The organism is Mesorhizobium sp. CA4 (assembly GCF_020165075.1).
Taxonomy (GTDB): Bacteria; Pseudomonadota; Alphaproteobacteria; order Rhizobiales; family Rhizobiaceae; genus Mesorhizobium.
The window spans coordinates 110,415-166,597 of record NZ_JAIUHK010000004.1 but is presented as its reverse complement, the minus strand read 5'-3'; the positions used below and the strand labels follow the sequence as shown (position 1 = coordinate 166,597).

At 63.9% G+C, this 56,183-nt stretch carries 52 protein-coding genes, 1 tRNA gene and 3 pseudogenes (1 of these 56 only partly in view); 24 read left to right on the top strand and 32 right to left on the bottom strand.

Annotated elements, in window-relative coordinates; translation table 11 throughout:
• Positions 1-7: 7 nt before the first annotated feature.
• Positions 8-1,555: a SpoVR family protein gene (locus LB528_RS05160; protein WP_224714050.1), complete on the top strand. Its 1,548-nt coding sequence runs from the start codon at positions 8-10 to the stop codon at positions 1,553-1,555.
• Between the two features lie 139 nt (positions 1,556-1,694).
• On the opposite strand, the gene LB528_RS05155 is transcribed toward LB528_RS05160, so the two are convergent.
• From LB528_RS05155 to LB528_RS05145, 3 genes are read right to left on the bottom strand one after another with little or no spacing between them, the layout of a single operon-like run.
• Positions 1,695-2,591, bottom strand: a complete 897-nt coding sequence (locus tag LB528_RS05155) for an HlyC/CorC family transporter (RefSeq protein WP_224714049.1) — start codon at positions 2,589-2,591, stop codon at positions 1,695-1,697.
• Positions 2,588-3,733: a 3-dehydroquinate synthase gene (gene aroB, locus LB528_RS05150; RefSeq protein ID WP_224714048.1), complete on the bottom strand. Its 1,146-nt coding sequence runs from the start codon at positions 3,731-3,733 to the stop codon at positions 2,588-2,590. Before aroB ends, LB528_RS05155 begins: the two co-directional genes overlap by 4 nt.
• A complete protein-coding gene (locus LB528_RS05145; RefSeq protein ID WP_224714047.1) occupies positions 3,730-4,347 on the bottom strand; it encodes a shikimate kinase in 618 nt (205 codons plus the stop codon). The genes aroB and LB528_RS05145 overlap by 4 nt, the downstream gene beginning before the upstream one ends.
• A gap of 189 nt (positions 4,348-4,536) precedes the next feature.
• Here LB528_RS05145 and LB528_RS05140 point away from each other — a divergent pair, with 189 nt between their 5' ends.
• The 5 genes from LB528_RS05140 (at position 4,537) to LB528_RS05120 (ending at position 8,505) form a co-directional block, all read left to right on the top strand.
• Positions 4,537-4,689: a hypothetical protein gene (locus LB528_RS05140; protein ID WP_042643428.1), complete on the top strand. Its 153-nt coding sequence runs from the start codon at positions 4,537-4,539 to the stop codon at positions 4,687-4,689.
• Positions 4,690-4,699: 10 nt separating this feature from the next.
• Entirely contained in the window at positions 4,700-5,614 is a 915-nt protein-coding gene (locus LB528_RS05135; RefSeq protein WP_224714046.1) for a site-specific tyrosine recombinase XerD, read from the top strand.
• Between the two features lie 101 nt (positions 5,615-5,715).
• On the top strand, positions 5,716-6,666 hold the full coding sequence (locus tag LB528_RS05130; RefSeq protein ID WP_224510539.1) for an acetyl-CoA carboxylase carboxyltransferase subunit alpha: 951 nt from the start codon (positions 5,716-5,718) through the stop codon (positions 6,664-6,666).
• Positions 6,667-6,888: 222 nt separating this feature from the next.
• Positions 6,889-8,178: a murein L,D-transpeptidase family protein gene (locus LB528_RS05125; protein ID WP_224510541.1), complete on the top strand. Its 1,290-nt coding sequence runs from the start codon at positions 6,889-6,891 to the stop codon at positions 8,176-8,178.
• Positions 8,179-8,253: 75 nt separating this feature from the next.
• Complete coding sequence (locus LB528_RS05120) at positions 8,254-8,505, top strand: sulfurtransferase TusA family protein (protein ID WP_224510543.1); 252 nt, start codon at positions 8,254-8,256, stop codon at positions 8,503-8,505.
• Positions 8,506-8,523: 18 nt separating this feature from the next.
• On the opposite strand, the gene LB528_RS05115 is transcribed toward LB528_RS05120, so the two are convergent.
• Positions 8,524-9,633 (bottom strand): CobW family GTP-binding protein, encoded by a 1,110-nt coding sequence (locus LB528_RS05115; protein ID WP_224510545.1) that lies wholly within the window; start codon positions 9,631-9,633, stop codon positions 8,524-8,526.
• An 8-nt stretch (positions 9,634-9,641) separates the two neighbouring features.
• On the bottom strand, positions 9,642-10,811 hold the full coding sequence (locus tag LB528_RS05110; protein ID WP_224714045.1) for a D-alanyl-D-alanine carboxypeptidase family protein: 1,170 nt from the start codon (positions 10,809-10,811) through the stop codon (positions 9,642-9,644).
• Between the two features lie 219 nt (positions 10,812-11,030).
• Between LB528_RS05110 and LB528_RS05105 the strand changes: the two genes are divergently transcribed.
• Complete coding sequence (locus LB528_RS05105; RefSeq protein WP_224510548.1) at positions 11,031-12,194, top strand: M20 aminoacylase family protein; 1,164 nt, start codon at positions 11,031-11,033, stop codon at positions 12,192-12,194.
• A gap of 112 nt (positions 12,195-12,306) precedes the next feature.
• Positions 12,307-12,383 (top strand) — tRNA-Arg (locus LB528_RS05100).
• Positions 12,384-12,427: 44 nt separating this feature from the next.
• Here the strand turns inward: LB528_RS05100 and LB528_RS05095 are convergent.
• From LB528_RS05095 to LB528_RS05050, 11 genes are all read right to left on the bottom strand, one after another.
• Positions 12,428-13,834 (bottom strand): NAD(P)-dependent oxidoreductase, encoded by a 1,407-nt coding sequence (locus LB528_RS05095; RefSeq protein ID WP_224714044.1) that lies wholly within the window; start codon positions 13,832-13,834, stop codon positions 12,428-12,430.
• A 253-nt stretch (positions 13,835-14,087) separates the two neighbouring features.
• Entirely contained in the window at positions 14,088-14,651 is a 564-nt protein-coding gene (gene msuE, locus LB528_RS05090; RefSeq protein WP_224510551.1) for an FMN reductase, read from the bottom strand.
• A 150-nt stretch (positions 14,652-14,801) separates the two neighbouring features.
• A complete protein-coding gene (locus LB528_RS05085; protein WP_224714043.1) occupies positions 14,802-15,692 on the bottom strand; it encodes an adenylate/guanylate cyclase domain-containing protein in 891 nt (296 codons plus the stop codon).
• A 190-nt stretch (positions 15,693-15,882) separates the two neighbouring features.
• On the bottom strand, positions 15,883-16,800 hold the full coding sequence (locus LB528_RS05080) for an anti-sigma factor family protein (RefSeq protein WP_224714042.1): 918 nt from the start codon (positions 16,798-16,800) through the stop codon (positions 15,883-15,885).
• Entirely contained in the window at positions 16,787-17,359 is a 573-nt protein-coding gene (locus LB528_RS05075; protein WP_224714041.1) for a sigma-70 family RNA polymerase sigma factor, read from the bottom strand. The genes LB528_RS05080 and LB528_RS05075 overlap by 14 nt, the downstream gene beginning before the upstream one ends.
• Before the next feature lie 13 nt (positions 17,360-17,372).
• Complete coding sequence (locus LB528_RS05070) at positions 17,373-17,582, bottom strand: hypothetical protein (RefSeq protein ID WP_224510557.1); 210 nt, start codon at positions 17,580-17,582, stop codon at positions 17,373-17,375.
• Between the two features lie 3 nt (positions 17,583-17,585).
• Positions 17,586-17,711: a hypothetical protein gene (locus LB528_RS30160; protein WP_263487027.1), complete on the bottom strand. Its 126-nt coding sequence runs from the start codon at positions 17,709-17,711 to the stop codon at positions 17,586-17,588.
• 114 nt (positions 17,712-17,825) lie between these two features.
• Positions 17,826-19,214, bottom strand: coding sequence for a chromate efflux transporter (gene chrA / locus LB528_RS05065; protein ID WP_411962098.1), 1,389 nt, complete (start codon positions 19,212-19,214; stop codon positions 17,826-17,828).
• Entirely contained in the window at positions 19,211-20,029 is an 819-nt protein-coding gene (locus LB528_RS05060; protein ID WP_224510559.1) for a chromate resistance protein ChrB domain-containing protein, read from the bottom strand. Before LB528_RS05060 ends, chrA begins: the two co-directional genes overlap by 4 nt.
• 177 nt (positions 20,030-20,206) lie before the next feature.
• The gene (locus tag LB528_RS05055) at positions 20,207-20,995 is read right to left on the bottom strand and encodes a 3-hydroxybutyrate dehydrogenase (RefSeq protein ID WP_224714040.1); all 789 of its coding nucleotides are present in this window, start codon (positions 20,993-20,995) and stop codon (positions 20,207-20,209) included.
• A gap of 230 nt (positions 20,996-21,225) precedes the next feature.
• Entirely contained in the window at positions 21,226-21,759 is a 534-nt protein-coding gene (locus tag LB528_RS05050; protein WP_224510563.1) for a TetR/AcrR family transcriptional regulator, read from the bottom strand.
• Between the two features lie 145 nt (positions 21,760-21,904).
• Between LB528_RS05050 and LB528_RS05045 the strand changes: the two genes are divergently transcribed.
• Together LB528_RS05045 and LB528_RS05040 are read left to right on the top strand one after the other, a co-directional pair.
• Positions 21,905-23,209 carry an efflux RND transporter periplasmic adaptor subunit gene (locus LB528_RS05045; protein WP_224714039.1) on the top strand — a complete coding sequence of 435 codons (1,305 nt, stop codon included), beginning with the start codon at positions 21,905-21,907 and terminating at the stop codon, positions 23,207-23,209.
• A complete protein-coding gene (locus LB528_RS05040; protein ID WP_224714038.1) occupies positions 23,206-26,289 on the top strand; it encodes an efflux RND transporter permease subunit in 3,084 nt (1,027 codons plus the stop codon). The genes LB528_RS05045 and LB528_RS05040 overlap by 4 nt, the downstream gene beginning before the upstream one ends.
• 155 nt (positions 26,290-26,444) lie before the next feature.
• Here LB528_RS05040 and LB528_RS05035 read toward each other — a convergent pair whose 3' ends face one another.
• Positions 26,445-26,900 (bottom strand): L,D-transpeptidase, encoded by a 456-nt coding sequence (locus tag LB528_RS05035; protein ID WP_224510569.1) that lies wholly within the window; start codon positions 26,898-26,900, stop codon positions 26,445-26,447.
• Positions 26,901-27,247: 347 nt separating this feature from the next.
• On the opposite strand from LB528_RS05035, the gene LB528_RS05030 reads away from it, so the two are divergent.
• Both LB528_RS05030 and LB528_RS05025 read left to right on the top strand, forming a co-directional pair.
• The gene (locus LB528_RS05030) at positions 27,248-27,580 is read left to right on the top strand and encodes a hypothetical protein (protein WP_224714037.1); all 333 of its coding nucleotides are present in this window, start codon (positions 27,248-27,250) and stop codon (positions 27,578-27,580) included.
• A 33-nt stretch (positions 27,581-27,613) separates the two neighbouring features.
• A complete protein-coding gene (locus LB528_RS05025) occupies positions 27,614-27,778 on the top strand; it encodes a hypothetical protein (RefSeq protein WP_224510573.1) in 165 nt (54 codons plus the stop codon).
• Positions 27,779-27,850: 72 nt separating this feature from the next.
• On the opposite strand, the gene LB528_RS05020 is transcribed toward LB528_RS05025, so the two are convergent.
• A complete protein-coding gene (locus LB528_RS05020) occupies positions 27,851-28,552 on the bottom strand; it encodes a response regulator transcription factor (protein WP_224510575.1) in 702 nt (233 codons plus the stop codon).
• A gap of 45 nt (positions 28,553-28,597) precedes the next feature.
• Here LB528_RS05020 and LB528_RS05015 point away from each other — a divergent pair, with 45 nt between their 5' ends.
• Together LB528_RS05015 and LB528_RS05010 are read left to right on the top strand one after the other, a co-directional pair.
• Positions 28,598-29,374, top strand: a complete 777-nt coding sequence (locus LB528_RS05015; protein WP_263483909.1) for a response regulator transcription factor — start codon at positions 28,598-28,600, stop codon at positions 29,372-29,374.
• Positions 29,375-29,526: 152 nt separating this feature from the next.
• Entirely contained in the window at positions 29,527-31,629 is a 2,103-nt protein-coding gene (locus LB528_RS05010; RefSeq protein WP_224714108.1) for an ATP-binding protein, read from the top strand.
• Between the two features lie 288 nt (positions 31,630-31,917).
• Here LB528_RS05010 and LB528_RS05005 read toward each other — a convergent pair whose 3' ends face one another.
• Positions 31,918-32,328, bottom strand: a complete 411-nt coding sequence (locus LB528_RS05005) for a hypothetical protein (protein ID WP_224714036.1) — start codon at positions 32,326-32,328, stop codon at positions 31,918-31,920.
• 166 nt (positions 32,329-32,494) lie between these two features.
• A complete protein-coding gene (locus LB528_RS05000; RefSeq protein WP_224714035.1) occupies positions 32,495-32,809 on the bottom strand; it encodes a hypothetical protein in 315 nt (104 codons plus the stop codon).
• Between LB528_RS05000 and LB528_RS04995 the strand changes: the two genes are divergently transcribed.
• Positions 32,798-34,000, top strand: a complete 1,203-nt coding sequence (locus LB528_RS04995) for an aromatic ring-hydroxylating oxygenase subunit alpha (RefSeq protein ID WP_224714034.1) — start codon at positions 32,798-32,800, stop codon at positions 33,998-34,000. The genes LB528_RS05000 and LB528_RS04995 overlap by 12 nt on opposite strands.
• Positions 34,001-34,166: 166 nt before the next feature.
• Here LB528_RS04995 and LB528_RS04990 read toward each other — a convergent pair whose 3' ends face one another.
• On the bottom strand, positions 34,167-35,576 hold the full coding sequence (locus LB528_RS04990) for an aminotransferase (protein ID WP_224714033.1): 1,410 nt from the start codon (positions 35,574-35,576) through the stop codon (positions 34,167-34,169).
• Between the two features lie 287 nt (positions 35,577-35,863).
• On the opposite strand from LB528_RS04990, the gene LB528_RS04985 reads away from it, so the two are divergent.
• Genes LB528_RS04985 through LB528_RS04975 form a run of 3 tightly spaced genes read left to right on the top strand, consistent with a single transcriptional unit; the run spans position 35,864 to position 38,710 of the window.
• Complete coding sequence (locus LB528_RS04985) at positions 35,864-36,781, top strand: ABC transporter permease (protein ID WP_224714032.1); 918 nt, start codon at positions 35,864-35,866, stop codon at positions 36,779-36,781.
• Positions 36,778-37,599 carry an ABC transporter permease gene (locus LB528_RS04980; protein WP_224714031.1) on the top strand — a complete coding sequence of 274 codons (822 nt, stop codon included), beginning with the start codon at positions 36,778-36,780 and terminating at the stop codon, positions 37,597-37,599. The genes LB528_RS04985 and LB528_RS04980 overlap by 4 nt, the downstream gene beginning before the upstream one ends.
• Before the next feature lie 37 nt (positions 37,600-37,636).
• Positions 37,637-38,710 (top strand): ABC transporter ATP-binding protein, encoded by a 1,074-nt coding sequence (locus LB528_RS04975; protein ID WP_224714107.1) that lies wholly within the window; start codon positions 37,637-37,639, stop codon positions 38,708-38,710.
• On the opposite strand, the gene LB528_RS04970 is transcribed toward LB528_RS04975, so the two are convergent.
• From LB528_RS04970 to LB528_RS04955, 4 genes and pseudogenes are all read right to left on the bottom strand, one after another.
• Positions 38,674-39,972, bottom strand: a complete 1,299-nt coding sequence (locus tag LB528_RS04970) for a flavin monoamine oxidase family protein (RefSeq protein ID WP_224714030.1) — start codon at positions 39,970-39,972, stop codon at positions 38,674-38,676. The two genes, LB528_RS04975 and LB528_RS04970, sit on opposite strands and share 37 nt — an antisense overlap.
• Positions 39,969-41,050 (bottom strand): annotated as a pseudogene (locus LB528_RS04965) (ABC transporter substrate-binding protein). Before LB528_RS04965 ends, LB528_RS04970 begins: the two are co-directional and overlap by 4 nt.
• A 75-nt stretch (positions 41,051-41,125) precedes the next feature.
• Positions 41,126-41,812, bottom strand: a complete 687-nt coding sequence (gene betI, locus LB528_RS04960) for a transcriptional regulator BetI (protein WP_224714029.1) — start codon at positions 41,810-41,812, stop codon at positions 41,126-41,128.
• On the bottom strand, positions 41,788-42,612 hold the full coding sequence (locus LB528_RS04955) for a methyltransferase domain-containing protein (RefSeq protein WP_224714028.1): 825 nt from the start codon (positions 42,610-42,612) through the stop codon (positions 41,788-41,790). Before LB528_RS04955 ends, betI begins: the two co-directional genes overlap by 25 nt.
• 254 nt (positions 42,613-42,866) lie before the next feature.
• Between LB528_RS04955 and LB528_RS04950 the strand changes: the two genes are divergently transcribed.
• From LB528_RS04950 to LB528_RS04930, 4 genes and pseudogenes are all read left to right on the top strand, one after another.
• On the top strand, positions 42,867-44,486 hold the full coding sequence (locus tag LB528_RS04950) for a phytoene desaturase family protein (protein ID WP_224714027.1): 1,620 nt from the start codon (positions 42,867-42,869) through the stop codon (positions 44,484-44,486).
• Positions 44,473-46,048 (top strand): annotated as a pseudogene (locus LB528_RS30385) (phytoene desaturase family protein). The gene LB528_RS04950 and the pseudogene LB528_RS30385 overlap by 14 nt, the downstream one beginning before the upstream one ends.
• Before the next feature lie 52 nt (positions 46,049-46,100).
• Positions 46,101-47,331: pseudogene (locus LB528_RS04935) on the top strand (aminomethyltransferase family protein).
• Positions 47,332-47,333: 2 nt separating this feature from the next.
• A complete protein-coding gene (locus LB528_RS04930) occupies positions 47,334-47,585 on the top strand; it encodes a hypothetical protein (protein WP_224714025.1) in 252 nt (83 codons plus the stop codon).
• Positions 47,586-47,873: 288 nt separating this feature from the next.
• Here the strand turns inward: LB528_RS04930 and LB528_RS04925 are convergent, their stop codons facing one another.
• The 4 genes from LB528_RS04925 to LB528_RS04910 form a co-directional block, all read right to left on the bottom strand.
• Positions 47,874-48,932: a dipeptidase gene (locus LB528_RS04925; RefSeq protein ID WP_224714024.1), complete on the bottom strand. Its 1,059-nt coding sequence runs from the start codon at positions 48,930-48,932 to the stop codon at positions 47,874-47,876.
• A gap of 291 nt (positions 48,933-49,223) precedes the next feature.
• On the bottom strand, positions 49,224-49,523 hold the full coding sequence (locus tag LB528_RS04920; RefSeq protein WP_027166574.1) for a GNAT family N-acetyltransferase: 300 nt from the start codon (positions 49,521-49,523) through the stop codon (positions 49,224-49,226).
• A gap of 2 nt (positions 49,524-49,525) precedes the next feature.
• Complete coding sequence (locus LB528_RS04915) at positions 49,526-50,155, bottom strand: alpha/beta hydrolase (protein WP_224510607.1); 630 nt, start codon at positions 50,153-50,155, stop codon at positions 49,526-49,528.
• Between the two features lie 4 nt (positions 50,156-50,159).
• Positions 50,160-51,092 (bottom strand): VOC family protein, encoded by a 933-nt coding sequence (locus tag LB528_RS04910; protein WP_224714023.1) that lies wholly within the window; start codon positions 51,090-51,092, stop codon positions 50,160-50,162.
• Positions 51,093-51,305: 213 nt separating this feature from the next.
• Between LB528_RS04910 and LB528_RS04905 the strand changes: the two genes are divergently transcribed.
• Positions 51,306-52,859 (top strand): alkaline phosphatase family protein, encoded by a 1,554-nt coding sequence (locus LB528_RS04905; RefSeq protein ID WP_224510609.1) that lies wholly within the window; start codon positions 51,306-51,308, stop codon positions 52,857-52,859.
• 63 nt (positions 52,860-52,922) lie between these two features.
• On the opposite strand, the gene LB528_RS04900 is transcribed toward LB528_RS04905, so the two are convergent.
• Positions 52,923-54,287, bottom strand: coding sequence for a PRC-barrel domain-containing protein (locus tag LB528_RS04900; protein WP_224510610.1), 1,365 nt, complete (start codon positions 54,285-54,287; stop codon positions 52,923-52,925).
• A gap of 253 nt (positions 54,288-54,540) precedes the next feature.
• Here LB528_RS04900 and LB528_RS04895 point away from each other — a divergent pair, with 253 nt between their 5' ends.
• Positions 54,541-55,461: a diacylglycerol/lipid kinase family protein gene (locus tag LB528_RS04895; protein WP_224714022.1), complete on the top strand. Its 921-nt coding sequence runs from the start codon at positions 54,541-54,543 to the stop codon at positions 55,459-55,461.
• 15 nt (positions 55,462-55,476) lie between these two features.
• Here the strand turns inward: LB528_RS04895 and LB528_RS04890 are convergent, their stop codons facing one another.
• Both LB528_RS04890 and LB528_RS04885 read right to left on the bottom strand, forming a co-directional pair.
• Positions 55,477-55,698, bottom strand: coding sequence for a hypothetical protein (locus tag LB528_RS04890; protein ID WP_140755527.1), 222 nt, complete (start codon positions 55,696-55,698; stop codon positions 55,477-55,479).
• A 194-nt stretch (positions 55,699-55,892) separates the two neighbouring features.
• Positions 55,893-56,183: the 3' portion of a phage holin family protein gene (locus tag LB528_RS04885; protein ID WP_224714021.1), read on the bottom strand. It continues 168 nt past the right edge of the window; only the last 291 of its 459 coding nucleotides appear in the window; its start codon lies off the right edge, out of view; the stop codon is at positions 55,893-55,895.

Here is a 56,183-nt window from a genome sequence, read left to right as displayed (position 1 = left end):
TAGGCCGATGGTCAGCCAGGCGCGCAAATCCGAACTGTTGTTTTCCGGGTCTGACTGGGACTTTTCGAAACTGTCCCGCGTCTATGACGAGATCGAAGCGCTCGGCCTCGAAGAGCTTCGACTCGACATCTATCCGGTGCAGATGGAGGTCATCTCTTCCGAGCAGATGCTCGACGCCTATTCTTCGGTCGGCATGCCGCTGATGTACCGGCATTGGTCTTTCGGCAAGCGTTTCCTCTACGACGAGCTTCTTTACCGCAAGGGCGCGCGCGGTCTGGCCTATGAGCTGGTCATCAACTCCAACCCCTGCATCGTCTATCTCATGGAAGAGAACACCATGGCCCTGCAGGCTTTGGTGACCGCCCATGCCGCGCTTGGGCACAACCATTTCTTCAAGAACAATCATCTCTTCCGGCAATGGACCGATGCCGGCGGCATTTTGAGCTATCTGGATTTTGCCAAGAGCTACATAGCCCGATGCGAGGAACGGCATGGCCTGGCGGCCGTGGAAGCGATCCTGGATTCAGCCCACGCGCTGATGGAGCAGGGTGTGTTTCGCTATCATCGGCCGCCGAGACTGTCGTCTGAGCAGCAGCGCGAAGGGCTTCGCGAGCGCCTGGAATACGAGGAGCGTTCCTTCAACGATCTCTGGCGAACGCTGCCGCCTCCTCAAGAGAGCGGCGAGACCAAAACAGGCATTGACGACGATGCGGCCGAGCGGAAGAAATCGCTCCATCTGCCGGAGGAAAACCTGCTCTACTTTCTCGAGAAGAACAGCCTCGTCCTCGAGCCCTGGCAGCGCGAGATCGTCAGGATCGTGCGGGTCATCGCGCAATACTTCTACCCGCAGCGGCAAACCCAGGTGATGAACGAAGGCTGCGCGACCTTCGTGCACTACACGCTCATGAACACGCTTTTCGACCGTGGCCGTATCAGCGAAGGCGCCATGCTCGAGATCTTGCGCAATCACTCGAACGTCGTTTTCCAGCCGGCCTATGACGACCCGCGCTTTTCCGGCATCAATCCCTATGCGCTCGGTCTCGACATGATGCAGGACATCCAGCGCATCTCGACCACGCCGACAGCCGAGGACCGCGACTGGTTTCCCGACATCGCCGGCCGCGGCGACTGGCGCGACACCTTGCTCGACGCCTGGGCCAACCACCGCGACGAATCCTTCATTCGCCAGTATCTGAGCCCGGCGCTGATCCGCAAATGGCGGCTCTTCGTGCTGGCCGACGGTGCCGACGAGCCGCATTACGAAGTCGCCTCGATCCACAATGAGCGTGGCTATGCCAAGATACGGTCGGCGTTGGCGCAAAGCTACGACATCGGGGCAAGTCGCCCCGACATCCAGGTGATCGACGTCGACCTCCTGGGCGACCGGCATTTGCGGCTTCAGCACACGGTGAAGGACGGCGTAATGCTCGAGGGTGAAAGCCGCGATGCGACGCTGCGCCATGTCCGCAACCTCTGGGGCTACGACGTCAGCCTGGCCGCAATCGATGGCGGAACCGGCGCAATGCTCTCCGAGCGCTGGACCAAGGAACTCTAAGATCGCAGGCTGTCGCTGACGTTTCGTTGAATCGCCATCCTGATCTAACTCTTTGTTGGAGCATGATCTTCTCCGAAAACCGGTTACCGCTTTTCCGGATCATGCTCTAGCAGGCCGGCATTACGTGATATCAACACACCTAGCCTTCGCTGGCCGGACGTATCCTCAACCTCGCAATGCGGTTCTTGTCGCGTTTCATGACAACGAAGCGCTTGCCGTGGAACGTGAAAGCCTGCTTCTCCTCAGGAATCGATTGCGTCTCGTGGATGACGAGACCGGCGATCGTCGTCGCCTCCTCGTCGGGCAGGTCCCAGTCGAGCGCGCGGTTCAAGTCGCGGATCGGCACCGTCCCGTCGACAACGACCGAGCCGTCAGCCTCCTTTTTCACGCCCTGCATATCGATGTCGTGCTCGTCGGCGATCTCGCCGACGATTTCCTCTATGATGTCTTCCAGCGTCACCAGTCCTTCGACCTCGCCATATTCGTCGACGACGATGGCGAAATGCGCCTTGCGCCGCAGGAAGGCGTTGAGCTGTTCCTGCAAGGTGGTGGTGTCCGGCACGAACCACGGCTTCGCCGCGATCTTCATGACGTCGATCCGCGAAAAGTCGTTGCCGACCTCGTTGAGGGCTCTCAGCAGATCTTTCGCGTGCAGGACGCCGACGATGTTGTCGAGCGAACCCTTCCACAGCGGCATGCGGGTGTGCGGGCTCTGCAGGATTTCGCGCACCACCGCCTCCGGCGCATTGTCGGCATTGACCGAGCGCATATTGGTGCGGTGGACCATGATGTCCGACACTTCGAGTTCATCGAGGTCGAAGAGGCCTTCGAGCCGATTGCGCTCCTCACCGGCAGCCGCGCCCTCGCGGCGGGCATCGTCGCTGTCTTCATCCTTGCCGTTGCGCTCTGTTCGCTGCGGCGGCTCGAGCGGCCGAAGCGCGTAGCCGAAAGCGGCAAGCAACCGGGCACGGAACAGAAGCGCCAAAAGCACGATGACGGCAAGGACGGCGGCGACGATCCAGCCGGCGCCGGTCATCTGGAATGGCTCATCTTGAGCCGTTCGGGATGGCTCACTTTGAGGAAGGAGAGCACCTCCGAGGACGGCACGTCCTTGGCGATGAACGACTGGCCGATGCCGCGCGTCAGGATGAAGGTCAGCGCGCCGCGCGAGACCTTCTTGTCCTGGGTGATGAAGCCGAGCAGCGCCTCGGCATCCGGCAGGTCGCCCGGAATATCGGCCATCCGCCAGGGCAGGCCGACGGCGCGCAGATGCGCTTCGACGCGCTTCGCGTCGTCCGGGCTCGCCAGGTTGAGCCGCGCCGAAAAACGATACGCCAGCGCCATGCCGATAGCGACGCCCTCGCCATGGACGAGGCGCGCGCCGTCATATTGCGTGGCGGCTTCCAGTGCATGGCCGAATGTATGGCCGAGATTGAGCAGCGCGCGGTCGCCGGTCTCGAACTCGTCGCGGGCGACGACATCGGCCTTGGCGCGGCAGGCCTCGGCGATCGCCTCGACCCGCGCCGGACCGCCGGCGAACACGTCCCGCCAGTTCTGTTCAAGCCAGGCGAAGAAGGCCGGGCGGTCGATCAGCCCGTATTTGGCAAGCTCGGCATAGCCGGCGCGGAACTCGCGGATCGGCAGCGTGTCGAGCACGCCCGTGTCGGCGAGCACCAGCCTGGGCTGGTGGAACACGCCGACGAGGTTCTTGCCGCGCGCGCTGTTGATGCCCGTCTTGCCGCCGACCGAAGAATCGACCTGCGCCAGCAGCGAGGTCGGGATCTGCACGAAGTTCATGCCGCGCCGCACGATGCCGGACGCGAAGCCGGCAAGGTCGCCGATGACGCCGCCGCCGAGCGCGATCACCACGTCGCGGCGTTCGAGTTTTGCCGCAAGCACGCCGTCGACCACCTCCTCGAGATGGGCGAAACTCTTGGTCTTTTCGCCCGCCGGCAGCGTGATGACGGCGGACTGGATGCCGCCTTTCTGCAGCCCCGCCTTGAGCGCGTCGAGATGCGCGGCGGCGACGTTCTCGTCGGTGACGATGGCCGCGCGGATGCCGGGAAGGCGGCGCGCGATCTCTTCGCCGGAGCGCGCCAGCAATCCAGCGCCGATCAATATGTCATAGGCGCGGTCGCCGAGCCCGACCTCGACCTTCACCGGCTCGGCCTGGCTCACGGCTGCACCTCGTCAGTTGGAGCGCCCGTCGCGATCGTGGCGACGCCGAAATGGGTGCAGAGCGCCGCGACGACCTCGCCGGCGATGATCTCCTTGCGGTCGTCGCGCGTCGGCACGGTCAGGTCGGCGGTCGCGTACACCGGATAGCGCTCGCCCATCAGCCGCTCCAGCACACCACGCGGATCGGGATTTTTCAGCAGCGGCCGGTTCTGCTTCTTGGAGACGCGCTCCATCAACAGGTCCAGATCGGCCTTCAGCCAGACCGATACGCCATGCGCCGAAATCGCCTCGCGCGTCTGCGCGTTCATGAAGGCGCCGCCGCCGGTCGACAGCACCTGCGGGCCGTTCTCCAGCAGGCGCAGGATCACGCGCTGCTCCAGCGCCCGGAATTCCGGCTCGCCATAGCGCTCGAACAGCTCCGGCACCGTCATGCGCGAGACGCTTTCGATCTCCTGGTCGCTATCCATGAAGGGCAACGAAAGCATCGTCGCCACCTTGCGGCCGATCGCCGTCTTGCCGGCCCCCATCAGCCCGACGAAGACGATCGAACGGCTGCCGAGCGCTTCGATCAGCGCGGCGCATCCTTCGTCAGTCGGATTTGGCAGAGCGTTCATCGGGGCCTCTTTGCGCCGTATCGACATCAAAAGCCTGTTTGCGTCAAGCGCAGGCGGACGAACGGTTTCAAAGCTTTTCCGGCAAAACCTCTGTCGACCGAAATCCTTCGTCCTTGAATTGCCTGGATTGGCGTCCCATAAGGGCACAGGGCTTTGGAAACGCAGAACAGCAAGACGGGCGAAATTTGAATGCCGACTTTGTTTCGCTTCGTCGTGACGCTGGCGGTTCTTGCAGGCATTGCCTATGGCGCGATGTTCGCCCTGGCCATGTTCGTGGAGCCGAAAAAGGCCGAAATGAGCATCCGAATTCCGGCCGAGAAGCTCAATCCGAAGAAGAATTGATCCCGGCCCGATGAACAGCGCCGCCCGCATCGAAGCCTTCCTCGAAATGATGAGCGCCGAGCGGGGCGCGGCCGAAAACACGCTTTCGTCCTACCGCCGCGATCTGGAGGATGCTTCCGAGGCGATCAAAGGCGGGCTTGCCGGCGCGGGGCCGGCCAACATCCGCGCCTATCTCGACGACATCGCCGCGCGGGGCTTCGCGCCGACCTCGCAGGCGCGCAAATTGTCGGCGATCCGCCAGTTCTTCAAATTCCTCTATGCCGAAGGCCTGCGCGGCGACGACCCGACCGGCACGCTGGACAGCCCGCGCAAGGGCCGGCCGCTGCCGAAGACGATGAGCGAGGCCGAAACGGGCCGGCTGCTCGACCGCGCGGCGCAGGAAGCGGCAGAAACCGGACCGGACGGCGACAGGCTGGCCGCGTTGCGCCTGCACGCGCTGGTCGAGGTTCTTTACGCCACCGGCCTGCGGGTGTCGGAGCTGGTCGGCCTGCCGGTCACGGTGGCGCTGCGCGACGACCGCTTCTTCATGGTGCGCGGCAAGGGCGACAAGGAACGCATGGTGCCGCTGTCGGCCAAGGCGCGCGCCGCCATGCGCGCCTGGCTTGCCGCGAGAGCCGAGCGGCCGGCCTTTGCCGAGAGCCCGTTCCTGTTTCCGTCCTCCTCGGACAGCGGTCATCTCTCCCGGCAGGTGTTCGCCCGCGATCTCAAGGGCTTGGCCGCGCGGTCCGGCATAGCGTCGGCGAAGATCTCGCCGCATGTGCTTCGCCACGCTTTTGCCAGCCATCTCCTGCAGAACGGCGCCGATCTCAGAGCCGTTCAGCAACTCCTAGGCCATGCCGATATCTCGACCACGCAGATCTACACCCACGTTCTGGAGGAGCGGCTGGTGCGGCTGGTCAACGATCATCACCCGCTTGCCGACTAGGCCTCATATCGCTATGTGAGGGCGACGTTCCACCGCCCGGAGCCGGCATTTCAGCGGTTCCGCCAGCCATTTGCCTTCCGACGGATCGGTCCGACCCAAGCATGTACAACTACCTCGACTTCGAAAAGCCGGTGCAGGATCTGGAGCTCAAGATCCTTGAGCTGAAGAAGCTTGCCGAGAACGGCGAGGCGGTCGATGTCGCCGAAGAGATCAGCAGGCTGGAAAAGCGCTCGCGCGACGCGTTGCGCGACCTCTACAAGGCGCTCACGCCCTGGCAGAAGGTGCAGGTCGCGCGCCATCCCGACCGCCCGCATTGCGTCGACTACATCAAAGGGCTGTTCACCGATTTCACGCCTTTAGCCGGCGACCGCAATTTCGGCGACGACCAGGCGATCGTCGGCGGCTTCGCGCGTTTCCGCGGCGAGCCGGTGGCGGTCATCGGCCAGGAGAAGGGTTCAGACACGGCAAGCCGCATCAAGCACAATTTCGGCTCGGTGCGGCCAGAGGGCTATCGCAAGGCGGTGCGGCTGATGGAGCTTGCCGACCGCTTCCAAATCCCGCTTTTGACATTGGTAGACACGGCCGGCGCCTATCCCGGCGTCGGCGCCGAGGAGCGCGGTCAGGCCGAAGCCATCGCGCGTTCGACCTCCGCCTGCCTTTCGCTGAAAGTGCCGTCGATCTCGGTGGTCATCGGCGAAGGCGGCTCCGGCGGCGCCATCGCGATCGCCACCGCCAACCGCGTCTACATGCTGGAGCATGCCATCTATTCGGTGATCTCGCCCGAGGGCGCGGCGTCGATCCTGTGGCGCGACACCACGCGCTCCAAGGACGCTGCGACCAACATGAAGATCACCGCGCAGGATCTTCTCGAGATGAAGATCATCGACGCCATTATTCCCGAGCCGATCGGCGGCGCCCAGCGCGCTCCGGAGACGGTAATTGCGTCCACCGGCGACCTCATCGCCCGGACGATGAAGGATTTTGCCGGCGCCAACACCGATTTCCGCGAGCAGCGCCGCGAGAAATATCTGGCGATGGGCCGCAGCCTTTGACCTCTCAAGTCCCGGCAAGACGTTCAACTGTGGCCGGAATAAGCAATTCCGCCACAAAAATGCCGCCGGATTCGGCTCAATGGAAATCGCCGCGAGGGGTTTGCCAAGGCTTGCGGTAAGGAATTTTCAAGGTTAACGGGCTTACGGTCCCACTGGTGTTCAGCCTGCGGGCCCGGCCATGCCGAGTGCCGTTGGCCCGAGAGAAGAGACGTAGCCGTATCGATGTTTGCCAAGCTTGCCCGCACCGGAGTCCTGATCGCCGCCATCGGCGTCGCCGGCTGCAATGATTCGTCGATGAAGGATTTCGCGCCGGAGGCCAACAAGCCGCTGCCGGACAAGATCCTTGCCGACATGAAGGCCAAGGGCATGGTGCGCACCTCTTCGGTGATGGCGCGCATCTTCAAGGAAGAAGGTAAGCTGGAGATCTGGAAGGCCAAGACCAATGGCCGCTACGATCTCGTCGCCACCTACGACATCTGCAAATGGTCGGGAAAGCTCGGCCCGAAATACACCGAGGGCGACCGCCAGGCGCCGGAAGGCTTCTATACGGTGCGTCCGTCGCAGATGAATCCGCGCTCGAATTACCATCTGTCCTTCAACATCGGCTTCCCCAATGCCTATGACCGCGCCAATGGCCGCACCGGCCAGAACCTGATGGTGCATGGCGCCTGCTCGTCGTCCGGCTGCTATTCGATGACCGACGCGCAGATCGAACAGATCTATGCCTTCGGCCGCGACGCCTTCCAGGGCGGCCAGACCGAGTTCCAGATCCAGGCCTTCCCGTTCCGCATGACCGCCGCCAACATGGCGCGCTACCGCAACGACCCGAATTACGAATTCTGGAAGATGCTGAAGGTCGGGTACGACAATTTCGAGATCACCAAGGTGCCGCCGAAGGTCGACGTCTGCGAGAAGCGCTATGTCTTCAACCAGGTGGCGCCGGAAGGCACGACCTTCGACCCGACCGGCCCCTGCCCCACGACCATGCAGCCTGACTCGTTGAAAACGGCCTATGCTGACTACGAGAAGCGTTACGACGCGGCCTTCAAAGCAGCCGTCAATTCCAGCACGCCGCCGCCGAAGCCGACGATTGCCGGCATCAAGGAAGCGAGCATCGTTTCCGACTGGTCGAAGCGCCGCGCCCGCGGCGAGCGCGTGCCGATCGAGCCGCCGTCGCTGAATGCCGACGGCTCGGTGACGGAAACCACCCGCATGGGCCGCATCGATTCCCCGCTCGGCCGCAAGATGGCAGCAGCCGACGCGCAGAAGGAAGCCAAGCGCAAGGCCGAAGAGCAGCGCGTGGCCGCGATCGAGGCGGCTAAGGCCGCCAAGGAAGCGGCTAGGCAGCAGGCGCTGGCCGAGAAGGAAGCCGCCAAGCAGGCGGCGCAGCAGCCGGTCGTCACTGCAGGCGTCGAGGCAGTGCCCGCGCAGGAGACCCAGCAGGCCGCCGACGCCGACCAGGGCACCGTGTCAAAGCTGAAGAAGAAGCTGCTCGGCATGTTCGGCGGCTGAGGCTTCAATGCATGTCGCCCAAAAGCATGCTCTCGGGCATTGACCCGAGGGGTAAGGCGGTTTTGGAATAGCGACATGCATGAACAGAGGGCAAAGCCGCCCGCCATCTACGATCTCAAGGGACTGAACTGTCCGCTGCCGGTGCTGAAAGCCCGCAAGCGGCTGGCTGCGATGCGGCCGGGTGCCAGGCTGTGGCTCGAGACCACCGATCCGCTGGCCGTGATCGACATCCCGGCCTTCTGCGCCGATGCCGGCCACCAATTGGTCGAAACGGCCGCGGTGACGGGCGGCCATCGTTTCCTGGTCGAGCGCGGCAGCGCGGCCTGACCGGCGTCGTTTTTCGGCCTATAGCCCCGCTATTGCCAGCGGATTGGTCTCCAGCGCGGCCCGGTCCGGCGTGTCGATCGACGGCTTGTTGGTGAAGGCGGCGAACAGCCGACGGCTGTAGTCCTGCGGCATGTCGAGCGTGATCAGCACCAGCCTAGTGCCGCGCTGGCCGTCGGGCCAGGCCGGCAGCCTTGCCGGCGGATGCAGGATCTTCTGCACGCCGTGAATGACCAGCGGCCGCGACGGATCCTCCGCAAGCTCGATGACGCCCTTCATGCGCAGGAGTTTCTCGCCATGCGTCGAGCGCAGAAGATCAAGGAACATTTCGATCGCCGAGAACGGCACCGGGCCGTCATGGACGAGCGAGTGCGTGCGCACGCGCGTATCATGGCGATGCTCATGATGGTGGTGGTGATCGTGGTCGCCGTCATGGTGATGATGATCATGGTGATGATCATGCGCCGCCTCTTCACCAAGCCAGCGCCGCACGTCGGCGGACTTGGTTTCAGGATTATAGAGGCCGCAATTGAACAGCGCCGCGGCGCCGGCATCGGCGACGTCGAGCAGGACGGCGCCTGGATTGACCTGCTTCAGCCTTGCCCGCAACGCCTCGACCTCGGCCGCGTCGGCCAGGTCGATCTTGGTCAGCACGATGCGGTCGGCCACCGCCGCCTGCTTCACCGCTTCGACATGGGTATCGAGCGTTGCCTCGCCATTGACGGCGTCGACCAGCGTGATGACGCCGTCGAGCCAGAAGGCGTGCACCAGCGCCGGATGCGCCATGATCGACTGCAGCACCGGCGCCGGATCGGCCAGACCCGTCGTCTCGACGACGACGCGCGCCAGTTTCGCGATACGGCCGGTCTGCAGCCGGTCGACGAGATCGGCGAGCGTGTCGACCAGGTCGCCGCGCACCGTGCAGCACAGGCAGCCGTCGGAAAGCTGGATGATGCCGTCGGAAGCCTGCTCGACCAGCAGATGGTCGATCGCCACCTCGCCGAACTCGTTGATGATCACCGCCGTGTCGGCAAGCGCCGGCTCCTTGAGCAGCCGATTGAGAAGCGTCGTCTTGCCGGCGCCGAGGAAACCGGTGAGCACGGATACGGGAATGGGAAAGCTGCTGTCCATGACGCGGCTCAGTTGGCCTTGGCGGGCTGGTCGCCCTGCGCCGCGGCGGCAGCCGTTCCGGTCGCCAGAGGCTCGGCGCCGGCCGGCGCCGGCCTGTCGGGTCGCCAGCTCGGCAGCGGCACACCGGCATAATTCTGATCGGCCTGGTCGACGAACGCCTTGGGCGCCGGCCCCGTCGCGCCGCCGAGACCGACGGCAACGAGCGTGGGGTGGTCGAGCCTCACCTGGTAGGGCGATTTCGGCTTATCCTTGGCGGCAACCTCGGGGGCCGCCTCCGATTGCTCGTTCTTCGGCTTTTTCGCGCAGATCTCGTCATGCATATCGTTGGGCGACAGTGTGTCGCCATAGGGCTTGAGCCCTGCAAGCGTGGTCGAAGTGGCCGTCGGCATCTCAAAACCCAAGTCGAGCAGCTTTGCCGCCGCTTCGGCGCGGCTGATCGCCGATTTCTCACCCAATACCACGGCCACCAGCGTGCGCCCGTTGCGTGTCGCCGAGCCGATCATGTTGAAGCCGGACGGACAGACGAAGCCGGTCTTCATGCCGTCGGCGCCCGGATAGCGGCCGATCAGGAGATTGTAGTTCGGGATCGCCTTCTTGCCGACCGCAAGGCCTTCGATCGAGAACCACGGGGCATATTGCGGAAAATCATTGCGCAACGCCGTCACCAGCACGGCAAGGTCACGCGCGGTCGTATACTGCTCCGGCGAATAGAGCCCGTTCGGGTTGACGAAATGCGTGCCGACCATGCCGAGCCGGGCCGCCTCGGCGTTCATGCGGTCGGCAAAGGCAGCCTGCGACCCGCCGATATTCTCGCCCACGGCCATGGCGATGTCGTTGGCCGACTTGACCAGCATCATCTTCAGCGCGTTGTCGAGCCGCATCACCGAGCCGGGCTTGAAGCCCATTTTGCTCGCCGGCTCGCCGGCCGAATGCTTCGTCACCTTGATTGGCGAATCGAGCGCCACCTCGCCGGCCTGGATCGCGCGGAAGGCAACATAGGCCGTCATCAACTTGCTGAGCGAGGCCGGATACCAGCGCTTGAATGCGTCCTGGTGCTCCAAGATTGAGCCGCTCTTCAAGTCGAAAAGGACGATCGGATTGGCCCGGACCGGGCCGGCAAACACCGGCAACGCAAGCGCGCCTCCCAGCAATAGGTTGAGGAAATGCCTTCGCCGCATGATCAAATCCGAAATCGCCTCTTGCCGTAATCGCGGCTGGGTTCGTAAGATTTGGTTACCCATCGCCAGCATAAATGCGGCCTGGCCCTCGACCCGGACCGCATTGTTGCGGTGCTATTTACCCTATGTGACGCCAAAATGGCAAAGTTCAAGACAATCATAATTGCTGAACAGCGGCTCTGACCGACTGCCGCCAATCAACCAAGAGATGGACCGATCATGCCAATTCTGAACCGCGCCGCGCAAATGCAGGAAGAAGTTGCTGGCTGGCGACGGCATCTGCACCAGACACCGGAGCTGAATTTCGACGTGTTCCAGACCGCCGCCTTCGTCACCGAGAAGCTGAAGGCCTTCGGCTGCGACGAGGTGGTGACGGGGCTGGGCAAGACCGGCGTCGTCGGCATCATCCGCGGCCGCAAGGGCGATGGCACGGCGATAGGACTGCGCGCCGACATGGACGCGCTGCCGATCGACGAGATCACCGGCAAGCCATGGGCCTCGACGGTGCGCGGCAAGATGCATGCCTGCGGTCATGACGGCCACACCGCCATGCTCTTGGGTGCGGCCAAATATCTTGCCGAGACGCGCAATTTCGCCGGCAGCGTGGCGGTGATCTTCCAGCCGGCCGAGGAAGGCGGCGGCGGCGGCAACGAGATGGTCAAGGACGGCATCATGGAGCGCTTCGGCATCGAGAAGGTGTTCGGCATGCACAATATGCCGGGCCTGCCGGTCGGCCAGTTCGCCATCAAGCCCGGCCCGATCATGGCCGCGACGGCCGAATTCACCATCACCGTCAGGGGCCGCGGCGGCCATGCGGCGATGCCGCACGGCACGATCGATCCGATCGTCATCGCCAGCCAGCTGGTCGGGGCGCTGCAGACCATCGCCTCGCGCAGCACCGATCCGGTCGAGGCCGTGGTGGTGTCAGTGACGAAGTTCCACGCCGGCGACGCCTATAACGTCATTCCCGAAAGCGCCGAGATCGCCGGCACCGTGCGCACGCTGAAGAAGGACGTGGCCAGGAAGTCGGAAGAGCGCATCCGCGCGCTCTGCGCCGGCCTCGCCGCGGCCTTCGGCGCCACCATCGAGGTCGATTACGACGCCAATTACCCCGTCACCTTCAACCATGCAGAGGAAACCGCGTTTGCGGGCGATGTCGCAGCCGACATCGCCGGCGACAGCCATGTCCACCGCGCCATCCAGCCGGTGATGGGCGGCGAAGATTTCTCCTATATGCTGGAAGCCCGCCCCGGCGCCTTCATTTTCATCGGCAATGGCGACTCCGCCGGCCTGCATCACCCGGCCTACGACTTCAACGACGAGGTCATCCCGCACGGCATGAGCTATTGGGTGAAGCTGGCCGAAACCGCGCTGGCCGCCTGAGCGCCTTAAGGCGATACGGCTTGGCCGGCTCGGCCCTGCCGAGACAGCCTAAGTGGGAGGTCAGCATGCCCCTTGGCGAACCGGCCCGAAGCGTTTATGTGTCGGGCCGCGTGGTCCCGTAGCTCAGTAGGATAGAGCGGCAGATTCCTAATCTGTAGGTCACAGGTTCGATTCCTGTCGGGATCACCAAGTTTTTTCAAGGGCTTGGCGAGCAGGTCGCTGCATCGTTGGCGTCAAAGTGATCCCGAAGCGAACGGCCCCGAAAGATGGTGCCTGCGCAAAAGTGTGGAGAGGTGGTTCGCGGCCTCGGCGAATGCTTCGCCTCCGGAAGTGATCAGTGCCGGCCGTTCCTGCTCGGACGCAGCCAGGACGCGTTCCCAGAAAGCGGCGACGACAGCGCTCGACCGGGCGAGATCGGCAGCCACGTTCTTGTCATCGGCCAGCGCCGCCAGATGCCGAAGATCGATGCCGCCAATACCGGGCGGGACTTTCGCTCCCATGTCGACAAAGCCCGGAGGCAGCGATCCTTTCAGATTGTGGACGCGATGCTCGATGACGGCTGCATAGATCTGGTCGACGGCCTGCTTGGCGCCCGCGACACGAGAGGGGTGATCGGTGTCGGCCGCGGCATGGGGGAGAAGTTCCAGACGCTCACCATAGGTTTGGACCAGCTTGAGATAGGGCAGCATCGGCCCCGAAACGGTGCCGCCGTCATTGAACAGGTCCGCATCGATCGCCGCATGGGAAACGGGCCCTGACGCCAGCGCGCGCTCCAGCGCCGCCACGTCGACCAGCTCGCCGCGATCATAGTTGATGAGCACGGCGCCGTGGTTGAGAGCCGAAAGCACCTCATCTCCGATCAGCCCGGCATTGGCGTATCGTTGCTGGCCGGCATCGAAGGCACCCAGGCCAAGGTGAACCGAAAGCGCGTCCGCGCCGCGCGCTGCGTCCACCATGGTTGCGGCGTAGTCGAAGCCTTCCAGCTCGATCCATTTCCGGTGGCGTGGCCGCGCATGGATAGTGATCCGCATGCCGAAGGCCTGGCCGAGCCTGGCGAATTCCCGGCCGATATTGCCATAGCCGATCACCGCCAGTCTTTTGCCTTCGAGCTTCTCGGTCGGATAGTGCCGCAGGTCTTTTCCCGTATCGAACTGCCCGCCGGCGACCAGGTTGTTGAGCTTGTCAACGGGAAGATCCGGCCTGACCTTCAGCAGCGCCTTCATGGCCATTTGTGCGGTGGCGCGGCTGTTGATGCCCGGCGTGTTCATCAACGGCGCTTCGCCGCCTTCTCCGCTGCCCCCGCCCCACGATGCCGACCCCATATTGCCGGTGCCGGCACCGATGCGCACGCCGCCGAGGCGGAACCTGGTCTCCGCGGGAATGAACGTCGCGGCAGCGATGACGGCGTCGTAGCGGCCGTCGCCGGCCTCGGCCAACAATTCCTCGCGCGTGCTCAATTGCGGCAGGTAAAAGAAATGCAGCTTGCCGGGGTCAAGGGCGCCGCCCTTGACGATGCCTGTCTGGTGGAACACGCCACCTCTGGCTTCGATATAGGCCTTGACCTCGCTGTGGTCGGGATGGCCGTCCGCGCCAAAGCGGAGGCCTACAAAATCGCAGATCAGAATATTGGCTGATGTCATGGAGCGTCGTTTCCCTGCAGCTGTCTCCAGCTACTCCAATCCGTTATCCGATGGACTGCGTGAAGCGGCATATCCGGGTCGCAAGCGAGAGATCGCCGTAAGGAAGCTAAACTTGTTGGCCCTGAAGGATGAGAACCCGCGAAATGGCGCAGGCGCAGAAGAGCAGGCTCGCGCCCGACGCCGGCCTGGTCGGCGTCAACCATTATATGCGGTTCGCCGTTTCATGAAACGGTGAACCGGTCTGGCGCTTCGGCTATTCCGCCGCGATCCGCTGGCCGGCGGCGCGGCGCAAGAGCGCATAGCCCGCCTCGTCGACGGCCTGCGCAACGCGCTTGCGGATGGCTTCGGAAACCAGGACGCCGTCGGCGAAATCCTTGTCGGTCGCATAGACCGCGGTGGGCAACGCCAGAGCCTCGAAGAAGCCGAACAGCGGCCGCAATTGATGCTCGATGATCAGCGCATGCCGCTCGCCGCCACCCGTTGCCAGCAAAAGCACCGGCTTGCCCCTCAGCGACGCCGGATCGAGCAGGTCGAAGAAGTGTTTGAACAGGCCGGTGTAGCTGCCCTTGTAGGTCGGCGACCCGGCCACCAGCATATCGGCGTTGACGACCCTGTCGAGAATATCGCGGGCCTGCTGATCGAGATCGCGCGCCCATTTGGCGCTGCCGAGCGAGGCGCCGACGTCCTCGATATCAAAGGTGCTTGCCGACAGGTCGTTGCGGACCGCGATGTCCCTGACCACCTGCTCGACAAAACCGCGTGTCTTCGACGGCCGGGTGAAATTTCCGGAGAAACCGACAACGGTTGGATTGGGCATCTCATTCCCTCGGAAGCCGGCGCTGGATCTGACTTCTATAGTTTTTATAGACTCTGGCCTGCCTTAGAAGGAACGATCCGCCTTTCGAGGGTTCGTCCCCGAACAATTTTTCCATGGATCGGACTGATCGTGGTCAGATGCCCGGCCGGGTCAGGCTGAGATAATTTCGTAGTGAAGGATCTGGGCGTCGCCGAGGGACGATCTGCGTCCAGGCGAGATGACGCCGGAGCCGAAGAGAAGAATATCTTCGCGGCGTATGAACACTTCATGGCCGGGTCCCATTGACACAAATGTGCCCGACGAGCTTCGCTCGACAAGGCGCGCCTTACCATTCGAAATGGTGAAGGTCGCGTGGTGCCTTGAGACCCAGGGCCGCTGGACGACGATATTGCATTCCGGAGATCGCCCGATCGTCACGAATTCGTTGTTTCGGCAGGATCGCGACTGATCTTCGTAGCGGATGACCAGATTGATCTGCGGCAGCGGGGCAGAGCGCCTCTCGACAAAGGTGCCTCGGTTGGCGATGTGCGTGCTGAGGGCCCCATCGTCGCTTCTCAAGGTATAGACGTCGAAGAGTTCTTGCTTTCCCTTGAAGGCCATTTTGTCGAGGAGCCGCAAGGTACTGCGGCTGCCCGCGGAAAGGGCTTCGAAGAAGCTCTGGCTGATCAGCACCTCCCCTGGGTTGGCCGTGGTGGACAACCTTGCGGTGACATTGACCACGTCGCCGAATAGTGCGCCGCGCGCGCGAATGACCGCTCCGAAGTGCAATCCGATACGGGCGCTCAACGGCCCGTTCATCAGTTGGCTGCTGATCTGGCAGACGGCCCTCAGCGCCACCTCCGGCCTCTCGAACAGGCTGAGCACGTCATCGCCCTTCGAGTAGATGAAATCACCGCCGTGTTGGACGACGATCTCGCGTATCGCGTCGAGGCAATCCGAGACCTGCCGCAGAGCGGCATCGTCGCCGATGCGCTCATAGAGCGGCGTGCTGCCCACGACATCAGCCAAGAGGACCGCGGCTAGAAGTCTTTCCTGATCCATCGACTCGTGTCCGCCCGAGAACGAAGCGTGTATAACATACCAAGGTCGACTTTGACTTATCCACGTGCGCGCCCGGGCCGCCGGGCAAGTGCTTTGGCGCGATTATCTCGGACGGACAGGCATCTGCTTTCGCTCATCCGCCAAACGGGTTATCGGGCTCTGAAATAGCGGCGAAAGAAGTTTCGCTTCCTTAACCTGGGCCGCCGGCCGCCGGATTGGCGATGATGGCGGCCCGGAAACGGGCGACGAAATCGTCCAGCGCCGGGCGTTCGGCATCCGAGATCGCCCAGTAGGAGAAGGCATCGTCGGTCCAGTGGACCAGAAGGAAGCCACCTGCCGACAGATTGTCCGCCACAGGCACGGATTTGGCCTCGTTCTGCCGCGGTTCGGCCACCAGCGTGATCAGATGCTCGTGATGGCGGTAGACCAGCGCCGGCATCGGCCTGTCGCCGATCACCTCGACGCGGCCGCCGAGCAGCGCGTAGCCGTCCTTGGCCATGTCGGGCGCCGGCGGCGACACGCCGATGCGGCCGTCGAGCCATGGCTTCACCGTGTGACGGTCGGACGAGACGATGTCGACCGGCGTCGCTGCAAGCAGGCTGCGGCGGTGGCCGTTGGCGACGGCCACGGCGAAGCTGTCGGACCCATTGTCGGCCGTCGCCAGCCACTGCGTCGCGCCGCTGGCGAGAAATGCCGTGAGCACGATCGAGGCCGCCATCTGGCGCCAGTCGAAGGAGTTATACCAGCGTGCCGCGCGCGGCTGCATCGCGATGACTTGGCCTCGCGGTTGCGCGGACGGCAGCGGCGCCGCCTTCGCGGCAGGAGGTTCGGCAGTGTCCTCGGCGTCTTTCACCTCGGCGATGGCCGCAATGCGGGCCAGGAAATCGTCGCTGACGGTCGGGCGTGGCACGCTGGCGACAGCGCCGCGCAGCGCCACGAGGCGTGCATGTTCGGCGGCCAGCGCCGGATCGGCGGCCATTCGCCGCTCGACCGCCAAAGCGGCCGCGGCATCGAGCTCGCCATCGGCAAGGGCGTGGATCATCAGCTTCATATCCTGCGGGTCTTGCGGCAATCCATCCTCACGCGGGCGATTTTCATGCGGGCTCATGGTGGCGCCCTCCAAGTTCCTTCATCAAGAGGCCGCGGGCTCGTGCCAGCCGCGACATCACCGTGCCTTGCGGCACGCCGAGCATGGCGGCGATCTCGCGGTAGCTGAGACCGTTTATGTCGCGCAGCACCAGCGTTTCGCGAAAGGCTTGCGGCAGCTTGGCGATCGCCGCTTCCACCGCCGCCGAATTCGCCTTGGCGACCAGCGCCGCCTCGGGGCTGTCGGCATCGGAGTCGGGCGGCGGCGACACGTCGTCGAGATCGGTGAGGTCGCCGACGGCGACTATGCTGCGCGGGCGGTTCTTTGCCATCCATGTAAAGGAGGCGTTGCGCACGATGGTGAGCAGCCACGCGCGGGGGTTTCCCCCGGCGAATCCGGCAATGCCCGCATGCGCCTTGAGGCAGGCCTCCTGCACGACATCCTCGGCATCGGCTTGATTGCCGGTCAGCCAGCGGGCGAGCGACAGCGCATCGCCAAGATGCGGCAGCACCACTTCGGCAAAACGCGCGGCCAGCATCTTTTCGCTCAACACCGTTCCGCCGCCGGGCGCTCCCGCCATGGGTCTGCCGCCCTCAGCGGGAGGCGACGATCTGTCCCTGCTCGTGCGGGTGAAGATCGCGACCGCAGGCAATGGCGCCTGCTTCGAGGGAGGAGAAGGCATTGGTGTCACCGGAGTCAAGTGCCTCGGAAGCAAGGCGCGCCTCGGAAGAGGACGGCGCATCGCTGGCTGCAATGAGATGCTCGCCGTCACGGTCGTGGATCTCGATGGTTGCGATCGGCACGGATCAGGGCCGGCGGCGGGGCGGTATCGCCCAGAACAGATGCGCCCAACTGGAACGCTCCAAGCGATGACGGCGGCTGACGCCTTCGCCCTCTTCAGCCCGTGCGTATTTGTCTTCTCGCCGCTTCATGATGGTCTCCTGCTGTCGCGCACAAAGGGCGCATGCCCTGGAGACCGGCGGACCGGGCCGTTTATTCCCGGCCGGTCGGCTTTTTCGTTCACGCTAACGTGAAGGCGTGCGAGCCTACAACGCCAGCAGCACAAGCCCCGCCAGCGCCGATCCCGCCAGCGTCGGCAGCATGCCGGCCTTCAGCCTGAACATGGCGACCATCGCCGCCGCCGACAGCAGCGCGGCGCGCCAGTCGAGCGAGGACAGGACCGGCACTTCCACGCCCCAGCCGACGCTTGCGACCTTGCCGAAGACGACATGCAGCGCGAACCACAATGCAAGGTTCATGATGACACCGACGACCGCCGCTGTGATCGCGCCGAGCGCCGCTGCCAGCGCCTTGTTCTGCCTGAGCTGCTCGATGTAGGGCGCGCCCAAAAATATCCAGAAGAAACAGGGGACGAAGGTGACCCAGAGCGTCAGCGCCGACCCGAGCGATCCGGCAAGCAAAGGACTGATCGCGCCGGCATGGCGATAGGCGGCGGCGAAGCCGACGAATTGCAGCACCAGGATCAGCGGCCCGGGCGTCGTTTCGGCAAGCCCCAGCCCGTCGACCATTTGGCCCGCCGATAGCCAGCCGAAAGAGGTCACCGCCGCCTGCGCGACATAGGCGAGCACAGCATAAGCGCCGCCGAAGGTGACGACGGCCATCAGGCTGAAAAAGCCGCCGATCTGCGTCCACACGCTGGCCGGCCCCGCCAGCGCGGCGATCAGCGCCACCGGCCCGAGCCAGACCGGGAGCCAGATGGCGGTGGTGCGGACCGCATGCCACCTCGTCGGCATGGTGTGGCCGAGCTCGCCGCGCTCGAACATCAGGTCGACCACGCCGCTTGTGTCGGCAGCGGCGCTGCCCTTGCCGTGCGCAGAGCCCGAAAAAAGCCTCGGCGCGAAGCGATTTCCGATCCAGCCGATAAAAGCCGCCGCGAGCACGATAAGGGGGAACGGCAGCTTGCCTGCATAGATGGCCAGGAAGGCCGCCACCGCGATCACGATCATGGCCCGGTTCTTCAGCGCCCGCTTGCCGATGCGGATCACGGCTTCGACGACGACGGCGAGCACCGCTGCCTTGATGCCGAAGAACAGCGCCTCGACCACCGGGACGTCGTTGTAGAGCATATAGAAGCTGCTCAGGCCCAGCATGACCAGCGCGCCCGGCAGCACGAACAATGTGCCGGCGACAAGGCCGCCTGCCGTCCGATGCAGCAGCCATCCGATATAGATGGCAAGCTGCTGCGCCTCCGGGCCCGGCAGGAGCATGCAGTAGTTGAGCGCGTGCAGGAACCGCTCCTCGCCGATCCAGCGGCGCTCCTCGACCAGTTCCTTGTGCATCAGCGCGATCTGCCCGGCCGGCCCGCCAAAGGAAAGCAGGCCGATCTTTGTCCAGAGCCGCGTCGCTTCGCGGAAGCTCGGCGCGGCCGGGACCTCGACCGGCCGCGCCGCACCGTCCTTGGCAAGCATGGTCATTGTGCCTTCCCTCCGACCGGCCAGTTATGCGTCTCGTCGGTGGCGTCGCGGCACCAGCGGAAGAAGGCGTCATAGAAGAGCATGCCGGCCTCGAGCTGCTCGAGATCGTCTCGGAACATGCGCGACAGGCCGAGCGAGGCGGCGAGGAACCCGGCCGCCTGCGGCACGAGGTCCAGGCGCGCCGTATCCGCGGCGCGCACGATCAGCGCCAGGCGATCGAGCGCCTCGCTGCGCAGGCCGAACTCCTCGATCATTGTATCGAAGGTGCAGCGCTCGCCACGATGGCTCCAGAACACGCCTTCGATGTCGAAGGGAACCGCTGCGAACCGATCGGCCACCAGAGGCACCTCGGCCGGATCGACGAACAGGAGCACCGCATCGGGATCGACGAAGCGGCGGATCAGCCAGGGGCAGGCAATGCGGTCGACCTTCGGCCGGGAACGCGTGACCCATACGGTGCGGCCCTTCTCGTCGCGGGGCGGGATCGCGCCGGCGCTGACCAAGGGCGCCTTGGCGGCGACCCAGGCCTCGAAGCCGCCTTCAAGCGACTCCGCCGGAATGGCTTCATGACGCAGCCATGCGGCAACGCCTTGCGACAGCTTCTGCCCCCTCTGGCAGATCACGACGACTTTGCGTCCCGAAAATTCCGACGCCCAGCTCGAGACGGTTCTGAAATCGCGCCGGCAAGACGCCGGCAGCAGGCGCGGGTCGGCTTCATAATCCTCGTCGGTGCGCACATCGACCAGACAAGGCGCGTCGGGCAACCCGATGAGACGGGCAAGCTGCGGAACGGTAATTGCGGTTGTTGACGGCATGGCGTCCACCTCCTGAACAGAGAGAGTCTGGACGCGATCGTTGGGCTGACGCCTCACGGGGTCGTCGCGGGGAACCCCTTGCGGGAATGCTGGAACGGTCCCCTGCGATTGTCAAGAATTCAAATTGCCAGGGGCGGAAGCTCCGCCCCGCGCTTTACCTGAAGCGGCCGTGGCCTTTTACTGCGCCGTCCAGCCGCCATCCATCGGCAAAGTCGTGCCGGTGATCTGCTTGGCCGCGTCGGTGCACAGGAACAGCGCAAGTGCGGCAAGCTCCTCGACGGTGACGAATTCCTTGGTCGGCTGCGCCGCCAGAAGCACGTCCTGCTTGACCTGCTCCTCGGTCATGCCGCGCGCCTTCATCGTGTCGGGGATCTGCTTTTCAACCAGCGGAGTCCAGACATAGCCGGGCGCGATCGCGTTGACGGTGATGCAGTTCTGCGCGACTTCCAGCGCCACCGTCTTGGTCAGGCCGGCAATGCCGTGCTTGGCCGAGACATAGGCCGACTTGAACGGCGAGGCGACCAGCGCATGCGCCGAAGCCGTGTTGATGATGCGGCCCCATTTACGGCTCTTCATGCCGGGCACTGCCGCCTTGATGGCGTAGAAGGCGGCCAGAAGGTTGATGCGGATGATGGCTTCCCACTTGTCGTCGGGAAATTCCTCGATCGGCGCGACATGCTGGATGCCGGCATTGTTGACCAGGATGTCGAGGCTGCCGAACGCCTCCTCGGCCCCGTGGATCATGGCGGTGACGGCGGCGCCGTCCATCATGTTGGCGCCCGAATAGCGGCACTTGACGCCGAAATCCTTCTCGATGCCGGCCCGCTCCTGCTCGATCGCCGCGGCGTCGCCCAGGCCGTTGATGGTGACGTTGGCGCCCTCCGCGGCGAAGGCACGGGCGATTGCAAGGCCGATACCGCTGGTCGAGCCGGTGACGAGCGCATTCTTTGAAGACAAGGAACCCATGGGAGATCTCGCGACACAAGGACAGGAGGGAAGAGTATGAAGGCAGACAACCGGGAAGGCACATGATTTGTGCGCCGCAGCATCACAATGCCACACCCATATCCCCACTCCTTTTGCATTGCAGCAAAGAACCGGGAAGGACGCTATGTCCCTAGAATGAAGCTGGTGTGACGCTCTTAATCGTTTGGTCACCACCAAACCGTTTGGGCACTACCAAACCGTTTGGTGACCTATCCGGCTATCTTCAGGAGCGAGGACACCAGAAGCCTGCGCTCGTCTTCGGACAGCACGTCTGAATCGAACAGATTCATGCTGCGCATCCCTTCGATGGCGAGAAAGCAGACCAGCAGCGAGCCGAGGTCGTCCGTCTCCCCCTTCAGCCGTTCGAACAACTGGCGCTTGAAGGCCTTGATCGGTGTCAGAAAATCGGGATCTTCGGCAATCGCCGAGAACATCCAGGACGCCGACGGTTTCGGCCGCTCGCAATCGTCGGCCGACAGCTTGATATAGGCTGAGAGCACGCCTTCGTGGCCGGCCTCGATGGCGCGTGCTTCCAGCGCCTTCTGGAAGTCGCTGAGATAGCTTTCGACCAGCCCCTGCATCAGCTTGGCTTTGGTCGGGAAGTTGTACAGGAGGCCGCCTTTCGACACGCCGGCGCGGCTGGCGACCGCGTCGAGCGACAGGCTTCCCGGACCAGCCTCGCGCGCCACGTCGGCAGCGGCGGCAAGTATCTTTTCGCGCGAGTTCGCCCTGGGTATTCTCATCGCGCCTCCCCGTACATTAGCTTAGGCGGAATTGACAAGACCGTCCAGCCGGTACAGTAAAGCGCGCCGATTTGAAATCGGGACTTATCGTCGATATGTGCCCCGGCATCGATTGATTTGCCGGTTGCCGGCTCAGGGGACCACCGTGAAGCGCTTTTTCATCATCGCCGGATTCTTGCTGCTGCTTGCCTTGGTGTGCGTCGGCATCGTTGGTTTCAACTTCATGCGCGACGCCGGCATCAAGCAGTATTTCGCCACCATGAAGCCGCCGGCGGCGACGGTCTCGACAGTGACGGTCAAGCCATCGGAGTGGACGCCCGGCGTCGAGGCGATCGGCACCGTCAACGCCGTACGCGGCGTCGATCTCACCCTCGAGACCAGCGGCATCGTCAAGGACATCCTTTTCCACGCCAACCAGAAGGTTGCCGCCGACGCGGTGTTGGTGCAGCTCGACGATGCCGTCGAGAAAGCCGATTTGGTGGCGCAGAAGGCGCAGGCCGCCTCGGACCAGGCGGCGCTGACTCGCGCGATCGAATTGCAGCGGCGCGGCGTCGGCACGGACGCGACGCTTGACGCCGCGCGTGCCGCGGCGGACGCCTCGGCCGCGCAGGTCAACAAGCTGCAGGCGGTGCTCGACCAGAAGCAATTGTCCGCGCCCTTCGGCGGCACGGTCGGTATCCCGAAGATCGATATCGGCCAGTATCTGGCGCCAGGCAACGCGGTGGTGACGATCCAGGATTTGGACACGATGCGGGTCGACTTCACGGTCCCCGAACAGCAGCTGCCGCTGCTCAAGATCGGCCAGACCATCAAGCTCGGCACCAATCTAGCCGACATGTCCTTTGCCGGCTCCATTCGCGGCATCGACCCGAAGATCGACCCGGCAAGCCGGTTGGTCTCGATTCGCGGCGAGGTCGCCAATCCGGAAGGCAAGCTGACGCCTGGCCAGTTCGTCCAGATCCGCGTCGAGCTGCCGCAGGAAAACAACGTCATCTCCGTGCCGCAGACGGCGGTGACGTCCAGCCTCTATGGCGACTATGTCTTTGTGGTCCAACCGGCAAAACCCGCTGCCGCCGCCGCGCCGGCAAAGCCGGATGAGCAGAAAGCCGGCGCCGACAAGGCGTCCGGCGATGCCGCCAAGCCGCAGGCGGACGCCGCCAAGCCTGCCGCCGACACCACGGCAAAACCGGCTGACGCGAAGGTGGCCGACAAAGCGGCCGGCGACGCCGCCAAGCCGGCCGAGACCGCGCAGCAGCCGGCGCTCACAATCTCGCAGGTCTTCGTGAAGCTCGGCCGCCGCAACAACGGCATGGTCGAGATCGTCCAGGGTCTCAAGGATGGCGACCAGGTCGTCACGGCCGGCCAGAATCGTCTCTTCAACGGCATGTCGGTTGCCGTCGACAACACCATCGATCCCAGCAAATCGGCGAATAAGCAGGTTCAGCAATGAGCTTTTCCGACCTCTTCATCCGTCGGCCGGTGCTCTCGACGGTGCTGGCCTGCATGATCCTGCTTCTGGGTTTCCAGGGCATCTTCGGCCTGTCGATCCGCCAGTATCCGAAGGTTGACGAGACAGCGATCACCATCACCACGGCCTATCCCGGCGCCAGCGCCGACCTGATCCAGGGCTTCATATCGGCCCCGATCGCGCGCGCCGTCGCCTCGACCGAAAACATCGACTACGTCACCTCATCCAGCCGTCCGTCCTCGAGCACGGTCACGGTGCAGATGAAGCTCGGCTCCAATCCGGACGTCGCGCTCGCCGAGGTGCTGTCCAAGGTCCAGGGCGTGCGCGGCACCCTGCCGGACGCCTCCAAGGATCCGGTCATCGTCAAGGGCACCGGCCAGCAGTTCGCGATGATGTACATCTCGATGCAGAACCCGAACATGACGAAGGAGCAGCTCACCGAATATATCGAGCGCGTCATCCGGCCTCGCATCTCGACCGTGGAAGGTGTCGCCGACGTCCAGATCTTCGGCGCCCAGGAATATTCCATGCGCATCTGGATCGACCCGATCAGGCTTGCCGCCCGCGGCGCCACGGCCGTGGACGTGCTGACCGCAATCAACAACTCGAACTTCCTGTCGGCGCCCGGCAACACCCAGAACGAATATGTGGTCTCCTCGATCACCGTTCATTCGACCCTGCAGACGCCCGAGGCCTTCGCGCAGCTCCCGATACGCTCTACGGATGGCCAGGTAGTGCGCCTGCGCGATGTCGCGCGTGTCGAGCTCGGTGCGAAAAATACCGACACCAGAGTGAGCTTCAACGGTAAGCCGGGAACCTTCCTGGCCATCTTCCCGACGCCTGCGTCCAACCCTCTGACGACCGCGGCCGCGGTCACCAAGCTCGTGCCGCAGATCCAGGAGACGCTGCCGAAAGGCATGACGATCGAGGTCGTTTACGACGCGACGGGCCAGATCAGCGCCTCGATCGAGGAAGTGTTCAAGACCATCGGCGAGGCCGTCGCCATCGTCATCGTGGTCATCCTCCTGTTCCTCGGCTCGTTCCGCTCGGTAATGATGCCGATCGTGACCATCCCGCTGTCGCTGATCGGCGTCTGCTTCATCCTGTTCACCGTCGGTTATTCGATCAACCTTCTGTCGCTGCTGGCCATGGTGCTGGCGATCGGCCTTGTCGTCGACGACGCCATCGTGGTGGTGGAGAACATCCACCGCCACATGGAGGAAGACGGCATGTCGCCGATGCAGGCGGCCTTCAACGGCATGCGCGAGATCGCGACGGCCATCGTGGCGATGACCATTACGCTGGCCGCCGTGTTCGCCCCGCTTGCCTTCACCGGCGGCCTGACCGGCGCGCTGTTCCGCGAATTCGCGGTGACGCTGGCCGGCTCCGTGGTGCTGTCGGGCGTGATCGCCATGACCATCACGCCGATGATGTCCGCCCGCCTGCTTAGGGCGGGCCAGCACGGTCGCTTCCAGCGGATCGTCGACGGAACCTTCGGCCGCGTCGAGCGCGTCTACGAACGGGCGGTCACCGCTTCGCTCAGGAACCGCCCGGTGACGCTGATCATCGTCATCGCCCTCGTCGCCCTCACCGGCTTCATGTTCACCAAGACCTCGACCGAGCTGGCGCCGGAAGAGGATCAGGGCTTCCTGCTCTCGATCGTCACCGCGCCGCGCTACGCGACATCGGACTACACCGAGACCTACGTCAACCAGATGCTCGGCCTGGTGAAGGATATTCCAGAGACCAGGGCGCAATTCTCCGCCGTCGCCTTCGGCGGCGCGACCAACAGTGCCTTCGTCGGCTTCGCCTTCAAGGATTGGGCGGAGCGCAAGCGCAGTTCGAAGGAGTTGCAAGCCGACATCCAGGGCCGCCTCGCCAAGGTCGCCGGCGTCGAAGCCTTCGTCTTCGCGCCGCCGACGCTGCCCGGCTCCGGCGGCGGCCTGCCGATTTCCATGGTGGTGCGCTCCACCGGATCTCCCTCGGAGGTCTTCGAGCAGGCGGAGAAGATCAAGAACAAGGCGCAGGCCTCCGGCCGCTTCATCGTCGTGCAGAACTCGATGTCTTACGATGCGCCGCAGGTGACCGTCACGATCGACCGCGAGCGCGCGGCAGCATTGAACCTGCCGATCGCCGATGTCGGCAATACGCTGACGCTGCTTGTGGGCGGCTCCGAAGTGGCGCAGTTCGATCGGGATTCCAACAGCTACGACATCATCCCGCAGGTGCCGCAGGAATTCCGCGACAATCCCGACAAGCTCGGCGAATATTTCGTGCGCAGCGTCGACGGCAAGATGGTGCCGCTGTCGGCGGTCGTGAAGATTTCGACCAATGCCTCGCCGGCCGCCATCGAGCAGTTCAACCAGCTGAACTCCTCGACGATCTCGGCCTTGCCTCTGCCCGGCGTGACCACCGGCGACGGCCTGAAGGTGCTGGAGGATCTCGCCAGGGAGACGCTGCCCGACACCTTCTTCATCGACTATTCGGGCCAGTCGCGGCAGGAGAAGGAACAGGGCAACACCATCCTGATCGCCTTCGCCGCCGCCGTGATCGTCATCTACCTGGTGCTGGCGGCCCAGTTCGAGAGCTTCCGCGACCCGCTGATCATCATGATGGCGGTGCCGCTGTCGATCTTCGGCGCGATCGTGCCGCTCAACATCGGCCTGGGGACGCTCAACATCTACACCCAGGTCGGACTGATCACGCTGATCGGCCTGATCACCAAGCACGGCATTCTGCTGGTGGAATTCGCCAACCAGCAGCGTGAAATCCATGGCATGCGGCGCCGCGACGCCATCATCGCTTCGGCCAAGGTGCGCCTGCGGCCGATCCTGATGACCACGGCGGCCATGGCGCTCGGCGTCGTGCCGCTGATCGTCTCCAGCGGCGCGGGTGCAGCCGCGCGCTATTCGATGGGCCTGGTCATCTTCACCGGCATCCTGGTCGGCACCATGTTCACGCTCTTCGTCGTGCCGATGTTCTACACTTTCATCGCCAGCAAGGACCTGCCGCATCTCGCCGAGAAGCCCGATCCGAAGCTGATGCCGGCGCTGCCGAGCTGAGACGCCGACCGAAGCGAAAAACAAAAGAGGCCGGAAAATTCCGGCCTCTTTTTTTGGCGGCTGCCTCACAGCTTCGCGATCGGTGGAAGGCGGCAACCTGCCTGCTACTCTTGCCCAGCCGGTTACTTGGCCAGGGAGTTACTTGACCCAGGGCGTTACTTGACAATCACGATGCTGGTGTTGCCCGGGCCGAAGGCCTCGACCAACTGGTAGAAATCGGCCGCCGCATCGGGATGCAGCCGCACGCAGCCATGCGAAGCGGGACGGCCGAGATGGCTAATGGCATAGGTGGCGTGGACGGCATAGCCGCCGCTGAAGAAGACCGAATGCGGCATAGGCGCGTTGTCGTATTTTTTCGAATACCACATCTCGTGCAAGCGGGTCGGCTTGAACGAGCCCGTCGGCGTGATGTGTCCTCTGCTGCCGGTCGATACCTTCCAGATGTAGGTCGGGCGGCCGTCGACCGTGACTTCCATGACCTGTTGCGACAGCGAAACCTTGGCGACGAGCTGGTTGGCGTGGGCGGCGTTGCCGGCGCCGAACAGAAGCGCCGCGCCGGTGAGCGCGGCGGCGGTGATATGGATAAGCTTGGCCGAAATGGCGGTGTGCATGACGATCCCTCTGTTTTTTGCCGTTGTGTCCGGCTTCAATTTCGATGGGGCCTTATCGTGCTCCTCCGTTTCAGACCTATTTCGCTTGATGCTCGTTTCTGTTTCGAATTCGTTTCCACAAATTAACAGCCAAGCCGGGTGAGCGATACTGCGGACCTTTTTGAGAGGTGGCGGTCAGGCGCCGCACAATCAGCTTCGGCCAGAAACGAAAGTTCATTTCATACGTAATGAAAGACCGGGGCCCGCTTTCGAAACCGATTTGCAACACAATGCGTCTCCGGCGGCATGATCCGGATACAGGCCCGCGGCAGATTTGACGCAACGGGAACAGACATCTGCAAACGAAAATGGGCAGGAAATCGAAACTCCGCTCCTGGCTTCTCAGGATCAGCGTCGCGGCCATCGTGCTCGGCGGTGCCGGCTCGGTGGCCGGCAACCCGGCGACGACGCTGGCGGCGATGAGTTCCGGCGAGGTTTCGACGCTGCACATGGCTCTGTTCATCGCCACGGTCTGGATTGTTTCCAGCCTGCGCGTCCACCGGCTGAAGGCCCTCTGGCGGGTCGGCCGTCGGCTGATGAGGACGCCCGGCCCCTCCGGCTACTTGCTGCCGAGAGGACCGAAGGCCCGCGCCGCAGCGGGGGGCTCCGTAAGCGGCGCGGGCGCTTCGGGAGTTTCCTGAAGCACCGACGATATCGAGATTGGGGATAGGGACATGAAGACGAAACTTGCCGCCTCGGTGCTGTCCGCGCTCCTTTACGCGCAGGGCCTGCTCGGCTTCGCCGCCCTGGCGACGGTGCTGCTGAAGGAGCGTGCCCCGGCCGAGATAACCGTCAGCGCGAACGTTCCAACTGGACCCTCGGTCATCGTGGTGCGCTGAGCGCCTGGCACCGGACCCAGAATGACCACCGCTTTGGGGAATCCGATGCTCGATAGTCTCGCCGACCTGAACTCACTCATTGCGCGAGAGCGGCGGATCGAAACGATAGCCGGCGCCGCGGATGGTGGTGATGGTCTCGGTGTCGAGCTTGCGGCGCAGCCGCACGATGCGCGAATCGATCGACCGGTCGAAAGCGTCGGCATTCTCGGCCGGCGCCGCGGCAATGATGTCGTCGCGCGTCAGCACCTTGCGCGGGCTGGCCAGGAACAGTTTGAGCAGCGCCACCTGCCCGGGGGAAAGCTGCTCCTCCGCGCCCGAGCGATGCATCACCATGGCCGACCGCAGATCGACGGTGGCGTTCTCCAGCACGATAAGTTCGCCGGCGGCCCTGCCGCGTCTCATCAGCAGGCCGCCAATGCGCGCGGCAAGCTCGCGCACGTTGAGCGGGCTTTCGACGACGTCGGCCGCACCCAGCTCAAGCGCCAGCACCTTGTCGACGAGGTCGCGCGGCCGGCAGATCAGAATGAAGTCCGGGCCACCCTCGCCACCCCCGCCCTGGCTGCTGTAACGCCTGAGCAGTTCGCGGCCCTCGGCTTGGGTGACCTCGTCGCCGACCACCACGACATCGATGCCGCCAGCCGAAAGCAGCGTCTCGGCCTCCCAGGGCTGGCGCGCCTGGCGCACGTCGTGCCCGCGCCGATCGAGATGGTCGGCGAGGTCTTTGGCCACCACCTCGGCGACGGACACAAGCGCAATGACGGATCGTGCGGCCATTTTCTCCACCCCGCCACAGACAACTCGAGATGAGTGCTGGACATCATGTTTATACCCAATCTACTTTCCGCCGAAAGCGGGAGCGAGCGCGTTGTGAAGGCAAGCATCATCGTCGTCGAGGATGAACCGGATCTCAGGGAGGCCGTGGCCGAGTACCTCGGCGCCAGCGGCTTTGACGTCGCGACGGCCGAGAATGCCGTGGCGGCGCGCGCGCTGTTCGAGGCGCAGCCCTTCCACCTCGCCATCCTCGACATCGCCATGCCCGGCGAGGACGGGCTGTCGCTCGGCCGCTGGCTGCGCTCGAAAACGCAGATCGGCATCATCTACGCCACCGCCGCAGGCACCGCGCTCGACCGCATCGTCGGGCTGGAGCTCGGCGCCGACGACTATATCGTCAAGCCATACGAATTGCGCGAGGTGCTGGCGCGCGTGCGCAGCGTGCTGCGCCGCGTGCCGCAGCCGACCGAGCCGCAGGCGCAGAAGGCCGATGCCGGCAATCGCCGCTTCATGAATTTCGGCGGCTTCAAGGCCGATTTCGACGGCAGGCTGGTTACTGCCGCCAATGGCGCGGTGATTGAGATGGCCAAGAGCGAGTTTGATGTGCTCGAGGTTTTCCTCACCCGCGCCAACCGGCTTCTGACGCGAGCGGCGATTTCGGAAGCGATCGGCTTCGTCGAGGATCCGGAGTCCTCGCGCGCGGTCGACATCCGCATCATGCGGTTGCGAAAGAAGATCGAGGCCGACCCCGCCAATCCGAAATTCCTGCGCACGGTGCGCGGCGAAGGCTATATCTTCTCGCTGCCGAGTGGCGACGCCAACTAGAGCATTCCGGGATGGCGTGAAACGGCTAGGCTCGGCGCCTTAGCCGTAGCCTTCCGTCCAAAATTGCGTCAAAACAAAGCGGTAGAGCGGTTCGCCGTTTCCGTGGAACGGAGGGACGCTCTGAACGACCGACGTCCGGGCCTTGGATGACCATGACTGCTGATGCAGCACGCACCGATATGAATGGCTCGCGTCCCGGCGGCGCCGCGATGGCGGCTGTCCATGTCGTGCGGCGCCTGCGCGAGGCAGGCGACTGGCAGCGCGAGATGGACGACATACTGGGAACAATGTGCCGCAAGATGGATTGCCAGCGCGGCATTCTTTTCCGCCTGCGTGAATTGCCGGGCGAAGGCTTCGCCCAGTCCGTCGCCGCCTATTGGATCGACCCTGATTTCGGCGGCGAGCTGGCGTCGCCCACGGTGATCATGCAGTCGATCATCAACTCGGACTCGCTGCTGGAGCAGTTGCAGGAGGATGAGCGGCAAGGCAAGATTTTCTCCGGCCACACGCGCGACCTCGACGGTTTCCTGCGGGCCGATTTCGAGAAGCAGAACATCAAGTCGTTCCTGTCCGTCTCCGTTTTCGCGCATGGCCACCTTTGGGGCACGCTGGCCATCAACGACTGCATCGCCGAGCGCGAATGGACGGATGAGGAAGAAGCGACGCTGCACATCATCGCTTTGGCCATCGGCGATGCCATCGAGCGCTCGCCATCCGAGGCGCATGCCAGCGAAGTGATCCGTCGCACCATGCTGCAGGCTTCGCTGGATGCCATCATCGTCATCGACGAGACGGGTTCGATCATCGAGTTCAATCCGGCCGCCGAGAAGATGTTCGGCTTCCAGCGCAGCGCCATCCTCGGCAAGGACCTGCTCGATACCATCGTTCCGGTATACTACCGCAAAGGCTATGCCTCTGGCGCCGAATACATGGCCGGCCGCGGCGCGCCGATGGTCGGCCAGCGGCTGGAGACCGTCACGCAGAACGCCGCGGGCGAGATTTTCCCGATCGAGCTGACCGCAACCGAGATGCGCGTTGCCGACCGCCGCCTGATTTTCGGCTCGATCCGCGACCTGCGCGAAAAGCTGCAGGCCGAGGAGGAGATCAACCGCCAACGCGAGAAGCTGCACCAGAACGAGAAGATGGCGGCGATGGGCTCGCTGCTCGCCGGCGTCTCGCATGAGTTGAACAATCCGCTGGCGGTGGTGGTGGCGCAGTCGACGCTGCTGCATGAATTCGCCGGCGACCCGCAAACCAAGGTGCGGGCCGAGAAGGTGCGCGCCGCCGCCGAGCGATGCGGCCGCATCGTCAAGAGCTTCCTGTCGATGGTGCGGCTGCACCCGACCGAGCAGGCCGAGACGGACCTCAACCAGGTGATGCGTTCGGCGCTCGAAGTCACCGCCTATGGCGCGCGCTCCAGCGGCATCATCATCGACACCGACTTTGCCAACGGGCCGCTGCTTGCGATGGCCGATGCCGACCATATCACGCAGGTGGCGGCCAACTTCCTCATCAACAGCCAGCATGCGCTGGCCGGCGTCACCGGCGAGCGGCGCATCAAGGTGCGGACGTTCCGCAACGAGCACGGCAATCCGGGCTTCTCCGTCGAGGACAACGGCCCGGGCATTCCCGAGGCGATCCGCGCGCGCATCTTCGAGTCCTACTTCACCACCAAGCCGGTCGGCGTCGGCACCGGCATCGGCCTGTCGATCTCGAAATCGATCGTCGAGCGCCACCACGGCAGCATCTGGTTCGAGGACGTGGAGCCGAATGGCGCGCGCTTCGTTGTGCAATTGCCGGCGATCGCAGGCGGCAGCGCCGCGCCCGGCGAAGGTCCGGCGCGTTCGAGCGGACTGCGCCATGCCTTGGTGATCGACGACGAGCCCGATGTCGCCGCCTCATTGTCCGACATACTCGAACTGATGGGCGTGAAGTCGCGCGTCGTGGTAAGCTGGACATCGGCGGCCGACGTGTTGAACGGTTACATGCCGCCGGACATCGTCTTTTCCGATCTGCGCATGCCGGGCATCAGCGGCATTGCCATCTACCGCGAATTGCTTGCCGAGAAGCCGGCGCTGGCGCAGCGCTTCGTGCTGGTCACCGGCGATCTGATCGGCGCCAAGGCGGAAATCGAAGCGCTGCCGCCGCAGCAGCGCCCGCACATACTGGAAAAGCCTTTCTCGACCCTCGACGTCCGCGGCATCCTGGCGATTGTCGCCGACGAAGCCGCCGCCGATAACGGCGCCCATATCTGAGTTGACTGCCCAGAGCGACAGGGAAACGTAAGGAAGGTGCGGCGAAACCTCTTGATCTGGCGCCGCCGCGGGGTCTGTTGAGATTCAGGTCAGGCCTAGCCGAGAAGGATGGATTCCGAGAACCGGAGCGGAGCGTACTTTCAGTACGTGAGCACCGGAAGCGCAGGAAGCTGCCCTTCGCAGGCCGGCCTCACCTGAATATCGCCGGGCCCCAAAAAAAGAGGCTCCCGACCGACTTTCCCGGCGGGAGCCTGACTCGAGCGCAGGAGGGCGCGCTCAGGGGAGGTCTTAAGAAATGTTCGGCGTGCTGGTGAGCGGCGCGGTGTTGGCGATCATGCGCACCGCGCGTTCCCGGTGCTGGCCGGACTGCTCGGCGATGGCGCGCAGGCAATCGAGGCTCTCGGCGCCCCAGTTCTGGCCCTTGCAGGCAAAGTCCACCGAGGATTCCGGCAGGCGGGCGGTCTTGAGCGTCGTCTGCGCGCCCTCGATCACATTGGCCGGCGGATTGATCGAGGCGAAAGCCGGGCCTGAAGCGGGTGCCGCGAGCATGCAGCCGAAGGCGCAGACGCCGATCGCCATGAACATCGCCATCGGATGATCGCTGGCGCGCTGGCGCAACGCCAGCTTCGGCCGGCGGTCATTGCGTTCCGGTCCATGCAGGCGGCGATTGACATCGGCGGTACGAACTTTCGCAAACATCGCTGTTCCCTTCGTTTATCTTTCTTTTTGGCTATAAAACGAACTTAATCGCACCAGGTAACAGCCGAATGATCGACGGCGATTGTCTGTGTAACGGGATTGAAACAGGCACCGTAGGCGGCAGCATACCAATCCGAGGCGACCATTCGACCGACGATCGAAACGGTCAGCGCAGATATACGCCTGCCGCGTCCGGCCGGACTGTAAACAGCCTCACACAGCAAACGCTTAAATCGAGCGCGCCGCCGCTGTCTGCGCACGCCCCTTGGCTCGTCGAAACAGGGGCTGACACCCGCCCGCTGAATTGCCGTTCCGCTTCCTCGATTAACACCCGGATTTTCCGGATTTTTCCGGCTCGGGCGAGGTCAAACTTGCCGCCACGGAATTTCCATATTTCCACAAGTAATTGCATTTCAATGAAAAATGTGCTTATATTGAATGGATATTCAATAAAAAGAAGAGCATGCAGATGAACCCGCACCTCCGTGACGTGGCGATCCCCAACGATTGGGACCGGCGGGGTTTGCCGGGGTGGAGCTACCATTCCAACGCCCTTCTCGAGCTCGAGAAGGAATACGTCTTCTGCAATCACTGGCAGATTGCCGGCCATGTCTCTGACGTGCCGAATCCGGGCGACTATCTGACCATGGACGTTATCGGCGAACGCGCGCTGATCGTGCGCGGCAAGGACGGCGTCGTGCGCGCCTTCAACAATATGTGCCGCCATCGCGGCAGCCGCGTTGTCGCCGATAGCCAGGGCAGTTGCAAGAACGCGTTGGTGTGCCCATTCCATGGCTGGGTCTACAATCTCGACGGCACGCTGCGCGGTGCTGCCCGTCCGCGTTCCTTCCCCGAACTCGACAAGACCGAGTTCGGCCTGACGCCACTCGACCTCGAAATCTGGATGGGCTTCATCTTCATCCGCTTTCGCAAGGGCGGCCCGCAGCCTTCGGTGGCCGAACTGCTCAAGCCGATCGAGGCCGAGATCGCTTATTACAACGTCGCCGCCATGGTGCCGTCCTGGGGCATCTGGACGCAGAAATCGCCCGTCAACTGGAAGTCGGTGCGCGACGTCGACAATGAAGGCTATCACGTCGCCATGGCGCATCCCGCCTTGCAGGACCTCTATGGCGCCACCTATTTCGACGAGCCCTTCATCAACGGCGTGTCGCGGTCCTTCGCCACCTACAATCCGCATGCCGGGCGACGCTGGAGCGTTCGCGAGTACATCAAGCTCGCGCCCGAGGCGACGCATCTGCCGGAACATCTGCGCAAGGCCTGGATCTATTACGGCATCTTCCCCAACAACGCGCTGTCGATCATGCCGGAATCCGTCCAGTTCTATCAGGAGTTCCCGCTATCGACCGGCGAGACGCTGCTGCGCGGCGCCATCTATCGCTACAAGGACGAGACGCGCGAACAGGCGGCGGCACGCTACCTCGCCTATCGCATCGACCGCGACACCATGAACGAAGACGTCCAGCTTTCGGTGTGGTCGAACGAATCCATGCTGTCGGAAGCCTTCGAGGGTTTTTATCTCTCCGACCTCGAATATGGCGTGCGCACCCATCACGACCATTTGCGCAAACAGGTGCCTGTGCTGAACCTGGAGACGGCGCCCGAGGAAAAGGACATGTGGGGGCTGAATGACGCGCTGCGGTCGAGGGCGTAGGCTACCGATCTCCCCCTTGAGGGGTATATGGCTGCGAAGCGGCCAGAGGGGGGTCGCTGCGCGTGAAGCGCCAACACTTCATGCTAGACAACGATGGCGATTTACGTGAGGCGACCCCCTCTGTCGCCTTCGGCGACATCTCCCCCTCAAGTGGGGAGATTGGCTCTCACCCCCGCCACACCCCCTCTTTCCGCAGGTCGTCCATGGTCCGCGAAATGCCTTCGCGCAGGATCGCCACCATGTCGTCGACCTGCTCGCGGCTGATGACCAGCGGTGGCGACATCACGCACATGTTTATCAGCGGCCGCACCAACAAGCCGAGCTCGTGGCAATGCGCGTCGATGCGTTTTCCCACATTCTTGTCGAGCTGCAGCGGGTCCTTGCTTTCGCGATCGGCGACGCATTCGACGCAAGCCATCAGGCCGATGCCACGCACCTCGCCGACCAGCGGCAGCTCTTCCAGCGTCTTCAGTCGTGCCTGGAAATAGGGCGCGATTTCGCGCGTGTGGGCGAGCACGCCCTCCTCCAGCAGATCGAGATTCTTCAGCGCCACCGCGCAGCCGATCGGATGGCTGGTATAGGTGAGGCCATGGCCGAACAGCGCGTCGGGATGGTTGGAGCGGCGCAGATCCTCGAGTAACCGCTCGGAGATGATGACGCCGCCGAGCGGGAAATAGCCCGATGTGACGCCCTTGGCGAAGGTGATCATGTCCGGGTCGATGCCGAACACATCGCCGGAAGCAAAGACATGGCCGAGCCGTCCGAAGCCGGTCACCACCTCGTCCGAGACATAGAGGATATCGTTCTCGCGGCAGATCTCGCGGATACGCTTCAGATATCCGTCCGGCGGCACGATGACGCCTCCGGAAGCCTGTACCGGTTCGCCGACAAAGGCGCCGATGCGCTCCGCGCCGACGCGCGCGACGGTGTCGCGGAACTGGTCAACCAGGAAATTGGTGAAGGCGGCGATGCTCATCTCCTTCGGCCGCCGGAACGGATCGGGCGAGGACAGCTTGACCACCAGTTCGTCGGCGCCGTCCATCCAGTCGCGGTCACGCGGCCGGCCGTTGAGCGAGGCCGACAGATAGGTCGAGCCGTGATAGGCGCCGCCGAGGATCAGCTTCTTCTCCGGCCGTCCGCGCACATTGTTGTAGAACTGCATGAAGCGCAGTGCCGTCTCCACCGCCGAAGAGCCGCCGGTGGTGAAGAAGGTGTGGCTGAGGTCGCCGGGTGCCGCATCGGCGATGCGCCGCGCAAGCTCGGCCGAGGGCGCGTTCATCGTGTACCATGGCGTGTTGTAGGAGAGCGCCATCGCCTGGTCGTACATGACCTTGGCCAGCTCCTCGCGGCGATGGCCGACATTGATGCACCACATGCCGGCCGGCCCATCGATCAGGCGCTTGCCGGAGCCGTCGGTGATATAGATGCCGTTGCCCTCGCCGATCAGCGCGCGGGCCTCGTTGCCGACCGAGCCGGCATAGGGCCAGGGCTGCACGAGATGGCGCTTTGCGAGCTCGACCGCGTCGTCGCCTGGTTCGATGAGGTCGCTTGCCTTGATCTTGCTCTGAGCCGCCATTTTCCCCTCGCATCGCCAGGTTGTCGATATTCATCGGATATCGAACAACGCGGAAAACCATGGAAATTCGGCGTTTCGTCATCTAATTTTGAATATCCGTTCAATCAATATCGCAGAAATAGCGCTTGATTTCAATCGGTGGATGCGCTCATGATGAAGAAAGCTGGCAAGCCAGGAGCGATCACGCTCCGAGCATAATTCGGGAACAGGCGGCCAGCGCTACGAATGGAAGGCCGCATGGCGGGACAGTCCGAGCCAGCTACCGAAATCACGCCCGGAGCGCTGCAATGACGGTTGCCGCGGAAGGGTCGCCCCCGTTGCGCATGGCGGGATCGAGACGAAGCACCCTTCTGCAATCGGAAGCCGTCCAGGGCTTTGCCCTGATCAGTCCCACCTTCATCTACGCCCTTATTCTCCTCGTCCTGCCGATCCTGGTCGTCATCGCCCATTCCTTCTGGACGCAGAACTACCTCACCATCGACCGCACATTTACGCTGGAGAACTACCGGGTCGCGCTGACCGAGCCGATCTACCGCGACCTGCTCAGGCGCTCGCTTTATATATCGCTGACTGTCAGCCTGCTGACGGTGGCGCTTGCCTACCCGATCGCCTATTTCATTTCCTTCCATGGCGGTCGCCACAAGAGCCTGTGGCTTTTCCTCATCACCATCCCGTTCTGGACCAGCTATCTGCTGCGCGTGGTGTCGTGGAAGGTGATCCTCGGCTACAACGGCGTGCTTAATTCCGGCCTGATGGGCCTCGGTATCATCGACGAGCCGTCGACGGCGCTGCTCTACAATTCCAGCGCCGTGATCATCACGCTCACCCATGCCTGGGCTACGTTCGCGATCCTTCCGATCTTCGTTTCGCTGGAGAAGGTCGACCGGACCCTGGTCGAAGCGGCGACCGACCTCGGTGACGGGCCGCTGCGTTCCTTCCTGCGCGTCACCTTGCCGCTGTCGGCGCCCGGCGTCATCTCGGCCGCGCTGATCGTCATGATCCCGACCGTCGGCGACTATGTCACGCCGAAGCTCGTCGGCGGCAAGGACGGCGTCATGATCGCCAACGCCATCCAGGCGCAGTTCGGCAAGGCGTCGAACTGGCCGTTGGGCGCTGCGCTCTCCGTCACCGCGATGATCATCGTGTCGCTGATGGCAGGCGCCACCGTGCTGGTCATCCGCGCCCTGCAGAGGCTGGCACGATGACGGCGATCAGACGTTACCTGCCCGGCTGGCTGTCGAGCTACGCCGTCCTCTATCTGCTTTTCCTCTATCTACCGGTGATCTTCCTGCCGATCTTCTCGATCAACACGGCGGCGACGCCGAAATTCCCGCTCTCGGGCATCACGCTGCACTGGTACGAGGACCTGCCACGCACGCCGGCGCTGATTGACGCCACCTGGAACAGCCTGATCGTCGGCGTCTCCGCCTCGATCCTGTCGACGGTGCTCGGCATCCTCGCCGCCCGCTCGATCACCCGCTACCGCTATCCCGGCCGCCGCGCCATCAATGGGCTGATCATGGCGCCGCTGGTGCTGCCCGAAGTGATCGTCGCCATCTCGATGCTGCTGGTCATGCTGCAGCTGGGTTTGAGCCTGTCGCTCTTCACCGTCGCGCTTGGCCATGTGCTGGTCTGCATTCCCTATTCGATGACCGTGCTCACCTCCGGCTTCGAGGGTTTCGACCGCAGCCTCGAGGAGGCTTCCGCGGATCTCGGCGAGAGCGCGTTCGGCACCTTCAGGCGCGTGACGCTGCCGATGGTCGCGCCGGCGATAATCTCCAGCCTGCTCGTCTGCTTCACCATCTCGCTCGACGAATTCATCATCGCCTTTTTCCTCACCGGCACCGAGGCGACGCTGCCGATCTACATCTGGGGCCAGTTGCGTTTCGCGGCCAAGCTTCCCGGCGTGCTGGCCCTCGGCACCTTGCTGCTCTTTGCGTCTTTCGTGCTGATGACGATTGCCGAAATCCTGCGCCGCCGCGCGGCGAGACGCACCCAGAATGGGGGAGGCCTCTATGCTTGAGCGGGTCCAGTCCGAGCGCACGCCATCGGATCGCACCATGATCGAGATCCGCGACGTTACCCGCAGCTACGGATCGTTCAAGGCGCTGGACAACGCCTCGCTGGCAATCCGCGAAGGCGAGTTCTTCTCGCTGCTCGGGCCCTCCGGCTGCGGCAAGACCACGCTGTTGCGCATGATCGCCGGCTTCGACACGCCGACCAGCGGCTCGATCGCCGTCGACGGCCAGCCGATGGGCGGCATCCCCGCCAACCGCCGGCCGACCAACATGGTCTTCCAGAGCTATGCGATCTTCCCGCATCTCAATGTCGAGCAGAATGTCGCCTATGGGCTGAAGCGGCTGAAGCTGGACGCCGGCGAGGAGAAGCGCCGGGTCGAGGAAGCGCTGGCGCAGGTCTCGCTCACCGGCCTCGGCAAGCGCCGCGCCACCGAGCTTTCCGGCGGCCAGCGCCAACGCGTGGCTTTGGCCCGGGCGCTGGTCATGCGGCCCAAAGTGCTGCTGCTCGACGAGCCGCTCTCGGCGCTCGACAAGAAGCTGCGCGAGCAGATGCAGGTCGAACTGCGCCGCCTGCAGCAGGCGGTCGGCATCACCTTCGTTCTGGTCACGCACGATCAGTACGAAGCCTTGGCGATGTCGGACCGCATCGCGGTGATGTTCGGCGGCCGCATCGCGCAGGTCGCTTCGCCGAAGGAAATCTACCAGCGCCCGGTCAACCGCCAGGTCGCCGACTTCCTCGGCGGCATGAATTTCGTCAAGGCTGAGATCGTCGAGGAAAACGGCGCTTCGCTGGTGCTCGACACGCTGGGCTTCGGCCGCGTCAGGACCGACAAGCCGAAGGCCTTCCTGCGCAATGGCGGCGCGGCGACGCTTGGCATCCGGCCCGAACGCCTGCGCGTTTTGTGGGACAATGCGTCAGCAAAATTCGAGATCGCCGGCAAGGTCGCCGAGCGCCACTATTTCGGTGAGACCACGCATCTGATCGTCGAGATACCGGGGGTCGAAAAGCCGCTTTCGGTGACCGAGACAAACGATTTCGGCGCCGACGACATTCCGGTCGGTGCGCCGGTCCGCCTCGCCTACGATCCTGAAGCTTTGGTGGCGATGGCCGACTGAATCTTTGCGGCAGCGATACGGCCGGCGACGATCGCGCCCTCGACATAACCCGGGAAAGACGGCGAGACTTCCGAAGCGGCGAAATAGACCGGCGGCGCGCCGGCAAGGATCACGCGCTCGGCATTCCGCGCCGTCACATCGGCGATGAGATCGCTATAGGCGCCGCCGCTCCAGCGGTCATGCGTCCAGTCGCGCGAGCTGAAATCGACGATGTCGGCGGCCTGCGGGCCGAGCGCCTGGACAAGCCTCGCGGTGATTTCCGCCTGCAACGCCGCCTTGCCGAGCGGATGCCAGCGCAGCGCGAGCGGCCCGCCGACAAAGACGACAAGCGCGGCGTGATCGGCATCCTTGCTGGCGTCGCAGGCAAACAGCCCCGGTTCATCGCGCCACATCATCATGCCGCTCAAGGCGCGCTCGCGCCAGAACGGCTTGGCGTAGCGCACCAGGATCTTGATCACCGCGCCGCTTTCCCAGACGCCGAGCGCGCTTGCGAGCTCCGCCGGCAAAGCCGGCGTGAAATCGAGCTTCGCGGCCGTCGCCGGCGGCAGCGCGATCAGCACCTCGCGCGCTTCGATCGTGGCTGCGCCGGTGCTGATGTGAACGCCTTGCGGGGCGCGCTCGACACGGGCCACCGCTTGGTTCAAGCGCAGCCGGTCGCCGAGCTCGCCGGCGAGGTCATCGGCCAGCGATTGCATGGTATCGCCCAGAAAATACTGCAGCTCGAACACCTCGTTGGTGATGCGGCGATCATTGTCGATCAGATACCAGAGCGGCACCTTGTCCGCTGCCAGGCACCACAGGCCCTCGACCAACGAGCGGAAAGCGGCCTTGGCATCGGCCGCATCGTGCTGGCGTTCCAGCCAATCGGCGACGGTCAGCCCGGCAATCGCTGGATCGTCCGGATCGATTCTGTTCATGCGCTCGCGGATCGCCATCGAGACACGATAAGTCCGCTCCGCCCGGGCCGGCTTCATCGACGGATGGGTGATGAATTCGCCCTCGACATAGGTCTCGACGAAGGTCTTGCCGTGGGCCCTGGCCAGCGCCATCACTTCGGGCATGTCCACGCACAGGAACTGGCCGCCGCTGTCGATCAGTTCGCCGAGCCCATTGCGGACAGCCTCTACCCTGCCGCCGACGCGGTCGCGCGCCTCCAGAACGAGGAAATCGATGCCCGCCCGCTTCAGTTCGAGCGCGGCGGACAGGCCGGTGAAGCCGGCGCCGACGATGACGACGTCGGTCCTTTCGATGCTGTTCTTCAATATGCGGCCTTGATCTTCTCGAACTCGGCGATCATCTTGAGCTTGAGCTCCGAAGGCAGCGGCTGCTGGAACAGCGTCTTGTCCACCCATTTTTCCACGTTGTCGTAGCCCTTTTCCTTGAGCACCGCCGGATCGACGCCAGCCATGCCCTTGGCGTTGGCCTGGCCGTAGCCCCAGTCCTTGACCAGCACCTTGGCGACTCCGGATCGTTGACGGCGTTGAGGTAGTCATAGGCCTTGTCGACGTTGCCGGGCGCGTCCTTCAACAGCACGTAGCCGCAGACCCAGGTCGAGATGCCTTCGTCGGTGTCCTTCTTGGATTTGATCGGCACGCCGGCCTTGACAGACTGCACGGTCGCGTCGTTCCAGGCCCAGGCGAGGTCGACCTCGCCGCCGGAAAGCAGCTGCACGATGTCGGTGGTGTCGGTCCAGTAGGAACGCACATTCTTGTGCACCTGGCGCAGGAAGTCCGACGCCTGCCTGAACTGGTCGTCCGTCATCTTGGTCCAGTCCTTGAGCCCGATGGCGAGGCTGGCCAGCGCATAGGCGTCGTCGACATTGTCGCCGATCGAAACCCTGCCCTTGTATTTCGGATCGGCGAACACCTTCAGCGACTGCACGTCCTTTTCGGCGATCTTGTCGGAATTGTAGGTGAGCTGTGTATCGCCCCAGTCCCACGGCATGAACCAGGCCTTGCCGTCGGACGTCGCGGCAAGGTCCTTCATCGCCATGATTCCGGGATTGAGATCCTTCCAGCCGGCGATCTTGGAAGTGTCGAGCGGCTGCAGCAGGCCCGCTTCGCGCCACTTCACCACGCTCTGCGAGCAAGGATGGCCGAGATCGGACTTGAAGCCGGAGCGGATCTTTTCGAACGCCTCGTCCTCGTCGCCGAAGAAGGCGAAGGTCGGCGAGTCGCCGTTCTTCTCGACATATTTGCCGTGGAAGCTCGGATCCTCGTAGCCGGACCAGTCGAAGACGATCAGGTCATTGTCGGCGGCGACGGCGAACGCCGCCGCCGAAGCCGCGATCACGCTCCCAAGCGCCAAGGTCAATGTCAGGCGTCGGCCGAGTTTCTTCATGCTGTTCCGTCCTCTTTTGGTGCCGGTCTGTTGGCCGGCTGTTGCTAACCCGGCTTTCGCTAGCCCCAGTTCTCGTTAGCCATAGTGTTTCGGGAAGGCGGCGGCCAAAAACGCATTCGCCGCCTGCAATCCGGTCTCTCGCGTGGTGTCCTCGGTCCCCATCATCAGCCGCAGCCACAAGCCCTCGAGCATGGCGCTGAGCGCCAGCGCGATGACCTGGGGGTCATAGGTGTAGTTGCCGCTCTCTTTGAGCGTCGTGCAAAGATCGATGAAGACCTGCTGGTAATAGGCGTCGCGCGAACTGCTCAGCGCCTGGTAGGTCGGCCGTGACTTGGCTTCGCCCCAGAAGGCGAGCCATGCAGCAAGCTTGCGCTTGTTGCAGATCGAGCGGTCGAAATCGGCCCATACCAGATGCTGCAGCTGTCGCGCCGGATCGTCGCCCGCCTTCTGCAAGGCAGTGCGCCAATGCGCCGAATATTCGTCATACATGTACTGCAGCGTGGCAATGAGCAGCTTTTCCTTGCTCTCGAAATGGAAGTTGACGATGCCGCGCGACAGGCCCGCGCCGTCGGCCACATCAGCCATCGTCGTTTCGGCATAGCCGCGCTTGGCCAGTGAATCGATCGTCGCCTCGATCAGCTGCAGCCGCCGGACCTCTTTCGAGGCCTTGCGGCCACGCTTTTCGGCGTCGCCTTTCCGCGCCGTTTCGGGGAGAGCATCGCTCGCCTCTGCAGTCTTCATGGGTGTGACGGTCTCCAGCATCGCCGGCTATCCGACCGGCTTCCAACCGCGCAGATGAGTGGGGCGGTGCTCGCACTGTCAAGCACCTTCTGCATCGCCTCCCAGGTCTTGATATTCTTGTCGACATAGGCCGCGCCGACCGCTGTCGCGGCCTGCGCGTAGAGCGGCCCCTTGAGCCGCGAAAGCTCTTCGCGCGCGACCTCGCGGTACCATGGATTGCGGTCGCGGACCGTGATGTCGGCAAAGCCGGCGCGCCGCATCGTCTCGGCATAGCGCGCCGGCGAAGCCATGGCGAAGGAGAGCCCTTCGGCCGCGATATAGGCCTTCATCTGAGGAGACGGCTCGCCGTCATGCCCGATCATCCAGTCCGACGCCGCAAACACCCCGCCGGGCTTCAGCACGCGAAAGATTTCGGCGAACAGCGCGTCCTTGTCCGGCACATGCAAAAGCGCATCCTTGGAGAAGACGACGTCGAAGGAGGCGTCCGTGAAAGGCAACGACCCCGGCGGCGCCTGGACGAAGCCGACACGGTCCTCGAGGCCATGCCTGATCGCCCCTCGCCTCGCCGTCTCGATCACCGGCTTCTCGACATCGGAGCCGGTGGCTTGAGCCGCGCCGTGCGTTGCCACCAGATGCAGCGTGATGCCGCCGGCGCCGCAGCCGATATCGAGGATAGTCTTGCCCTTGAGGGAAAGGCCTTCGACCACGCGATCGACCTCGTCCGGGCCGCCCGGCGACAGGTAACCCTCGCCCCACAGCGCTTCGAGGAAGCGGATGGCGGTGTCGTCATATTCCGGCTCGGCGTCAGCAGTTTCGATCATCGGATCCTCAACGCATACGCCGATGCGGGGTCGGCCCAGAAATGCCGGCAAAGCCTAGCGCATCAACAGGAAAACGCAACATCATTTGTTGAACATTCATTCAAAATACCTGGACAGAAAACTGTGATCCGTGCCAAATTCGGGCAATCAAGGAACAAAACCACCGAGCAATTCCAGAAAACTGTGACGCAGTTTCGCGTCCGGAATTGCGGAAAACAAGAAGATAGGGGCAACCGGATCGAGGTTCTGCGCGCATGAAGGCATGGGACGCGATCGTCATCGGCGGCGGCCACAACGGGCTGGTCAACGCCTGCTGCCTGCAGCGCGCCGGGCTGGACGTGCTGGTGGTGGAGAAGAACGATTGGGTCGGCGGTGCGGCGACCAGCCGCGAGCTGACGCCGGGCTTCCTCTATTCCAACTGCTCCTATGTCTGCTCGCTGTTTCGGCCCGAGATCATGCGCGATCGGGAGCTGCCGCGCTTCGGCCTGCAGGTGATCTCCTATGAAGGCGGCGCGGTGTTCACGCGCGACGGCGACTACCTCGCCAACTATCGCGATCATGACGCGCATCGCCGCGAGTTCGCCCGTTTTTCGAAGCGCGACGCCGAGGCTTACGACCGCTATTCGCGCGACGTCACGCGACAGTGTCGCTTCATCCAGCCGCTCTTGATGCGCACCGCGCCCGATCCGACCAGCTTCAAGCCGCGCGATCTCGGCGAACTGCTCTATCTCGGCAAGAAGTTCGCGGGGCTCTCACCCTCGGAAAGAGCGCTGACATTGCGCTTCTGGACGATGTCGATCTCGGACTTCCTCGACGAGTATTTCGAGACCGATGTCATCAAGGCCAACTTCGCGCTGTCCGGCATCATCGGCACGGCGCTTGGGCCGATGTCGCCGGGTACAGCCTATGTGCTCCTCCACCACTATATGGGCGAGGTCGACGGCTCGGTCGGCGCTTGGGGTTATGCGCGCGGCGGCATGGGCGCCGTCACCAGGGCGCTGGCCGCTTCCTTCAAGGCCTCGGGCGGAACCATCCGCACCGGCGCCGAGGTCGACCATGTGCTGATCAAGAACGGCAAGGCCAAGGGCGTGGTGCTTGCCGGCGGCGAGGAGATCTACGGCAAGCTCGTCATCTCCAATGCCGACGTCAAGCGCACCTTTCTGAAGCTGGTCGAGGAAAAGGAACTGCCCGATATCTTCCTGCGCCGCGTCAGGAACTTCAAGATCCGAGGCTCGTCCGGCAAGGTCAACATCGCGCTCGATTCCCTGCCCGAATTCCCGGCTTTGCCCAAGGACTCGCCGGTCTACCGCGCCGACATGCATTTCACCGATTCCATCGAGCGCATGGAGCGCGCCTACGACGACTGGAAGGCCGGACGCTGGTCGGCCGATCCCTTCCTCGACATGATGATCCCGACCACGCTCGACCCGACCATGGCGCGGCCGGGCAAGCATTTCATGAGCTGCTTCGTGCAATACGCGCCGCCCAAGATCGACGGCCGCGACTGGACCGACGCCGACCGCGACGGCTTCGCCGAAAACGTGATTGCGCAGGTCGCGCAATATTCGCCCGGCTTCCGCGACCGCATCGTCCACATGGAGGTTCGCACGCCGCGCGAGATCGAGGCCGAGGTCGGCCTCACCGAAGGCAACATCTTTCAGGGCGAGCTCACCTTCGACCAGCTGCTCTTCAACCGCCCGGTGCCGGGCTACGCGCAATACCGCTCGCCGGTCGGCGGGCTCTACATGTGCGGCTCTTCCACCCATCCGGGCGGCGGCGTCATGGGCGCGCCCGGGCGCAATGCCGCCGCAGAGATCCTGCGCGATCTTGCCAGGTCAACCCTGCATATGAGCCCGGCCCATGACGTCATCTGATTTGAACTGGGATGCCATCGTCATCGGCGGCGGCCATAATGGCCTCGTCGCCGCCGCCACGCTGGCCAGGTCCGGCCGCACGGTGCTGCTGCTCGAGGCCGGCAACGAGGTCGGCGGCGCCGCGCGCACCGAAGAATTTGCGCCGGGCTTTCGCGTCTCCACGGTCGCGCATCTGCTCAATCGACTGCATCCCGATGTGGTGAAGACGCTGGAGCTGGAACGCCACGGACTGACGGTCGAGCACGGCGACTTCATGCCGTCGGTGGCGCTGTCGAAAGATGGTCCGCTGGTGCTGCACGGCGCCTATGGCGAGGTGCTGACGGGTGCGAGCCCCTCCGAGCAATCGGCCTGGAAAGATTTGCGCTCGCAATTGCTGCGCTATGCCGGCGTGCTGAAGCCTTTCCTGTCGCGCCGTCCGCCTGCTCTTGGCGGCATGTCGCTCGCCGAGATGACTGGGCTCGGCCAGACCGCGCTGGCGCTGAAGAGGCTTGGCAAGGAAGATATGCGCGACTTCCTGCGCGTGCTTTTGATGAATGTGTACGACCTGCTCGACGAGCAGCTCTCGGACGACCGTCTGAAGGGCCTGCTTGCTTTCGACGCGACGCTCGGCTTCGCATCTTGGGCCGCGCTCGCCGACTTCACTGCTCGGCCTCTACTACAGGCTGGCCGGCGAGATTGGCGGCCTTGCGGGTGCGCAAGTCCAGCCGAAAGGCGGCATGGGCGCTGTCGTCGCTGCCATCCGCGCGGCGGCGGCCAAGGCGGGCGTTTCGATCCGCCCGGCCTCGCCGGTAGCCAGGGTCATCGTCGAGAAGGGCCGCGCCGTTGGTGTCGTCACGCAAGGCGGCGAAACGCTGCGGGCCAAGGCCGTCGTCTCCGCCATCAATCCGGCGACGACGATCCTCGACCTTGTCGGGCCGCGCGAGGTCGACACCGGCTTCGTGCGCAAGGTGAAGAACATCCGCATGAAGGGTGATGCGGCCAAGCTCCATCTGGCGCTTGACCGGCCGCCGCAATTTACTGGCGTCGACGCCGCCAGCCACAAGGGCCGCCTCGTCGTCGCGCCTTCGCCCGACCATGTCGAGCGCGCCTTCAACCCGTCGAAATATGGCGAGTTTTCGCCCGAGCCGGTGATGGAGATCACGCTGCCCAGCCTGGCCGACCCATCGCTCGCACCGTCCGGCGCCTGCGTGCTTTCGGCCGTGGTGCAATACGCGCCCTATGCTTTGAGAGAGGGCTGGGCCACCGGCAAGCCGTGCTTCCTCAAGGCGATTATGGCGCAGCTCGAAACCTATGCGCCGGGGATCGGCGCAACGGTCCGCCACGCCGAGCTTTTGACGCCCGCCGACATCGAAGCGCGGCACCGCATGCCGGGCGGCCACTGGCACCACGGCGAATTGCAGGCCGACCAGATGCTGATATCGCGACCGGTCTCCGGCTGGTCGGGCTACGACACGCCGCTCGAAGGGCTGTTCCTTGCCGGCGCCGGCTCGCATCCGGGCGGCGGCATCTCCGGCGCGCCCGGCCTCAACGCCGCGCGCCGCATCATCGCGATGAGAGCTTAGGGGATGTTTTGCAAATCGCTGAAGCTGCGCTCTACGGCAAAGGAACGCCGTCATGAATCGTCATGTGAAAACCGACGCAGCCCGCACGCTCGCGCAATCCCACTTCCGCACGCTGCGGCTCGGCACGCCCTTCCAGCCGCGCATCGACGCGCTGGGCCTGAAGCAGGATTGGTACAACTGGGCCGGCTACCGCGCGCCGCATTCGCTGTGGGACGAGGAGCTCGAATATTTCGCCATCCGTAGCCAGGCGGCGCTCTTCGACATTTCGCCGATGACCAAATACCGGATCGAAGGGCCGGACGCCGAAGCCTATCTCGATCGCGTCACGCTACGCGACGTCACCAGGCTCAAGCCCGGCCGCGTCCATTACACCGCCTGGTGCGACGACGAAGGCTTCGTCCTTGATGATGGCACGCTGTTCCGGCTGTCGCCGACACGCTTTCGCCTGTGCTCGCAGGAGCGGCATCTGCCCTGGCTGCTCGACAGCGCGATCGGCTATGAGGTCAGCGTCGAGGAAGAGACGGAGGCCGTCGCCGGACTGGCGCTGCAAGGTCCGACGTCCTTCGCCCATCCTGCGCGACGCGGGCTTTTCCGGTGTCGAGCAGCTTAAAGTCTTCGACCTCGCCGAGTTCGCGCATGACGGCGCTACGGTGACCATCTCGCGCACAGGCTTCACCGGTGATCTCGGCTACGAATTGTTCGTGCCGGCCGGCAAGGCGCTGAGCCTGTGGGACCGGTTGATGGCGGCGGGCGAGCTGCGCGGCATCCGTGCGATCGGCTATACGGCGCTGAACCGGGCCCGGCTGGAGGTCGGGCTGATCGTCGCTAACGCCGACTTCACCACCGCCGAGCATGCCATCCGCGCCGACCGCCTGCGCATGCCGGACGAGATCGGCCTCGGCTTCATGATCGATCTGGACAAAGGCCATTTCAACGGCCGCCGCGCCATCCTCGAAGCCCGGGCGAAGAAGAAGCTTCGTCACGTGCTGGTCGGCCTGGAGATCGAAGACAACATCCCGGCCGAGCATGCGATCGTCTACTACAAGAAGAGCCAGGAGGTCGGGCTGGTCAGCGCGGCGATGTGGTCGCCGATGGCCAAGCGCAACATAGCGCTCGCCTCGCTGCAGCGGCCCTATGGCGACACGATCGTCGATGAACTCTGGGTCGAGATTTACGCCATGCGCGAGCTGCAGTACCAGAAGCTGATGAAGAAGGCGAAGGCGGTGCAGAGGCCCTTCATCAAGCTCGACCGCCGCACAGCCAACCCGCCGGCGGACTTTTGACCATGGCATGCGAAGCGGAAGATCTGGAAGCGGAAGCCGCCGAGCAGTGGGAGCTGGTCAACACGCCGCTCGGCGAGATGTGGTCCGGCCGCACCCGCTACGCTGCGGCGATGTTCTTTTTCAAGCGCGGCGAGATGAACGCCGAGACGCTGGAGGTCTACCGCATCTGCGCCCGGCTCGACCATGAGGATCCCTTGCCGATCATCCGCGACCGCGGCGTCGGCAAGGAATGGCTGAAACGCATGGGTTCTTAGGCAGCCCATAAACGTATGGCGGCGCCGCGAGGGCGGTGCCGCGCGATCGTCATTCTAGGGCGGAGCAAGGAGCGGAGCGACGCGGCGCAGACCCTAGAATCCATTCCGTGACCTCGAAGCGTTGCCGCGGTCCAGAATTCTGCGCTGCCGCGCCCTTCGACCAAGGTAACGGCATGGATTCTAGGGTCTTCGCGACGGAGCTTCGCTCCTGCTTCGCCCTAGAATGACGACGTGAAAAGCGCTGGGTTCCAATCTTTTAATCTGCGATCATGCACTCACACGGGAGGCTTATCCGATCGTGCGTTCAAGCACGCTCAACCAATTCCGGTAAGCGATCTTCTCGATCAGCGCGCGCCCGAAACCGTGGGCCGCCAGCGCATCGATGAGCTTGGGCAGGCCGGCAACGTCGCCGATAACAGCCGGGATCATGGCGCCGTCGAAATCCGAACCCAGCCCGACGCCGTCCTCACCCAGCGCCTGCAACAGCGAGTCGATGTGGCGCACCATGATATCGAGGCTGGTATCGGCGTTCATGCGGCCGTCCTCGCGCAGGAAGCCGGTGGCGAAGTTGAGACCGACCATGCCGCCCGATTCGCGGATCGCGCCGAGCTGCCAGTCGGTCAGGTTCCGCGAATGACCGCAGATAGCATGCACGTTGGAATGGGTCGCGACCAGCGGTGCGTCGCTCAGCGCCGCGACATCGCGAAAACCCTTCTCGTTGAGATGCGAGAGGTCGATCATGATGCGGAGCTCGTTACAGGCCTTGACCAGCGCCTTGCCGGCATCGGTGAGCCCAGGCCCGGTGTCGGGCGAGGACGGAAAGCGGAACGGCACGCCATTGCCGAAGGCGTTGGGGCGGCTCCAGACGATGCCCAGCGAACGCAGACCTGCAGCATGCAGCACGTCGAGCATGGCAAGCTCGGGATCGATCGCCTCGACACCCTCGATGTGGAACACCGCCGCGATCGAGCCCTTGGCCATCGCGTCCCGCACATCGCCGGCGCTGCGGCAGACGGTCAGCGCGCCGGCGCGCTCCAGCCTAAACAGGATCGAAGCCATGCCGATGGTCGAGGTGATCGCATCGGCCTGCGGCAGTTCCGGCGGCAGCGGTTCATTGTCGCTCGGTGCCGGCGGCACGGCGCTGCGTTTCGACTTTTCGACCGGCGGGGGAAAGATCGCGAACATGCCGCCGGCAAAGCCGCCCTTCCTGGCGCGCGGCAGGTCGATATGCCCGCCCGGCGTCCCCTCGATGAACAGCTTTTCGACATCGGCTTCCTTCGACTGGTAGAGCCGAAGCAGCGTGTCGTTATGTCCGTCGAAAACGGGGATCAGGTCGGTATCGGTCATCAGGGAAGCCATTCAAATCGGGGACGGGCGGCACGACAGGTTTCGTCCGAGCGAACCGTCAACTTAGGCAAGATGACCGGACGGTGCAAATGCCAAGAGCTTCCCTTTCTCCCCTTGTGGGGTCCGAAGGACGGGGCGAAACGCGTGGCTCGCCCCCGGGCGGTGGATCGGCGCGATAGCGCCGAGACGGATGAGGGGTGCTCTAGCGGAGTGAGACGCCGGCTTTCCCTGGAACATCCCTCATCCGGCCGCTTCGCGGCCACCGTCCCCACAAGGGAGGAAGGAAAAATGCTACTGCTTCAGCACATCCGCCCATTCCGGGTGACGGCGGAACTGGGCGTTGGCGAAGGGGCAGAGCGGGATGATCTTCTTGCCGGCGGCGCGCGCATCCTCGACCGCGCGGGTGACGAGCCGAAGCCCGGCGCCCTGGCCGCGAAACACATCCGGCACCTCGGTGTGGTCGATGATCAGCTGGTGCTCGCCGATCTTGGTGAAGGTCATCTCGGCCTCGGCGCCGCCGGGGCCGCGCAGCACATAGCGCCCCTTGGAGCCGCGGTCTTCCAGTTCGATCTCGGGCAGTTGGTCAGCCATTTTTACTTGCCTCCTTCGGCAACCGGCGCCGGCGCGAAAAACCGCCGCGCCGCCTCGATTTCATTCGGCCGAACCTCATGCCCGCCGTCGTGCCATTCCACTGTGACATCGGCGCCGTCGGCGCGCAAATAGGCCTCGAGCCGCGACGTCAAATTGGGCGGGCAGATCGGATCGCGTTTGCCGGCCGTGATCAGGATATGGCGGCCGGCAAGACTGCCCTGCACCTGCGGCTCGAACGGGATCAGCGGATGCATCAGCGCCGTGGCGTCGAACAGACCGGGCTCGGCAAACACCACCGAAGCCAGGAGGTTGGCGCCGTTGGAGTAGCCGAGGCCGAAGACCGCCGAGGGTTTTGCCGCTTCGGCATGCGCCTTGACGAAGCCTGCCATCTTCGATGTCGCGCGCGCCAGGTCGTCCATGTCGTACACGCCCTCGCCGGTACGGCGGAAGAAGCGCGCAGCACCGTGCTCCGACACATCGCCGCGCGGCGACACGATCGTCGCCGAAGGCAGAAGCTCGCGGCCGAAACCGAGAAGCTGGTTCTCGTCGGCGCCGGTGCCGTGCAGGACGAAGAGCAGCGGACTGCCCGGCGAACCGGGCAGCACCTTGTGGATGTAAGCGTCCTTGCTCATGGCTTCAGTCTTCCAGCTTCGGCAGGTGTTCTTCGAGGTAAGGCCTCAAATGCTGATGCTGCGTCGGCAGCTTCAGCGCCTCGCCGAGATGCGCGGTGTCCTCGTCGCGGTCGAAGCCCGGTTCGTTGGTGGAGACCTCGAACAGCACGCCACCCGGCGTGCGGAAATAGATCGCCCAGAAATAATCGCGGTCGATGACCGGCGTCACCCCATAGCCCGTGTCGACCAGCGCCTTGCGTACTTCCAGCTGCTTGGCACGATCCTCGACCGCGAAGGCAACGTGATGCACCGAGCCGGCGCCAAGATTGGCAAAGCCGGCACCCGGCAACGATTCGATGTCGACGACATCGGCGCCGTTGCCGTTCTTGATCGACAGCCGGCGGATATTGCCGGACTTGTCGACCTCCTCATAGCCCATGAATTTCAGCAGCTCCTCGGTGGCGCCGCCATCCTTCAGCCGGAGCGAGACCGAGTGGAAGCCTCGGATCGCCTCGTCGCCGGGAACGCCGCCCTTGACCCAGGGCGCCCGCTTGTCGGTCTTGTCCTCGACGAGCGCGAAACTGTCGCCGTCCGGGCCGGTGAAGGTGAGCCGCTTTTCGCCGAAGCTTTCGGTGCGGGCAACATTGCCCACGCCCTCCTCGGCGAAGCGCTTTTCCCAATAGGCCAACGTGCCTTCCGGGACTGAGAACACCGTTGTCCCCACCTCGCCGACGCCGTGTCTGCCCTTGGCGATATCGGGGAACGGGAAATAGGTCATCACCGAACCCGGCGTGCCGACCTCGTCGGCGTAATAGAGATGGTAGACGTCCGGCGCGTCGAAATTGACGGTCTTCTTCACCCGGCGCAAGCCGAGCTTTTTTGTAAAGAACTCATTGTTGCGGCGTGCATCGCTCGCCATCGAGGTGACGTGATGCAACCCCTGGATCTGATTGAGCATGATAGTGCTCCTTCCCTTGTCCTTGTGCGGCCCTCGCCGCTGTCCACGCCAATATGAGGATGGGCGGGCTGGCGGCAAAGCGGGCAAACACAGAATGGACTGTGTCATAAAAGTGAACAACTCTTCAAAATATGTTCACCAATCTATCACCGGCATTGGCTTGCAACGCCGGTGATTTCCGGTCCATCTGAGCGCTTCCACAAGGAGACGATCTTGGACAATCAGCCGAGCCGCCCGAATGTTCTCCTCATCACCTGCGACCAGTGGCGCGGCGATTGCCTCTCGGCGGCCGGCCATCCGGTGGTGAAGACGCCGAATGTGGATGCGCTCGCTGCGGAGGGCGTGCTTTTCCGCCGCCACTATGCCGGGGCGGCGCCGTGCTCTCCTGCCCGCGCGTGCCTCTACACCGGGCTCTACCAGATGAACAACCGCGTCTGCCGCAATGGCACGCCGCTTGATGCGCGCCATGGCAACATCGCGCTTTCGGCGCGCGCGGCGGGCTATGATCCCACCCTGTTCGGCTACACCGATGTGTCGCTCGATCCGCGCCAGCTGGCGGCCGGGGATCCGCGGCTGCGCAGCTATGAGGGGGTGCTGCCGGGCTTCACCTTGCGCCAGGCCCTGCCCGAGCATCAGAAGCAATGGCTGTCGTGGCTGCGCGCGCAAGGCGTCGACACCGGCGAAGGCAGCCCCGACATCCACCGTCCGGCCCGCGGCCAGGCGGAACGCGGCGTGACCAACGCACCGCCCGTCTATTCGAAAGACCAGACGTCGACCGCTTTCCTGGCCGGCGAATTCATCCGCTGGCTTGGCGAGCAGGAAGAGCACGCGCCGTGGTTCGCGCATGTCTCCTTCATCAGCCCGCACCCGCCCTTCATCGTGCCCGAACCCTACAACAGTATGTATGATCCGGCCGAAGGGCCCGCTTTCAACCGCGCAGCAAACCCGGAAGACGAAGCCGAGAGCCATCCCTATCTCGCCTACGATCTCGCCGGGCAGAAGCGGACAAAATTCATCCCCGGCATCGAGGGCAAGGTGGCGGATTGGAGCGAGGAGAACTTTCGCCGCATCCGCGCGATCTACTACGGCATGATCTCCGAGGTCGACGCGCAGCTCGGCCGCATCTGGCAGGCGATCAAATCAGCGGGCGCCTGGGACCACACCGTCATCGTGCTGACCTCCGATCATGCCGAGATGATGGGCGACCATTTCATGCTCGGCAAAGGCGGCTTCTTCGACGCCAGCTATCACATTCCGCTGATCGTCCGGGATCCGCGCCGGACCGCCGCGGCGGGCTCGTCTGTGGATCATTTCACCGAAGCCGTCGATGTCTTCCCCACCTTGCTCGACCTGATCGGCGCCGCGCCGCAGCGCCACCTCGACGGCAGCTCGCTCGCGCCGTGGATAGACGGCAAGGAACCGCAGAACTGGCGCGACGCCGCGCGTTGGGAGTTTGATTTCCGCACTGTCGCCAAAGGCGAAGCCGAGCGCCATTTCGGCATCGGATCGCGCGCCTGCAACCTCGCCGTCCTTCGTACCGTGGACTTCAAATATGTCCATTTCGGCGGCGGCCTGCCGCCGCTTCTGTTCGACCTGTCGAAGGACCCGGGCGAGCTGAACAATTTGGCTAACGACCCGACCTATCTGCCGGTACGGCTGGAGTTCGCGGAAAAGATGCTCGCCTGGCGCGCCGCTCACCTCGATCAGTCGCTGGCCTTGGCGGAACTGACTGAGGATGGAGTGGTCGGGTACGTGAGTAGGCAGTAGGCAGTAGGCAGTAGGCAGTAGAACATTCTTTCGCCTACTGCCTATTTCCTACTGCCTATTGCCTCATTTCAGAATCAACCGCTGCTGGTCGCGGTTGGCGGCATAACTGCTCTTGTCATAAGCCGTCTGCGCCTGCAGCTGCTCCTTGGTGAAGTTGGTGTATAGATATTTCTTGCCGTTCTTGTCGGTCATGAACTTGAGCTTGTCCATGCCGATCGCCACTTCCTTGGCGCCGATGCCGAGGAAGCCGCCGACATCGACAACGACCGCGTCCGGCTTGTTGTCGGGCGTCAGCACGACATCGCCGATCGAACCGATCTCGGCATCGTTGGCGCCATAGACCGTCGTGCCCTTGAGGTCGTCGACGCGGATGTTGCCCATGGGCATTTCGCTCAGCGTCGATTTGTCGATGGACGCGGTCTTGGTCTGGTCGGTGGCGGCGGTGCCGTTAGCGGCGGGCTTGTTCTCGGCCGTGCTCTGGGCCGGCGGCGTCGCAGGCTTGTTCTCGGCCGTCGACTTGGCGGGCTCTGCCGGCTTCGCTGCCTTATCGGACGTCGTGCCCGAAGAGACCACCGCAGGCGTGGTGGTTGCCGGCGCATTGTTCGCGGCCGTCGTCGAGCCAGCCGCCGGATCATAAGGCTTGCGGTCGAACTCCGGCTGGGCCTGCAGCTGCTCCTTCGTCGTCTCGGCCACCAGCCAGCGGTCGCCGTTCTTCTCCGCCCATTTCGCCTTGTCGAAGTCGAAAGTGACGTTCTTCGTGCCGATGCCGAGGAAGCCGCCGACGCCGATCACCAGCGACTCGGCCTTGCCGTCCTTGGCAAGCACGATGTCCTTCACGTCGCCGATCTTCTGGGCGTTGTCCCCAGTGCCGTTATAGACCGACTCGCCCATGATGTTCGTGGCCAGATTGCCCTCCGCCTTCTTCACCGGCTCGGCCGGCGCCGCAGCGGGAGCCTGCGCTGTTGTCGTGTTGTTGGCGGGCTGCGTAGCGTCGGTAGACTGCGCCGGCGCCGGATCGTAAGGCTTGCGGTCGAACGCCGGCAAGGCGTTCAGCTCATCCTTGGTGGACTTGACAACCAGCCACCGGTCGCCGTTCTTCTCGGCCCATTCCAGCTTGCCGTAGTCGAAAGCGACGTCCTTCTTGCCCACGCCGAGGAATCCCCCGACGCCGATGATTGCGGACTTGGCTTTGCCGGCGGAATCGAAAACGACATCATCCACCTTGCCGATGTTCTGGGCGTCATCACCGGTGCCATTGTAGACGGACTCGCCGATGATATTGGTCATCAGGGCGCCCTCGGCGCGGGGAACCGGAGCCGTGTTTTCCGCTGCTGGGGCCTGTGGAGCCGGGGCGGGAGTTGTCTGTGCAAAAGCGCCACTCGCGAGCAGCGTCGCGATCGCGGTGGTCGCAAAAAGAGTGCGGATCATAATAATCTCTCCTCGTGCCTGATCTTTGTGCATGGCGCTGTCCCGCGCGGCCTCTGAACGGCGTGGCGGGCGCGACAGTATCGACAGGATCACAACGTTGTGTCCGTGACCTTGTTCCAACTTGGCCTTGTTCCAACAGCCGCCGCCGCCCCGTCGCGCTGATTCCTGACCGCGGGGGAACCTTGCGCCGGCACTTTCGTTTGGGCTGCGGCTGAGGCGTCGTCCGCCCAGTCCAGAAAGATACGGAGCGGGAATGCGGATTGCTGCGGTGCTGAACCAGGATGGCGGCACGTTCCGCACCATCGACATCCAGGCTTTCGCCGACCAGCTGCGTCAGATCCTCGAAGCCGCCGGTCATTCCGTTCAGATTGAAATCGTTGCCGGTCGTGACATCGCTGCAGCATTGGAAAAAGCCATCGCCAAGCGGAGCGTCGACGTCGTTCTCGCTGGCGGCGGGGACGGCACAATTTCCACGGCCGCTTCCCTTCTCATGAACAAGAAGAAGGCCTTGGCCATTCTCCCGGCCGGCACGATGAACCTCTTCGCCCGCGGCCTTGGCATTCCGCAGACACTGGAGGGTGCGTTGAAGTCCTTCGCCGACGGAGAGGTGATCGCCGTCGACATGGCGAGCGCCAACGGCCAGCCCTTCGTTCATCAGTTTTCCATCGGCATGCATGCAAAGATGGTCCAGCTGCGCGAAAAAATGGAATTCGGTTCGCGACTTGGAAAAATGCAGGCATCCGCGCGCGCCGCATGGGCGGCTATCAAGAACCCGCCAGCGCTGAAGGTGAGTCTGACCATCGGCAAGACCGAAATTGTAACCCGCACCACCGGCATCGGCATTTCCAACAACCTGTTCGGCGAAGGCCATCTGCCCTATGCCGACAATCCGGCCGGCGGCGTGCTCGGCATCTATGTCAGCGTCGCGCGCCGTCGCCATCATCTGGCAAAGCTTTTGCTGGACATGTTGCGCGGCAGGTGGCGCCAGAGCGCGCATGTCGAGGTGCATCAGGCAGACAGGGCGGTGCTGAAAATCCACTCTTCAGTCAAAAAGGTCAGAGCCGTCATGGATGGCGAGTTGATCCGGGTGGAGCGCGAGACAACAGTCGAAATCCACCCCGGCGCGCTGAACGTCCTCGTTCCGGCGCGCGGCGTCAGCGCAAAGGCGGCTTGAGCGGAAAGCGCTCCTTCAGGGTTGCGAGGTCGGTTGGGCGGGAGCGGGGCCCTGCTCGGTGCCGGGCGGCTGCGGTACATGCTGCGCGCCGGAATTCGGCGACTTTATCAATTCCCCGTAAATCTCCACCGCGCCCCACGCGATGAACACCAGCAACAGGCCGGCGATGAGTATCCTCAGAGCATGCCAGCCCCAATGTCCCTGACGGGCTTTGTTTTCAGGAACGATCTTGGTCATGATTGGCCTCCATGTTGCGTGGCGGCGGGCTTTTCAGGCACAGCACGGTCGGGTAACGGGGCCTTTGCGTGAAGGTTCCAGACCGGTGGCATCGCTTTCGCGATCATTGGACGAACAGATCAGGGCACGGGTTTGAGGTTGGCGAGCTTGGAGCGGGCCACCGGCCTTAGACAAGTCGAGCAGTCTCGAGTAGTCTAATGCATGTCCTCCTGATCCGGCCTGCGCGGCTTGGGCTTGGCATTCTCGCGACAGATGGCGTAGGCTAAGACCGCCAGGGCGGGCGCGATGATGGCTCCGCCCTTGCCCTTGGCAAGGGCCGGAAGCAGTGCAAGTGCCGCGGTGACGCCCAGCGCGGTCATGTCGGCCTGCCGCCGTTTCGCGCGCCGCCTGCTCCGCATGCTCGTCGTCAGCTTGTGAATGACAAGGGTGAGCCCTGCAAGCACCAGGAACCCGATGCCGAAGCCGAGACTGGTCGCCAGCGGTCC

Coding starts and splice junctions, on each gene's coding strand:
- LB528_RS05095 (WP_224714044.1), bottom strand. CDS start 13,834: ATGACATCAGCCAATATTCTGATCTGCGATTTTGTAGGCCTCCGCTTT.
- LB528_RS05120 (WP_224510543.1), top strand. CDS start 8,254: ATGCATGAACAGAGGGCAAAGCCGCCCGCCATCTACGATCTCAAGGGA.
- LB528_RS05020 (WP_224510575.1), bottom strand. CDS start 28,552: ATGGCCGCACGATCCGTCATTGCGCTTGTGTCCGTCGCCGAGGTGGTG.
- LB528_RS05155 (WP_224714049.1), bottom strand. CDS start 2,591: ATGACCGGCGCCGGCTGGATCGTCGCCGCCGTCCTTGCCGTCATCGTG.
- LB528_RS05025 (WP_224510573.1), top strand. CDS start 27,614: ATGAAGACGAAACTTGCCGCCTCGGTGCTGTCCGCGCTCCTTTACGCG.
- LB528_RS04930 (WP_224714025.1), top strand. CDS start 47,334: ATGGCATGCGAAGCGGAAGATCTGGAAGCGGAAGCCGCCGAGCAGTGG.
- LB528_RS05145 (WP_224714047.1), bottom strand. CDS start 4,347: ATGAACGCTCTGCCAAATCCGACTGACGAAGGATGCGCCGCGCTGATC.
- LB528_RS05075 (WP_224714041.1), bottom strand. CDS start 17,359: ATGGCGGGAGCGCCCGGCGGCGGAACGGTGTTGAGCGAAAAGATGCTG.
- LB528_RS04990 (WP_224714033.1), bottom strand. CDS start 35,576: ATGGCGGCTCAGAGCAAGATCAAGGCAAGCGACCTCATCGAACCAGGC.
- LB528_RS04895 (WP_224714022.1), top strand. CDS start 54,541: ATGCGGATTGCTGCGGTGCTGAACCAGGATGGCGGCACGTTCCGCACC.
- LB528_RS05040 (WP_224714038.1), top strand. CDS start 23,206: ATGAGCTTTTCCGACCTCTTCATCCGTCGGCCGGTGCTCTCGACGGTG.
- LB528_RS04995 (WP_224714034.1), top strand. CDS start 32,798: ATGAACCCGCACCTCCGTGACGTGGCGATCCCCAACGATTGGGACCGG.
- LB528_RS05055 (WP_224714040.1), bottom strand. CDS start 20,995: ATGGGTTCCTTGTCTTCAAAGAATGCGCTCGTCACCGGCTCGACCAGC.
- msuE (WP_224510551.1), bottom strand. CDS start 14,651: ATGCCCAATCCAACCGTTGTCGGTTTCTCCGGAAATTTCACCCGGCCG.
- LB528_RS05015 (WP_263483909.1), top strand. CDS start 28,598: ATGTTTATACCCAATCTACTTTCCGCCGAAAGCGGGAGCGAGCGCGTT.
- LB528_RS04890 (WP_140755527.1), bottom strand. CDS start 55,698: ATGACCAAGATCGTTCCTGAAAACAAAGCCCGTCAGGGACATTGGGGC.
- LB528_RS05110 (WP_224714045.1), bottom strand. CDS start 10,811: ATGCGGCGAAGGCATTTCCTCAACCTATTGCTGGGAGGCGCGCTTGCG.
- LB528_RS04975 (WP_224714107.1), top strand. CDS start 37,637: ATGATCGAGATCCGCGACGTTACCCGCAGCTACGGATCGTTCAAGGCG.
- LB528_RS04915 (WP_224510607.1), bottom strand. CDS start 50,155: ATGAGCAAGGACGCTTACATCCACAAGGTGCTGCCCGGTTCGCCGGGC.
- LB528_RS04900 (WP_224510610.1), bottom strand. CDS start 54,287: ATGATCCGCACTCTTTTTGCGACCACCGCGATCGCGACGCTGCTCGCG.
- LB528_RS05035 (WP_224510569.1), bottom strand. CDS start 26,900: ATGCACACCGCCATTTCGGCCAAGCTTATCCATATCACCGCCGCCGCG.
- LB528_RS05050 (WP_224510563.1), bottom strand. CDS start 21,759: ATGAGAATACCCAGGGCGAACTCGCGCGAAAAGATACTTGCCGCCGCT.
- betI (WP_224714029.1), bottom strand. CDS start 41,812: ATGCTGGAGACCGTCACACCCATGAAGACTGCAGAGGCGAGCGATGCT.
- LB528_RS04955 (WP_224714028.1), bottom strand. CDS start 42,612: ATGATCGAAACTGCTGACGCCGAGCCGGAATATGACGACACCGCCATC.
- LB528_RS04980 (WP_224714031.1), top strand. CDS start 36,778: ATGACGGCGATCAGACGTTACCTGCCCGGCTGGCTGTCGAGCTACGCC.
- LB528_RS04950 (WP_224714027.1), top strand. CDS start 42,867: ATGAAGGCATGGGACGCGATCGTCATCGGCGGCGGCCACAACGGGCTG.
- LB528_RS05105 (WP_224510548.1), top strand. CDS start 11,031: ATGCCAATTCTGAACCGCGCCGCGCAAATGCAGGAAGAAGTTGCTGGC.
- LB528_RS05030 (WP_224714037.1), top strand. CDS start 27,248: ATGGGCAGGAAATCGAAACTCCGCTCCTGGCTTCTCAGGATCAGCGTC.
- LB528_RS05010 (WP_224714108.1), top strand. CDS start 29,527: ATGACTGCTGATGCAGCACGCACCGATATGAATGGCTCGCGTCCCGGC.
- LB528_RS05080 (WP_224714042.1), bottom strand. CDS start 16,800: ATGAGCCCGCATGAAAATCGCCCGCGTGAGGATGGATTGCCGCAAGAC.
- LB528_RS05060 (WP_224510559.1), bottom strand. CDS start 20,029: ATGCCGTCAACAACCGCAATTACCGTTCCGCAGCTTGCCCGTCTCATC.
- LB528_RS04985 (WP_224714032.1), top strand. CDS start 35,864: ATGACGGTTGCCGCGGAAGGGTCGCCCCCGTTGCGCATGGCGGGATCG.
- LB528_RS04910 (WP_224714023.1), bottom strand. CDS start 51,092: ATGCTCAATCAGATCCAGGGGTTGCATCACGTCACCTCGATGGCGAGC.
- LB528_RS05140 (WP_042643428.1), top strand. CDS start 4,537: ATGCCGACTTTGTTTCGCTTCGTCGTGACGCTGGCGGTTCTTGCAGGC.
- chrA (WP_411962098.1), bottom strand. CDS start 19,214: ATGACCATGCTTGCCAAGGACGGTGCGGCGCGGCCGGTCGAGGTCCCG.
- LB528_RS05085 (WP_224714043.1), bottom strand. CDS start 15,692: ATGGATCAGGAAAGACTTCTAGCCGCGGTCCTCTTGGCTGATGTCGTG.
- LB528_RS05135 (WP_224714046.1), top strand. CDS start 4,700: ATGAACAGCGCCGCCCGCATCGAAGCCTTCCTCGAAATGATGAGCGCC.
- LB528_RS05160 (WP_224714050.1), top strand. CDS start 8: ATGGTCAGCCAGGCGCGCAAATCCGAACTGTTGTTTTCCGGGTCTGAC.
- LB528_RS05005 (WP_224714036.1), bottom strand. CDS start 32,328: ATGTTTGCGAAAGTTCGTACCGCCGATGTCAATCGCCGCCTGCATGGA.
- LB528_RS04920 (WP_027166574.1), bottom strand. CDS start 49,523: ATGGCTGACCAACTGCCCGAGATCGAACTGGAAGACCGCGGCTCCAAG.
- LB528_RS05130 (WP_224510539.1), top strand. CDS start 5,716: ATGTACAACTACCTCGACTTCGAAAAGCCGGTGCAGGATCTGGAGCTC.
- LB528_RS05115 (WP_224510545.1), bottom strand. CDS start 9,633: ATGGACAGCAGCTTTCCCATTCCCGTATCCGTGCTCACCGGTTTCCTC.
- LB528_RS30160 (WP_263487027.1), bottom strand. CDS start 17,711: ATGAAGCGGCGAGAAGACAAATACGCACGGGCTGAAGAGGGCGAAGGC.
- LB528_RS04925 (WP_224714024.1), bottom strand. CDS start 48,932: ATGACCGATACCGACCTGATCCCCGTTTTCGACGGACATAACGACACG.
- LB528_RS05125 (WP_224510541.1), top strand. CDS start 6,889: ATGTTTGCCAAGCTTGCCCGCACCGGAGTCCTGATCGCCGCCATCGGC.